Origin of the sequence: Paenibacillus athensensis (assembly GCF_004514475.2) — a bacterium.
Taxonomy (GTDB): domain Bacteria; phylum Bacillota; class Bacilli; order Paenibacillales; family NBRC-103111; genus Paenibacillus_AL; species Paenibacillus_AL athensensis.
On sequence record NZ_MYFO02000004.1, the window covers coordinates 114,995 to 172,665 of the forward strand.

Consider the following 57,671-nt stretch of genomic DNA (forward strand, 5'->3'; position numbering starts at 1 on the left):
GCGGGCGTAAGGTAGTTCTATTTGGGGATACGTTGCAACAGAACAGATCTTTTTAACGAAGGGAGTGGGTATAGGTGAGGTCGTGTAAAATGTAGGCGAGAAAAAATATCACGCACGGATTCTCGTAACTGTGCTGCACCTTGGTCAGCTGCTGATAGAACGTTTCGACGTAGCGGGGGTTGTTGCGCATTTCCATATTCGCCTTGATCAGTGCGTCAAGCTTGTCGGCGATATCGACGAGACGGCCCTCGTCGTCGTCGGATTTGCATTCGACCATGAGGTCGGTCAAATCGGCGTGAAGCGCCTCCGGCAGCTTGTCAATCATCGATTGCGCCGTGCTTTTTTCATAGGCTTCAAACGCTTTTTTGATGCTCGGATTCGTATTCTTGAAGTTCGTCACGACATCGCCGCACAGTGCCTCCGGCAAATCGTGGAGCAGCGCCTTGCCCGTCAGCCGGTACAGGTCGAGATCGGCATGGCCGAATTTCAGCTTTTCCAGCAGTCCGTTGAACAAAGCAAGCGAAGCGACGCGGAAGGAGTGCGTGGCGTCGTTGTCGGGGACGAGGTTATAGCTGCCGTTCCAGCGCTTTACCGTATCGAGATTGATCATGTGCAGCAAAAACTCATACAAGCCCTGGCGCTTGTCGAATTCGCCGAGCAGCCAGCGGATCGAGTCCAAGGGCGTTTCCTGCACGGCGGCGTGCAGCTCGGCGAATTTGCCGGCAAAATAGGAGCCGGGCTGCTGCTGGGCTTCGCGGTAGCAGAACAGCAGCGCGTCGAACGTGTCGATGGCGTCGGCGAGCCGTCCAACGCGCGTGTCGTCGCGGGCGTGCACGATATAATCAGCGGCTGCGGGTTGCAGCGAGCGCGAAAGGTACGTGACGATTTCTTTGCTGACCTCATGCTCGACGGTGCGGATATGCGCGGACAGCAGGTGCTCTTTTTTGGTCACATGCTTGATCGAGCCGGTGCCCGTATTGTTCAGATCGCCCCACAGGGCGCGGCCGAGCAGCTGCTGCCGGTCTATCGGCTGGCCGAAAATGCGCTCCTCTGCGATGCCGACCAGCAAAGCGAGCACACCGCAGCGAAAGCTGTGGCTGGAGGCGGTATCCTCGAAGCGGGGCGCAAACTCGCTCCAGCGCGGGATGAATTGCATCTGGATGATGGCGCCGATAAATTTGCCGTTTTTCATCGCGCGCTCCTTTCTGCATCAACCCCGCCGGGCAAAAGCTCGATCCGGCGCTGAATGGAACGGTGCAGCTCCTCCGGCGAAATGTTCGGGCTGCCCGCGTTGATGCGCGGAATATGCAGCGGATCGGCGCGCCGCGTCGCCATCTCCGGCGTAATCGTAAACGCGTAGCGGAAGCCCGCGTTCTGGACTAATTGCGCGGCCAGCGGCGATGCGATGCCGTACGGGTAGGCGTAGGCGTCAAGCGGCTGCGTGGTTAAAGCGGCCAGCTTCTGCCGGCATGCCGTTGCATCGCCCGCGACGCGTTGCTTGTATGCATCGTCGGTTTCGCCTGCGGAAAGCCGCCCGACCAGCGCAGCCTTGCCGCTCGGCAGCTTGTAATGCAAGGCGTCGGTATGGCAGCCGACGTCGATGCCGACTCCGGCTTGCGTCATTTCGCGAATTTCGTCGCCCGACAGCGATGGAATGTAAGAGCCGAGCGGATTCGCCAGATTCATCGTGATCACGAAGTTGACGGCCGGGACGCCCAATTCGCGCAAAATCGGATACGCCGCCGTGTAAAAGCTCTGGTAGCCGTCGTCAAAGGTGACGAGCACGGCGTTGTCAGGCACGGGAGCGCCTTGCATAAAGCTCTCGAACTCGGCGAGCGTCAGGAAGCGGTAGCCGTTGTCTTTGAGCATGCGCAGCTGGCTGCGAAACAAAGCGCTTGTAATCGTGCTGGAGCTTTCGTCTTTGTCGTGAATATGGTGGTACATGAGCACGGCGACTTGGTCGCGATAAGAGGTCGTATTCGCCGGGCGGGCCTGCAGCGGCGACAGCAGCAGCGTAAGCGTGATGATGCCGAGCAGAAGCGTGATGCCGATTCCTTTGTACATGCGTCAGTCGGTCTCCTTGAATTCTCGCGCGGACATCTTACGGTTGCGCCGAGGTATGCTATAATAGAAACTATGTGATTAGAAAATGCGTGTGAATTTAGAGAGGAGTCTAGTTGTTATGCAGCAATTCCAAAAAAGCGTGTACGAGCTGATCGTTGAAACCTCCACCAATTTACCGGGCGACGTGCGCCGCGCCGTTCAAGCGGCCCGCGAGCGCGAGGATGCCGGAACGCGTTCCGCGTTGTCGCTGTCGACCATTGCCGACAACATTCATATGGCGGAATGCAATGTATCGCCCATCTGTCAGGATACAGGCATGCCCACGTTCATTATACACTGTCCCGTCGGGGCAAACCAAATCGTCATGAAACGCCAGATTCTCGAAGCCGTGGCGCAAGCGACCAAGGATAGCAAGCTGCGCCCGAATTCGGTCGACTCGCTGACAGGAGCCAACAGCGGCGATAATCTCGGTCCCGGCACGCCGGTGATCCATTTCGAGCAGTGGGAACGCGACGAGGTCGAGGTCAAGCTGATCCTCAAGGGCGGCGGCTGCGAAAACAAAAATATTCAATACAGCCTCCCCGCTGAACTGGAAGGGCTGGGCAAGGCCGGACGCGATCTTGACGGCATCCGCAAGTGCATCATGCACGCGGTCTATCAGGCGCAGGGCCAGGGCTGCAGCGCCGGCTTTATCGGCGTGGGCATCGGCGGCGACCGGACGAGCGGCTACGAATTGGCCAAACACCAGCTATTCCGCGAGGTGGACGACGTGAACGAGAACCCCGAGCTGCGCAAGCTGGAGGAATACGTCATGGAGCACGCCAATACGCTTGGCATCGGCACGATGGGCTTTGGCGGCCAGGTTACGCTGCTGGGCTGCAAGGTCGGTGTAATGAACCGCTTGCCGGCGAGCTTTTTCGTATCGGTGGCTTACAACTGCTGGGCGTTCCGCCGTCAGGGCGTCTTGCTCGACCAGGCAACCGGGGCCATTAACGGCTGGTCCTATCCGCGCGGTACCGAGGTGCCGGTGCAAGCGGCAGCGGCTGGTAGCGCTGAGGAAGACGAGGAGCGCAAAGAGATCGTGCTGACGACGCCGATTTCCGAGGAGCAAATTCGCGCGCTCAAGGTGGGCGATGTTGTTGTGATCAACGGCATGATGCATACGGGACGCGATGCGCTGCACAAATATTTGATGGACCACGACAGCCCGGTCGATCTGAACGGAGCGGCCATCTATCACTGCGGGCCGGTGATGAGCAAGGATCAAAGCGGCGAGTGGCACGTTCGCGCGGCGGGTCCGACAACAAGTATTCGCGAGGAGCCTTATCAGGGCGATATTATTAAAAAGTTCGGCATTCGCGCCGTCATCGGCAAAGGCGGTATGGGACCCAAGACGCTCAAGGCACTGGGCGAGCACGGCGCGGTGTATTTGAATGCCATTGGTGGTGCCGCACAGTACTACGCTCGATGCTTTAAAAAGGTCGAAGGCGTCGATTTCATGGAATTCGGCATTCCCGAAGCGATGTGGCACCTGCAAACCGAAGGCTTCGCAGCCATTGTGACGATGGATTCGCACGGCAACAGTCTGCACGCCGATGTGGAGAAGGACTCGCTGGCCAAGCTGTCGGCGCTCAAGGAGCCTGTGTTCAAGTAATTTCTTTACAAAAAAAATACTGGATTCAGCATGCGGCAAAGGGTTACGATGTACAGTAGCCCTTTTTCCCGTGAACCGGGAGATGCCGAATGGAGGAACGATTGCCGATGAACAAATTCCGCGCCAAGCTGACCTTGATCCTGATTGCGCTGATTGGCTGCTCGATGCTGCTGGCTGGCCTATTCATGGCCAAGGTGCTGCAGGATTCGCATATTGAAGCGCTGCAGGATAACATGGAGCGCGAGCTGAAAGTGATTGCGTCGACGGTGGACTGGAGCCGCGCCGGCGGCGAGGCGGAGCTGACGTCGTATTACACGGAGCGGACGCGGATGCTCAAGGATTCCGCAGGAGCGCGCGTGACGTATGTACGCAGCGACGGCAAGGTGCTGGGCGACTCCGACCAGAATCCGGCGCAAATGGACAATCATTTGACCCGCCCGGAAATCGGCGAAGCGGCATTAAACGGCATCGGCTTCAAAACGCGCTACAGCGACACCCTCAAGGAAAATATGCTGTACGCGGCTATGCCGCTCAAGGATTCGAACAACCGGATCACTGGCTATTTGCGGCTGTCGATGAGTCTTGCGCAGGTGGACGCTTCGATTCGCCAGCTGTGGTTTTTTCTGCTGGCCGGTCTGTTGGCGTTGTTCCTGATCGCGATTGCCGTCAGCTACCGCATTGCCCGCGGCATCACGCGCCCGATTGAAAAAATCACCCGCGTGGCCAAGCAGATTACGAATTTGAATTACGAGGCTCGCGTGCCTTATTACAATAACGACGAGGTTGGGCAGCTTGGGCAAGCGATCAATCGGATGGCGGACAGTTTGCATCTGCAAATGGACCGCATTCGCGAGAACGAGCAGCGGCTGGCCGGCGTGCTGGAGAACATGGTCAGTGGCTTGATGATGATCGACGCCGAGGAGCGGATTGTGCTGCTGAATCGCTCGGCCGAGGAGATTCTCGGCTTCTCCGCGCAGGAGCTGCTCGGCAAAAAATACGGCGATGCCAAGCAGCAATTCGAATTTACCAAGCTGATTGAGGAAAGCTTCGAGTTTCGCGAGCCGGTCCGCGAGGAAGTGATTTTTTATTATCCGGCCGAACGGATTCTGGAAATCAACCTCAGCCCGATGACGCATGAGGATGGGGAATGGTCCGGGGTGCTGATCGTGCTGCACGATATTACGGCGATGCGCAGGCTGGAGCGGATGCGCAGCGAATTCGTCGCCAATGTGTCGCATGAGCTGAAGACGCCGATTGCGGCGGTCAAGGGCTTTGCCGAGACGCTGCTGGCCGGCGCGCTTAACGATAAGGAAACGGCCAAGTCGTTTCTGCAAATTATTTTTGACGAAAGCGAACGGTTGAACCGGCTGATCGGCGATATTCTGGAGCTGTCGAAAATCGAATCGAAGCGTATTCCGATGATTTTCTCGCCGGTGCATGTGTCTGATTTCATTGAGAAATCGTTCAGTATGCTGCAGACGGAAGCGGACAAAAAGCATATCGGGCTGAGCATGCAGGTGCCTGACGATTTGTATCTGGAGGCGGATGAGGATCGGCTGCGGCAAATTTTGATTAATTTGCTTTCCAACGGTATTAACTACACGCAGGAGGGCGGCAAGGTAAAGGTGCGGGTCGAGCCGGTTGATCTGGGGCGTGACGGCGATTACGAGCGGCTGCGGATCATCGTATCGGATACGGGTATCGGCATTCCGCGCAAGGATTTGCCGCGGATTTTTGAACGCTTTTACCGCGTGGACAAGGCGCGTTCGCGCAGCTCCGGCGGGACGGGGCTGGGCCTGTCGATTGTGAAGCATCTGGTGGAGCTGCATAAAGGGACGATTCGCGTCGACAGCGAGGTGGGCAGCGGCACGAAGTTTACGATCGAGCTGCCGGTTATTCATTAGCGAGGCCGGGGCTGCGGCCGGCTTTGTGCCGGAATGCGACTTGCCCGCGGGAGCGTGTTGCGACGATTTTACGCAGCGTTAACAAAATCTTTACATGATATTTACATTTCCGTGGTATGATGAGAACTGTGCAAGGTCCATATTTTGTGAATTCGGGGGATCGTATGGCGCAAAAAATATTGGTCATCGAGGACGAGCCCACGCTCGCCCGCTTGCTCTCCTACAATTTGTCGCAGGAAGGCTACGACACCCGGGTGATCGATCACGGCGGCGAAGGGCTGCAGGAGGCGTTGCGAAACGCTTACGACCTGTTGATATTGGATATAATGCTTCCGGGTTTAAACGGATTTGAGATATTGACGAAGCTGCGGCAGAATGGCAGCAAGCTGCCGGTGATCATTTTGACTGCGCGCAATGCCGAGGATGAAGTGGTTCAAGGGCTCAAGCACGGAGCGGACGATTACATCACCAAGCCGTTTGGCGTGGCCGAGCTGCTGGCGCGCGTATCGGCTGTGCTGCGGCGTACGCAGGCCGATGAAGCGGCGCCGCAGCGCAGCAAATCGACCGATAAAGTGATTCAGGCCGGGGAGCTGGCGATTTATCCGGAAAAATACGAGGTAATGCTGAACGGGGAATCGATTCAACTGCGGCCCAAGGAGTTCGAGGTGCTGCTGTACCTGGTGCAGCGGCCGGGTGTTGTGGTGACGCGCGACGATTTGATGAACATCGTGTGGGGCTTTGATTATATTGGCGGCCAGCGCACGGTGGACGTGCATGTCAGCTCGCTGCGCAAAAAGCTGGAGATGAATCAGCAGTCCGTACAGATCGATTCGATCCGCGGCGTCGGCTACAAGCTGGTGGCGACCAGCGTGAAAAAATAAGCAAACCGGGACGTGACTGTCCCGGTTTTTTGCGCGTTGGGCATGTGCCGCCCGGCTATTCGCTGCCAAGCAGCCCGTTCCAGTACCCGCGCACGGTATCCGGGTCCAGCTTGCTGTCGGGGGTAAACGTCTTCGACCATTCGATGAGCTTCTCCAGCCGCAGGTTTTTGGTATCGGCCAGATTGCGCAGGATGACGACGCCTTGCTTGATGCCTGCAGCGATCGGGTCCTGCTGGTCGGCAAACAGCGCGTAGCCTTCCTTGACCATTTTGGAAACGAGCTGGACGGCCAGCGCGTCGGGATTGGCCAGCAGCGGCTGCAGTTTGCCGACGACTATATCGCCGTAATCCTCCAGATTGTTTTGCGGCGTCGAATCCCCGTCGATATGGGCAAAATCTTGATCGAGGCCGACCGGCTGATTGCCGGCGACCATCAGGTTGCCAGGGTTCATAGGCTGATCGAAGGCGATTTTGAAGCGGTCTTCGTTCAGAATCGCCGCGTCGAAGACGAGCATTTTGCCGAGCTTGATGAAGTTTTCCGGGTTTTGCCGGAACTGCTGGACTTCTTTGTCGTCCACGCTTTTGTTTTTGAAATGGTCGATCGTGTCGCCTTTGATAAATTCCCACATCGTAATCGCTTTGGCGCCCTCCAGCTTGCTCTCCAGCTCTTTGTTGTGCTTGCCGGCTTGCTCGATCAGCATTTGTCCGGACTCGGTTTTCAGCTCCAGATAACGGGCGCTTGGAATCCGGATGCCAAAATCTTTGGCCAGGTTGTAGGCCATTACGGTGCTTTCCGCGGAATCGGAAATTTTGACGACGACCTTGCCCGAGCCGTCATCGACGAGGAAGGCGCCTTCGGCGTTGCCGCCGAGCTTTTTGATGCTGGTGACGCCCGAGAAATCGGCGTTGTCGAGCGTGAGCGCGCGTTGAATGACAGCCGCGGGGGCTGACGATACGGCAGCCGCCGACGTGCGTCGTACCATTTGAGCGACGGCTTGGTTGCCAATGGTGCGCTGCAGGTGCATCATGTTGGCGAGCGTTCCATGCGGCGCTTCGCGGGACGACTCTTGCTGCTGCAGGTCCGCGACGGGCGGCTGCATCGTTTTGGCGGGAGCTGCATGCTGTTGGTGCAGAGTCATCGACCTCCTTGATGGAAATTCAGTTAGTTATTGGATTCGCGATCCAAGGTGAAAATCCTTTTGGCAGGCCGGGGGAAATATACGCGGCTAATGAAAAACAAAGACGCTTCCATAAACCCATAATAATGGGTTAGGAAACGTCTTTGATCGTACAGGCTTTAATTCCTAAGAAGCCGGAATAAACTCCAGCACATCGACGCGGCCGTATTCGTCACCGTTGTAGTTGCTGGAAATTTTGATCAGATCGTTGGCGTTGATCGTCACGTGGCTGATCGTTCGCGTGCGGCGGGTGGTGGCATCGCAATAGATCGAGCCGCTGGCTTCATTGGCTACCCAACTGGACAGCAACGTGCTGCCGGCGTACAAATTGTACGTGGAGCTGCCGTCGGATTCGTCCCAGTAGGTGACTTTGATGTCATAGACGCCGCTTGCGCCGGGGAACGTTTTGGTCGCTGTGCCGGTCGTTCCGGCGTTGACCTTGATCAGCGAGCCGTTGGTGGCGCTGCCGTTATTTTCGACCGTATAATTGGTCAGCGTCATCGTCTCCGCTTCGATTTTGACAGAGGACATCTTGGGTACGAATTCAATCACATCGACGCGGCCGTATTCGTCGCCGTTGTAGTTGCTGGAAATTGTGATCAGATCGTTGGCGTTGATCGTCACGTTGCTGATCGTGCGCGTGCGGCGCGTCGTCGCGTCACAGTAGATCGAGCCGCTGGCTTCGTTGGCTACCCAGTTGGACAGCAGGGTGCTGCCGGCGTACAGATTATAGACGGAGCTGCCGTCGGATTCGTCCCAATAGGTGACTTTGATGTCATAGACGCCGCTTGCGCCGGGGAACGCTTGGGTCGCTGTGCCGGTCGTTCCGGCGTTGACCTTGATCAGCGAGCCGTTAGTGGCGCTGCCGTTATTTTCGACTGTGTAATTGGTCAGCGTCATGTTTTCCGCTTCCATTTTTACCGAGGTCGGATTGCTTGTCACTGGCGGAGCGCCCAGCGTTATACCTTGATTGGAGCCGGTAATAGCGGCTTTGGCTACGCTTTTGGCATAGTTGGCATCGGCTTGCGACAAGCTGCCGTTGTAGGTGAAATAGGTCGGATCGACGCCGGAAATCATCGCGGCATAGATGCATGCGGCCATATAATGCGAAAAATCGGTATGATGCTTGCCATCCGGGCTCCAGATGTCATTGACGCCCTTGGTGCCGTCGGTAAACAGCTTCTGCATGCCCTTCGTGTTCGGGCCGTATTTGACGCCGAGCGTCGCTGCCATGCTTGCGTATTTGGCGGTGACGTCGGCTGCCATCGCGTTCGTATCGGTATAGAGGCCGCCGGAGTTGGAGACGATGGTGGAAGGGCTGAACGGATTGGTTGAATGCAAAATAAAAGCTGCGCCCGGGTTGTAGGCGCTGGTGTCGGCCTTCAGCGTTTGCGCCGCGGCCAGCATCCCGTTATAGTCCTGCGCGGGCTCCATCGTGTTGGCGTTGACGATCACGTAATTCCACTTGTTGCCGTTGTAGCCGTTCTGGATCGCTTGACGCGCTGCGCTGCCGGCTTGGGCATGTTGGGTCAGGAAGGCGCCGCCAGGCGTGACCTGCTGATATTCGACGGTATAGCCGAGCGATTGCAGCAACGCTTGAATTTTGCCCGGCATGTCGTAGTAATAGATCATGCTGTTGCCGATGTAGAGAATGCGAATGACCTGCGAGGCCGCGGAAGCTTGTCCGGCGCTCCAGGAGAGCGAAGCGACGGCGAGCAGCAGAGACAGGCAAAGCGCCAGCAGCCTCCTGCGGGTGAAAATGGCGAAACCGTTCATAATCATACCTCCAAATGTAGTTGATTAGCGGCCTTAACTAAATAAAGCGCTATCATTCACACTGATTGTAGGCAGTTTTCCGTTGCGGAACAATGCAACAAATCAACGATTTCGTGCACATTTGAATGAATATTGCTTCAATTGCCAATGACGACAACCGGCTTGCAGGGAACGCGCTGCCGCGAATGGCACAATCGCATATAAAATGCGCCAAATCGGCATTTGTTTCATGCCGTCAAATATCTATACTTAGTAATGGAGCACCAATATACGTCCCTATGAAGGACCGGGAGGAAACTACAAATGTCGCGTACATATCGAATAGCCATTATCGGCTGCGGCGGGATTGCCAATGGCAAGCATATGCCCAGTCTGGCCAAGCTGGAGCAGGTGGAAATGGCAGTGTTTTGCGATATCGAAATCGAAAGAGCGCAGCAGGCGGCGGCCAAGTTCGGCAAGGGCGAGACCGCGGTATACGAGCGTTATGAGGATGTGCTGAAGGACGACACGATTGATATTGTGCATGTGTGTACGCCCAACGATTCGCATGCGGAGATTACGATTGCCGCACTGGAAGCCGGTAAGCATGTCATGTGCGAAAAGCCGATGGCCAAGACGGCGGCCGACGCGCGGCGAATGGTGGAAGCGGCCAAGCGGACGGGCAAAAAGCTGACGATTGGCTACAACAATCGGTTCCGTTCGGACAGCCAATATTTGCAAAAGCTGTGCGCGGACGGCGAGCTGGGCGAGATTTATTACGCTAAGGCGCATGCGATTCGTCGGCGGGCGGTGCCGACGTGGGGCGTTTTTCTGGATGAAGAGAAGCAGGGTGGCGGACCGTTGATCGATATCGGCACGCATGCGCTGGATCTGACGCTGTGGATGATGAACAATTACAAGCCCAAGGCTGTGCTTGGCACCTCGTTTCACAAGCTGTCGCAGCGGGAAAATGCCGCCAATGCCTGGGGACCGTGGGACCCGGCGCAATTTACGGTCGAGGATTCGGCTTTCGGAATGATTACGATGCAAAACGGCGCGACGATCATGCTCGAATCGAGCTGGGCGCTGAACTCGCTGGAAGTCGATGAAGCAAAATGTACGCTGTGCGGCACCGAGGGCGGCGCAGACATGAAGGACGGCTTGCGTCTGAACGGCGAGAAGAACAGCCGCTTGTTCACGACAAACGTCGAGCTGAGCTCCGGCGGCGTGGCGTTCTATGAGGGCGAAAGCGAAAACGCGCCCGATCTGGAAATGCGCTTGTGGATCGAAGCGATTGATAACGACACGGAGCCGGTTGTGACGCCGGAGCAGGCGTGTGTGGTTTCGGAAATTCTTGAGGCGATTTACGAATCGGCGCGCACGGGCAAAGCGGTTTATTTTGAATAAAAAGTGGTTTGAAAGCCTTGCTTCGGCATTCGTCGGAGCAGGGCTTTTTGGCGCTTGGCCGCTGGCTTAGGCCGTTACAATGCCCGAGATTTCCGCAGTTGGGGCGGAAGCAGGCGGCTTTCCGTGGTCGGAGCGGTTGACGGGAGGCGCGGATTCGCGCGGTTTTGTCGAGCGAAGCGGCAAAAAAGCCTGTCGAGAGGGACAGGCTTTCGGGCTTTTTCGATCATTTCCTAGGAAATAGTTTGTCGCATGCGGAAGAACGGCTGGGCTCCATTCGTCAATGAAAGCGATTCATCCGACACCGCGACGCGGTAAAAGGTGCTGACGGCTACGGCTCCAACGAGCTGTCGTTGCCGCGCATGGCCCATCCGAACAAAATAGCCAGAGACAATAAGATCACCAGATACGGTGCGACCATGATCAGAAAGTATTCGAGATCCATCGGCGATCACCCTTTCTTCGAGGTGCGTCCCTGCACATAACCGGCGTTAAAGAGGAACAAACGCATCAGCAGCACAAGTGACGGAATGAGCAGCAGCAGTCCGGCGATAAACACGATGACCAGAGCAATCGCCATCGCTTCGCTCGTAAAGTTGTGATAGATATTGATATACGGGTACAAAATGTAAGGCATATGCGATGCCCCGTAGCCGAAAAAGGCAAAGGCGAATTGCAGCATCACCAGCAGGAACGCCCAGCCGTAGCTCCTTCTGCGCCAGACGAGACCCACCGCGCCGAGGAAGCAGAGGAAGGAAATGACGAACATCCACGACAGGTCCAGCATGCGCTGAAAATGCTCGGGATTATGCCCATTGATGGCGAAAAAGACGAGCAAGCTGCTGAGAATCGTCGGCGTGCTCCAGCCGAGCGCGTAGCTGCGAACGACCTCCAGCGCTTTGTAGTCCTGCGCCTTTGAGGCGTAATAGGTCAAAAACATGGCCGAAATGTACAGCACGCTGACGAGCGCCAGCAGGACAACGGCCCACGAATAGGGGCTGGTGAACAGCCGGCTGTAGAGGAAGTGGACTTGCCCGTTGATTTCGCTCACAAAGCCGCCTTCGGAAATCGTTAGCACCGTGGACAGCGAAGCGGGAATCAGCAGGCCTGTCGCGCCGTACAGCAGCATGTACACTTTATTGTCCTTGGCCCCGTAGGTGCTAAAGGCGTAATACGAGCCGCGCAGGGCCAGCAGCACAATCGCTACGCTGCCCGGCACAAGCAGCGCCGTTCCGTAATAATAGGCCGTATCCGGGAAAAAGCCGACAATCCCGACGATGAAAAAAATCAGAAACACGTTCGTCACTTCCCACACCGGCGACAGGTAACGCTCAATGATGTTGTGGACCAGATGCTTGCGTCCGGTGACAAAGGAATAGTAGCTGAAAAATCCGGCGCCAAAATCAATGGAAGCGACAATCAGATAGCCATAGAGAAAAATCCACAATACGCTGATGCCCAGCACCTCATAATTCATTGCGGTTTCCCTCCTTCCAGACCCCAGGCGGCCAATTCTTCATGAACCTCGTTATTTTTGAACAGCTTGCCGAGCACCTTGACGACTGTAAAGCCAAGCAGCAGATACAAGAAGCAGAACAGCACGAGCATCGTGTCGACGTGCATCGAGGTGGTGGCGCCGTCGATGGTTTTCATATAACCGCGCAGAATCCACGGCTGACGGCCGACTTCGGCGTATACCCAGCCGCATTCGATGCCCAGCATGGCCAGCGGTCCGGCCCAGACGATCAGGCGCAGCAGCCAGCGGGGATAGCGGGATTTGCTGCCGCGGCGTTGGGTCCACATGTACGCCAATGCGAGCAGGGTGAGGAAGATGCCGATGCTGACCATCAGGTCGAAAATATAATGCACATACAGCGGCGGCCGTTCATTCTCCGGCGTTTCGTTCAAGCCCTGCACTTCGGACGTTGGCGTGCCATGCGCCAAAATACTGAGGGCATAAGGGATTTTCAGCCCGTACTTGATCTCATGGTCGGGGGTCAGATAACCTCCGAGCACCAGCGGAGCCTGCTCCGCCGTTTCAAAATGCCATTCGGCCGCAGCCAGCTTCTCCGGCTGGTATTTGGCGAGAAATTTGCCGGACAAGTCGCCGACAGCCGCTGTGGCGACTGAAAAGACGAGCGCAGCCGTCATCGTCAGCTTGAGCGCCTTGCGGTGATAGAGCGAGCCGCGGTTTTTCAGCAGCGAGAAGGCGGCGATGGCGGCAAGCACGAAGGCGCTGGTCATGTAAGAGGAAGCGAGCACATGCGCGACCTTGGTCGGCGTTGCCGGATTAAACATCGCTACCAGGGGCTGGATGTCGACAATCGAGCCGTTCTCCAGCTTGAAGCCCTGCGGCGTATTCATAAAGGCATTGACGGTGGTAATGAAAAACGCCGATGCCGACGAGCCGATGATGACGGGAATGGCCAGCAGGAAATGGGTGATCGGCTTGCGGAACCGATCCCAGGTGTACAAATAAATGCCAAGGAAAATTGCTTCAAAGAAAAAGGCGAACGTCTCCATGAACAGCGGCAGCGCGATGGCTTGCCCGGCAATGCGCATGAAGCTGGGCCACAGCAGGCTTAGCTGCAAGCCGATGGCCGTGCCGGTGACAACGCCGACAGCGACGGTGATGACAAAGCCGCGCGCCCAGCGCCGCGCCAGCATGGTGTAATACGGGTCTTTGCGGCGAATGCCGGTCCATTCGGCGAGCGCGATCAGCACCGGGATGCCGACACCGACGGTGGCGAACAAAATGTGGAAGGCCAGCGTCAGCTCGGTCAGGATGCGGCTGTACAAGACGGGATCATAATGCATGGGCTTCAGCTCCTTTTCAGGCGAATAAACGGCGTGCGAAGGACAGCAGCATGATGAGGGCGACGGCTGCGCAGAGCAGCATCAGCACTTTTTCCTGCTTGCGGTACTTATCCATTGTATTCACCCGACCTTTCGATTTTTCAATGCGACGTTACATTCATTATACGTTTATTATAAGCTGAGCTTGTGATTTTTTTCACAGTGATTGTGAGCAACGTTTGAACAGAATTTTACGAAACGGTGTACGGCGGTCACAGGGTCAGGTGGCAAAAAAAGATTTTGCCAAACGTCTGCATTTGAACTATAATTTGGTGATCAAAGACTGTTGTAATATAAAAACGAAAAGATGGGGGCGGCGAGGCCATTGCGTGTTTTCTGGAAGGCGGTTCATTTGAATTTGAAGGTGTTTTTTGCCTATCCGAAAGGGTTTCTGTTTTCTATATTCATTCACCCGATTATCTTGGCGCTAAACATTGCGTTGTTTACGAGTATTTACACCTATAACGGGACTGCAGAAATCAAGGGCTACGATTTGACGCAAATGATCTGGTATTATGCGGTGACGACGTTTGTGTGGATTTTTACGTTTAATTTCGCCGATCGGCGGATGAGCAATTATATTTTATCGGGGGATCTGGGGCCGATGCTGCTGCGGCCGATTACGGTGTTCCGGTTCGAGCTGGCTCATGCGGTGGCGCTGCGCACAGCGGGCGTGCTGTTCGAGTTTGTGCCGGATATGATCATTTATTCGCTGATTTATCCGCCGGTGTTCCTGACCGTGCTGTCGTTCGGCAAGTTTCTTGCGGTGATTGCGCTGGCGTTCTGCTTGCACTTTCTATTGAAGTTTCTGATTGGCATGAGCGCTGTGCTGACCCAAAATAATACCGGCTTGAATAATGTGCTGACGGCGGCGATGACGCTGCTGGGGGGCGCGATGATTCCGCTTGATTTTTTCCCGGGGTGGCTGAAAACGGTGTGCGAGGCGCTGCCGTTCAAATATATTTTTTACGAGCCGGTGCAGTTTTTTCTCAATCGCGGCGAAGCGGTGTCGACCGGCCATTGGCTAACGACGCTGGGCATTCAGTTGATCTGGTGCGTAGTGCTGTATGCGTTGGGCCGTTTCGTCTGGATGTCGATCACCAAAAAAATCGTCATTGCGGGAGGGTAGACGAATGAAGAGGTTTTCGGGCCTGTTGCGCCTGTATGTATGGCATATGAAGCTGAGCGTGTCGCGGGCGATGATGTACCGCTTTGATTTTGTGACCGGATTGGTCATCTCCATTGCGCTGTCCGGGATCGGGCCGTTCGTGCAGTATTTGTATTTCACCAATACCCGCGGCTATCCGGGCTGGACGCTGGACCAGGTGCTGCTGTTTCAGGGGCTGCTGCTGCTGTGGTTCGGCTTGCGCGATTTGCTGTTCGGCGATTTGCGCAACACGGTGATGAACATGGTGTGGAAGGGCGAATTCGACCGGCTGCTGCTCAAGCCGTATCCGCCGATCGGCGTGTTGTTGTGCAGCGGATTTCAGCTGAACGGCATCGGCTCCTGCATCGCGGGCGTCAGTTTGACGGTGGTATCCTATATGCGGCTGCACGTGCCGTTTGAGTGGACGATGGCGCCGCTTTTATTGCTGCTGCTGATTAGCGGCGTCGTGCTGTTTATGGCGATTACGATTTTTTATTGCGCGATTGTGATTATGCTCGTTCAGATGGGCCGCATCGGCGAGATGATGGATATGGTGACGAATTTCGGCAATTACCCGATCAATATTTACCCTGCGCTGCTGCAAATGGCGATGGTGACGTGTTTGCCGTTTGCTGTCTGGACCTATTACCCGGCGCAAATTTTGCTGGATCGCGCAGATAACGGCTTGTGGCTGGCCGCGGCTTGCTGCTTCGGATTGTTCGGGCTTAGTATCATGTACTGGAACCGCAGCTTGCGCAAATATACGAGCGCTGGAGGATAATCATGAGCGAATTTATTATCGATATTCAAGACTTGCGAAAGACGTTTAAACGGGTGAAAAAGAAAGAAGGCTTTCTCGGCACGCTGCAATCGTTATGGAGCCGCGAGACGGAGCTGGTGCATAGCGTCGACGGCATCGATCTTCAGGTGCGCAAGGGGGAGATCCGCGGCTTGATCGGGCCAAACGGGGCCGGCAAGTCGACGACGATCAAGATGATGTCGGGCATCCTTCATCCGAGCGGCGGCAGCATCGATATTATGGGCTTTACGCCCTGGAAGGAGCGCGAGCGCTTCGTCCTGCATCTGGGCGTGCTGTTCGGACAGAAATCACAATTGTGGTGGGATTTGCCGCCGATTGACACGTTTTCGCTCAATAAGGAAATGTACAAGATTCCCGATGCGAAATACAAGGAGCGCTTGGGCTATTTCCGCGAGCTGCTCGATATTGAGCGGGTCATTCATCAGCCGGTGCGCTCGCTGTCGCTGGGCGAACGGATGAAATGCGAGATCGTTTGCGCGCTGCTGCACGAGCCGGAGCTGATTTTTCTCGATGAACCGACGATTGGTCTTGATATTGTATCCAAAGATACGATTCGTCAATCGATCCGCCAGATGAATAAGGATTTTCAGACGACGTTTATCATCACGACGCATGATTTGGCCGATCTGGAAAATCTTTGCGACCGGGTGACGATCATTAATAAAGGCAGCGTCGTGTTTGACGATACGATGGGTCGGCTTGGCGCTTACTTCACCAATCGCAAGCTGGTTGACATCAAGTTTGCCGAGCCCGTGGACGAATCGCTGCTCGCACCGTATACGGTCAGCGCTTACAGTCCGCTAACGGCGCAAATCGAGATCGATTTGACCGAACGGGACATCAAGCAGGTCGCTTATGAGATTCTGGAACGATTTCCGGTGATTGATATCAACATCAGCAATATTCCGATTGAAGAAGTCATTAAGCATATTTATCAGGCTTGAAGCCGGTTATTAGCATGCGAGGGGACCGCTGATTCACGGAAGGGAAAGTGGGGTAAGTATCGGAGGGCTTGCAGAACGATATTTTCCCAAACTTTGGTTGACAATTACAGGCAGCGGTGATAAATTAGATTTATTCATATAAAACCAATTGAATTAGTTGGTTTTAATATAGCTGACTGGATCACCAGAGGGCATGGATGCGCACAGCGTTCATGCCGTTTCTACTATTTTGCACGTAAAGGAGGTTGTCGAGATGGGAGTGTTGTTGGAATCGATCCAGTTGGTCAGCGCGCACAAGCGCAAGCTGTCCGTCGAAGCTGTGTATTCGCCGCTGGCAGCAAACGTGGACGAACAGATGCGAAATGCTGCGCATGGAGCAGGTGTGAACGTTACTTATTTGACGATACCAAGGAGGAAATCTTATGACAACGACCAGCATTACGTTTGATCAAGCTGCGATTCAGGTGAATTTGATCGGGACGGACCACAAGCTGATTCCATCGCTTTTGTCTGCGCTGCGCCAAAACAAAATTACGCTCAATACACTGCGGAAAAAGCCGGTGCAGATTGATCTGCTCAGCTCGGAGGCTTATCTATATTCGGAAGAGGGCGATAAGTACCGGATTCCGATTTTCTAGTTTTGACGAGAGGCGTGGACTGGGAGCGCGCCATCAAGTTCGCGGCAACCCCGCGGGCTTTTTTTGCGCGTGTAGGGAGTGCGCACGGTAAGGGCGAGAGGGCGAATGAGGCTGAGGAGGCCGGGAAGGCGAGGTAGCGCTTGGCTGTGCAACGGACTTCAGGAGCGCGGTCGGACAGCAGCCGGAAGCCGTTTGCTTTTGACCGGGGATGGCTTATACTGGGAAGCAATTGGAGGAGTGTGGCAATATGAAAAACAAACCGAATCTTCTTCTGACGGCTGTTGCGCTCGGTATTATGCTGAATCCGCTGAATACGTCGATGATTTCCGTCGCTTTTGCCCGGCTGCAGGAGGAGTTTCATCTTTCGTTTGCGGATATTTCCTGGCTGATCTCGACGTATTATTTGGCCAGTGCGATCGCCCAGCCTGTGATGGGCAAGCTGAGTGATTTGTTCGGCCGCAAGCGGCTGTTTATCCTTGGACTGCTGCTGGTGACGTGTTCGTCGCTGCTTGCTCCGCTGTCGCCCTCGTTCGGCTGGCTGATCGGCTTTCGCGCCTTGCAGGCGATCGGCACGTCAACGTTATTCCCGGCGGGGATGGGCATTGTGCGTCAGGCCATTACCGGCAAGCAGGCGCGGGCGCTGGGCGTCTTGTCCGTGTTCTCGTCGACCTCGGCGGCGTTTGGCCCTTCGCTCGGCGGCTTTCTGATTCATGCGTGGGACTGGCCGGCGATTTTTATCGTCAATTTTCCGGTGATTGTCGTGTCGCTGCTGCTGAGCCTGAAGGTGCTGCCCAAGGACGAGCCCGTGCGTGGCGCGCGAGTGCGGCTCGATGCTCCGGGCATCGTGTTGTTTTCTGCGGCGATTATGCTGTGGCTGCTGTTTTTCCTGGCGGTTCCGGGCGGAAGCGGCTGGCTGTGGCTCTGGCTCGTTGCGGGTCTGGCGGCAAGCTGGGGGTTGTACCGCTACGAATACGGGCGGGAGCAGCCGTTTATCGACGTGGTATTTTTAAAAACGAACAGGAACGTGACGCTGATTTATGTACAATTTATTCTGGTGAACTTCGTCTTTTATTCCATTATGTTCGGCATCCCTTCTTATCTGGAGGCGGCGCATCATTTCGATGTGCGGATGACCGGGGTAGTCATGCTGGCCATTGCCGGGTTCAGTGTGCTGGCGACCCCGCTGGCCGGCCGATGGATCGATGCCAGGGGGCCATACAAGCCGTTAATGCTGGGAGCAACGCTGGCATGCGCGGGGACGCTGCTGATGCTTACGTTCAGGGACGGTACTTCGGCCGGCTGGATGTTTGCCGTGCTTACGGTATCGGGGGTCAGTACAGGGCTTAATAATCTGGGCATGCAAACAGCGCTGTACCGCTTCGTTTCTAAAGCCGAAACCGGCATTGCCTCGGGACTGTTCATGACCTCCCGTTATTTGGGCACGATTCTTTCGTCGAGCCTGCTGAGCGCGGTGTTCGGCAAGCAAATTACATCGGGCAAGCTGCACGTGATGGCGCTGGTGTGCGCGCTGATCGGCGCGGCGATGCTGCTGCTGACGCTGAGGCTGCTGCGGGCCGACGGGAGCGGGCGCTCAGAGACGGCGGAGAGGCAGGGTTGAGGCTGCGGGCGAGATGGACGCTGCTTGCAGGAGGTATATTTTTCTCTGTAAAAGAATAGGAATAAGTTCATTTTCGCGTTATAATAGCATGATGAATGTGTCATTTTGCGGGGGCGGCGAAACGTTAGGTCGCTATGCCTTCAATATTCGAACGAGGAGTAGAATTATCGATGGAAAAAACACTGATTTTCGGTCACAAAAATCCGGATACCGACACGATTTGTTCGGCAATTGCGTATGCGGATCTGAAAAGCAAGCTGGGTCACAACGTAGAAGCGGTACGCCTTGGCGAAGTGAACGGCGAAACGCAATACGCGCTGGATTATTTTCAAGCGGCGGCGCCGCGCCTGGTTGAAGCGGTTGCTGGCGAAGTCAAGCAAGTGATTCTCGTCGATCATAACGAGCGTCAGCAGAGCGTTTCCGATATCGATCAAGTGCGCGTGGTTGAGGTTATCGACCATCACCGCATCGCCAATTTCGAAACCAGCAGCCCGCTGTACTACCGCGCTGAGCCGGTAGGCTGCACGGCGACGATTCTGAACAAGCTGTACAAGGAAAACAGCGTGGCCATTGACAAAAACATCGCGGGATTGATGCTGTCGGCGATCATTTCCGATTCGCTGCTGTTTAAATCGCCAACATGCACCGAGCAGGACGTTGCAGCCGCTCGCGAGCTGGCTGCTATCGCCGGCGTTGATGCCGACAGCTACGGTCTGGAGATGCTGAAAGCCGGCGCCGACCTGAGCCAGAAAACGATTGCCCAGCTGCTCTCCCTTGATGCGAAGGAGTTCCAAATGGCCGGTTCCAAAGTGGAAATCGCGCAAGTGAACGCCGTCGATCCAAGCGAAGTCATGGCGCGCCAAGCGGAGCTGGAAGCGGCTATGTCCTCAATTATCGCGGACAAAGGTCTGGACCTGTTCCTGTTTGTCGCTACAGATATCCTGAACAACGATTCCGTAGTTTTGGCGCTGGGCAGCAAAACCGCAGCAGTTGAGAAAGCGTACAACGTGACGCTGACCGACAACAAAGCTCCGCTGAAAGGCGTCGTTTCGCGTAAAGCGCAAATCGTGCCTGTGCTGACGGATGCGTTCAACAGCCTGTAGATTGGATCGAAGCGCCGCAGCTTGGCGAAGCGGATCTGAGCCTTTCCGGCCGCATAATGCGGTTGGGGAGGCTTTTTGCGCTATCGGGGAAGGGTGTTAATCTACGGGACTTTCTTACGGCGAGCAGCTGCCAGCCCGCAGATGGCGGCTTTGCGGCCGCGGTAGGATCGAGGCGGGCGGCCTGTTGAGGGGCCGGGACGTCTCGCGTATGTTTTTTAATTCAATCAGGTCGGTTTTCAGCTAATATTCAGGAAGCTGTTTTATAGTAATCCTAGAAGTTTGGTGGAATCTGGCTGCACCGGCGAGTGGAAACGACGAACGACGGAGGCACGCAGGTTGTTCACCGGATGATCAGAGATTGCAGAGAACGGAGTGGGCCCGCAGAATGAGAAACGGGTGGAGACAGAGACCGGATATGGCGCTGCTGGCGATTGCCGGGCTGGCGGCGGTGCTGAATGGGTTTGGCATATGGCGCGAGACTTACGCGAATGCGTATTATACGTCCGCTGTGACGAGTATGCTGCAAAGCTTTCATCTATTCTTTTTTGCCTCCTTTGATCCGGGCGGGTTTGTGACGGTCGATAAGCCGCCGGTGGCGTTTTGGGTGCAGACCGCGAGTGCGTTTGTGTTTGGCGTGCACGGATGGAGCGTGATTTTGCCGCAAGCGCTGGCCGGGATCGGTTCGGTGCTGCTGATGAATGCGCTGGTACGCCCGTCATTTGGATTGACAGCGGGTCGCCTCAGCGCCCTGGTCATGGCCTGCACGCCGATAGCGGCAGCGGTCAGCCGCACGAATAATGTGGACAGTTTGCTTGTTTGTACGCTGCTTGCTGCGGTATGGCTGTTGGTGCGCGGGCTGCGCAGCGGGGGGGCGCGGTGGATTCTGGCGGCTTTTGCATTCGTCGGCATCGGGTTTAATATCAAAATGCTGCAAGCCTATATGGTGCTGCCCGCGATGTATGTGCTGTTCATGCTGAGCTACAAGGCGGCTTGGCGCAAAAAAATTGGCGTGCTGAGCGGGGCTACGGCGCTGCTGCTCGTCGTTTCCCTGTCTTGGGCGATTGTTGTGGATGCAATTCCGGCCACCAAGCGGCCTTATATCGGCAGCAGCCAGAGCAATTCCGTGCTCGAGCTGGCGCTGGGCTATAACGGCATCGCGCGGCTGACCGGCAACGGCGGACCGGGCGGCGGCCGCGGCGGAGCGCCGGGTATGGCTCCGCCGTTTGGTGGCGCGGGCGGGCAACGAGCGGATGGCGGAGCACCCGGAGCAGGTGGCGGCGGCCGAGGTTTTGGAGCGCATGCGATGGGCGGCGGCATGGCGGGCGAGGTTGACGGGGCGCGAGCGGAGGGCGATGGCGGTCAAGCAGCGACCGGCGGGAAGCTGCGCGGTCCGGGCATGGCCGGGCCGATGGGCGCTCCCGGTGGCGGTGGCATGCCGCCTGGCGGATGGGCTCCGGGAGGGCACGGAGGTGACGGCAGGTTTGGTGGCGGAGGGGGCGGCGGCATGTTTAATACCGGCAGTCCGGGGCCGCTCCGGTTGTTCCAATCCCAGCTGTCGGGACAAATCAGCTGGCTGTTGCCGTTTGCCGCCGCTGGTGCGATTGGCCTGCTGAGCGGCTGGAGACGCCGCAGGGCGTTGACGGAGCGGCAGCGGGAAACGATTTTCTGGCTGGCCTGGCTGCTGCCGGCGATGGGATTTTTTAGCGTGGCTGAATTTTTCCATCCTTATTATTTAATAATGTTGGCTCCTCCCATTGCTGCGTTGACCGGAGCCGGTTGGTCGGAGCTGCGCAGCTTGCAGCAAAGCCGGAAAGATTGGAAGTCGTGGCTGCTGCCGGCTGGAATCGTTGCGGCAGCGGCATTTGAGGTGTTTATGCTGTACCCGTACCGTCAGCAGCTGGGCCTCGGTTGGCCGATTGGCGTTGGCGTTGCCGGGCTGGTTGCGGCTTTACTGACGGCGTGGCCGGAATCAAGCCGAACGCATGCGCGTGCGGCTGCATTGATTGTCCTGCTCGCGCTGCTTGCCGCGCCTGCTTATTGGGCGGCTACGCCGATGCTGTACGGGGACAACAGCATGCTCCCGGAAGCCGGACCGCAGCTTCAAGCAGGAGCAGCGCAGAGTGCCGGCGCTTTCGGGCGCTTTGGAGGTGGCGCTGCCGCAGGGCATCCTGGCATGGGTAATCCCGGATTTGCCGGGGGGGCTGCCAATCCTGGCAGTTTTGGTAGACCTGGCGCTGCCGGAGGACCTGGAAGTCCAGGTAATCTGGGCGCTGCTGATGGACCTGGCAATCCTGACGGCCCCGACGGCCCCAATGCAGAGACGTATGATCCCCGGCTGTTAAGCTACGTTATCGCGCACAATACGGGGGAAGCTTTTTTATTTGCGGTCAATAGTGCGACGTCTGCGTCCCCGTACATCATTGAATCGGGCAAAGCGGTGATGGCAATGGGCGGTTTCTCCGGCTCTGATCCGATTCTTACCCCGGAGCGGCTGGAACAGCTCGTTGCCGACAAGCAGATCAAGTATTTCCTGATAGGCGAAGGGGGCTTTGGCGGCGGAAGAGAGGGCAGCGCCGAGCTAACGGCGTGGATTCGCGAACATGGCAAAGAGGTGCCGAGGGAGCAGTGGCAATCCGGGAATGCCGGTCAAGTCGGTTCCGATTTCCACGCAGACCGGACGGCGAGTGAAGCCAACACCGAGGAGCAAGAAGACCCTGCGTTGCCTGACAGGCAGCGGGTTAAGATCTCAACAAAATCCGGCCTTGCCGTACATGACCAGTCTGCTGCCGAGAACAGCAGGAGCCGCGTCCCGGACGACGATTCGATGTTGTCGAATTTGCCGCTGACTGCACCTGAGGGTCCGATGGGCGCGCTGACGTTATACGAAGTCGTTTTGCCTTGAGACAGACCTTGCCCTTACGTGTAAGATGAAAAGATAAGCGAAATGAATCAAGGAGAGGATTGCAATGAAAGAAGCGTTGATCGGCCCGGTGCGGCCGGATTCCGAACTGCCTTTGGAGGTCAGCCTTGACGGGCGTGATTATTATTTGTTGAAGGGAGCTGCCGGAGCGAGGCTGCTTGTATCGCGTCGCTGTCCGCATGCCGGACAAGCGGTGGAGTTTGAAGACGGCGAGCTCGCCTGCCCAATGCACGGCTGGGCGTTTGATCCGGCGAATGGAGCCTGTCTGAACGTACCGGGCAAAGGCTTGGCCGCTTATCCGGTCGAGGAGCGCAGCGGTCAATGGCTGGCGCTGTTTCCTGAAGACGGGGCGCTTGGCTAAGGCCGGCAGCGTATGAGAGGTAGGACGGTTGGCGAATGACTTTTTTGTTCATGATGGCGGTTGGGTTTGTGGAATATGTTCCTGTATTATGGCTGGCACTGACGTTGTTCCGCTGCGATGTGCGGGTATATGGGAAAAAGACGCTGATCATTGCCTTTTTTGGTGCGGTTGTATTTTACATTGTCAGGTTCCAGTATGGGCTGCAAAGCTTGGGCGGTCCGGTGGCCACGCTGGTAAACACGGTGTTGTGGTTCCGGTTTTTGTTCGGATTCCCCTTGCGCAACGCTCTGTTGATGACGGTGTCCGGCTTTGTGCTGGCGGTGTGCGCGGAAACGCTGGTCAATCTCTTGCTGATCGAGGCGGCTAACCTCAGCTTTGCCGAGCTGACTGCGAGCTATGGCTGGATGGCGCTGAGCGTAACGCTGGAAAGCGCGTTAACACTGCTGATTGTCGGCGTGCTGCGCCGCATGCGCTGGGGCTTCTCCTTTTTGTCGGCAAGGCGTCCGATCCGGCTGAGGCAAAACGTGCATGTGCTGGCGTTTATCGTCTGCGGGGTGCTGGTGAGCTCGTTGTTTTTGGAGCTACTGCGCTCGCGAGTGTTTGATCCGTTTATGGTGTTTATTGTGTTCACGCTGGTGGTGCTGTTCGGGTTTTACAGCTCGATGCACAAGGAGCGCGAGGATTGACCGAGATAGAGGCATGGCCGCTTTACTTAACTCCAGGTAACCTAGGCACTAATTTTTCAGTAATGTTCAAGCGTGTTGTCATTGGTTATACTGATCTTGGTTCAACAATTCAATAAAGTGAGGTTAGTCTATCATGAGTCGAATTCTTCCCTTGAATAAAAGAGGCATTGCGGCCAATCCGGTTGTGCTGGGCTGCATGGGCTTTGGCGGCGGCTGGAATCAGAATCCGGTCACGGCCGATGACGTGAAACAATTGCACGCTGCGGTGGACGCGGCGCTTGAAGCGGGTATCAATATGATCGACCACGCCGATATTTACACGTTCGGTAAAGCGGAGGAGGCGTTCGGCAAGCTGTTGAAGGAGCGCCCCGAGCTGCGCGACCAATTGATCTTGCAGTCCAAATGCGGCATTCGGCTGTATGAAAGCCAGGAGCGTCCGCAGCGTTTTGATTTCTCCAAAGAGCATATTTTGCGCAGCGTGGACGGGATTCTGGGTCGATTGGGCATCGAATCGCTTGATATTTTGCTGCTGCATCGTCCCGATCCGCTGGTGGAGCCGGAGGATGTCGCCGAAGCGTTCAATGAGCTGCATCAGTCGGGCAAGGTGAAAAACTTCGGGGTGTCCAACATGAGCGAAGGACAGATCCGTTTTCTGCGCACAGCTGTACAGCAGCCGCTGATCGTTAACCAGATCGAGATGAGCCTGCTCAAGCTGGACTGGCTGAATTCGGTCGTCCACGTCAATCAGGACAAGGGCCGCGAATCGTGCTTCCCGGAAGGGACGATCGAATACTGCCGCACCGAAAATATTCAGCTACAGGCATGGAGCCCGCTGGCGCGCGGTTTGTTCAGCGGTCAGGCGTTGGAAGGGCAAAGCGAGGCTGTCGTTAACACGGCTGCGCTTGTCGGCGAGCTGGCCGAGCGCAAGGGTACGACGCGTGAAGCGATCGTGCTGGCGTTCCTGTTGCGCCATCCGGCCGGAATTCAGCCGGTTATCGGCACCGTGAACCCGCAGCGGATTCTCGCTTGCGGCGAAGCGGTCAAGGTGGAGCTGAGCCGCGAGGAATGGTATCAGCTTTATGTGACGTCGCGCGGCGATAAAATGCCGTAAGCGGTTCGCCGCTTTAGCCAAAGCGGTTGCTTGCGGGCCAGGTTATACAGCGGGCTCAGGTTACACAAAAGGATCTCAAAGCCACGGAATGTGGTCTTGAGATCCTTTTTCATTGCTGCTGCGAGCACGGGGCGGCTTCCGGTCGGGGGAATGATCCGAGGTCGAGGTCAGACGCCGATCAGATCTTTTTCGCGATCGTGCCGCGCGTAGCGGGGAGCCTGCTCGGCGCCGCTGCCTGAGGCGTCGTCTCCGTCTGCGCCGATCGCGGAGCTGCCGTCAGCGCTGCCAGCAGCGTCATCGCCGATCGCGGCCTGCCAATCGGCGTGCTGTAGCAGCGGCGCATGCGGCGCTGCAAGCTCGCCTTGCGCCTCCGCGAGAGGCGGCTGCTCCGCCGCCCTCGGCGCTTTAACGTCCGCGCCTTGCGCCCCGTCTGCTCGCGCCGCCGCCGCATCCGCCGCATCCGCCGCCAGCGCCGCGCGCGGCCGCTCCCACAGCGCGCTCGCTTCGGCCGCACCAACGCCATGCAAGCGTCCGTCCGCGACGTCCGCTTGCCCATCAGCCGCATCCCCGGTGCGGAAGCGGCTGATTTCCGCAAACAGCCGCTGCGCCAGGCTGTACATATCGTCCGATTCGCCGGCGATGCGGCGAATCGCAGCATCCTGGTCAATCGACGTCGAATTGACCTCTTGCACACCAGCGGCCGTCTCCTGCGCAATCGCCGCCACGAATTGCACCGATTGAACGAGTGTCTCGTTCTTCCGGCGCACGTGGCCGATGTTCAGGTGAATCCGCTCCACCTGCCCGGCCATCCCGGCCATCGCTTGCTCAATGACGCTGAACGCAGCGAGCGTATCGCCGATTCGCCCGTTCTGGTATAGCGTAATCTCACGCGCCGTGGCCAGATTGTGCTTGAGCTGCTCCATCTGCTGCTGCAGCTCCTGAATAATGCCCGCGACCAGCTTCGAGGAGTCGCTGGTCTGCTGCGACAGCTGGCGCACCTCGTCGGCGATGACCGAGAAGCCGCGCCCGTTCGCTCCGGCGCGCGCCGCTTCAATCGCCGCGTTCAGCGCCAGCACGTTGGTTTGCGTGGCGATGTCGCTGATCGAGCGCACAATCGCGCCGATCTGCTGCGAGCTGGCGCCGAGCGTCTCCATCGCGCCGTCGACCCGCTGCAGCACCTCCTGCGAGCGGGCGGCCGCCGTTTGCAGCGATTGCATTGATTCGGCGCCGTTGCGCGTGCTTGCGGCAGCCTCCAGTCCCGAGCGCTGCATGTCATCCGCGTAATCGGCGATATCGCGGATATCCGTCTCCAGCTCGGCGATAATCAGCGCGCTCGTCTCCGACTGCTCCGCTTGCTTGCCCGCTCCGGCGGAAATCTCTTCAATCGAACGGACGATGTCCGTATTGGCTGCCGCCGTCAGCTGCGAGAAGCGCTGGAACGATTCGGCGTGCGCCGACAGCGAGGATGCGATGCCCAGCGTATTGCCCAGCATGTGACGCACCTGCACGATCATATGATCGAAGCTGGCGCTAAGCTGGCCAAGCTCATCGCGCGAATCCGCGCCAATCGTGTGGCGCAGGTCGCCGGCCGCGATCAGCGCGACTGCTTTTTGCAAGCGGGCAATCGGGCGGGTGAACGAACGGATCAGCCCATAGGCAATCGCAACGGTGGCGAGCAGCACAAGGGCGGCTGCGAACAGCATCACCCGGCTTGTATCGTCCAGTCGCTGATAGGACTGGGCCACCGCTTGTCCGGCTTGATCGGCGTACGTGACGTAGAACTTGTCGACCAGCGCAAAGATTTGCTCCTTCAGCCCTTGCGATTCATTGTACAAGTAGAGCAAATTGATCTCCAGATCCGTCGGCTTCATCGACGGGTCCTGGACCATTTTCGCCGCGGTATCGAAGTTATTGATGTAATCGACCGAGGCTTGAATCAGCTGGCTGCGCCATTTTTGCTGCTCAGGGGTCGCGGCGGTATCGCCAATGCTTTTGATCAGCTCGTTGTACGGCTCCCTTTTTGCATTATAAGTCAGAATGTATTCCGGCTTTTTGGAGATTTCCAGCCCGGACGCGATGATGTTGAGCTCCTGCACCATTTCCTTCAATTCCAACGCCTTCACCTTCAAATCCACCTTGTCGTTCTGGTCGCTCATTTGCGCCTTGATTTGATTCACCTGTACCCAATTGAAATAAGCCACACCGAGGAAAATCAGCAGCAATCCGCAAAAACCGGCCAGCAGCTTGACGCGCATCGTGATAGAAAATCCTTTTTTTCGCATTTGCGATCCCTCCGCAACAAAGTTTGGACTGACAATCTTGTTGCTTCTACTATAAGGGCCGTCTATTAACTGTGAACCTGATCTTTGTCAACCGGATGTAAAATAACGCAAAGCCGCGCCATTCAAGCGTTCGCGAACGCTGTGCGACCTGATTTTTCACAGCTGCGGCGGCCAGCCAATCGCCTCCCTGGGCGTCTATGAAAACAGCCCCTGAAAGTTTTACATAGCGTTTACGTTTCGCAGGTTTGGATTTTACATTCGATTGTTACGATGTCCTAGGATGATTTAAAAAAAGGGAGGACATACTAATCATGTTCAAATTCGTAACGAAAAGCAGCCTCACACTCGCGTTATCTTCGATTCTGCTGGTGGGGGCACTGACGGGCTGCGGTACAAAAACAGAAGACAGCCAATCCGCTGCATCGCCAAGCGCATCGGCGCAAGCCACGGCCAGCGCAGACGCGGCCAAAACCGATCTGTCGGGTACTGTCACTGCGTCCGGCTCCAGCGCTCTGCTGCCGCTCGTCAAGCAGGCTGCAACCGAGTTTATGGAAAAAAATCCGAAAGTAACGATTAACGTTACCGCCGGCGGTTCCGGCACAGGCATCAAAAACGTCGCAGACGGCACCTCCGACATCGGTAACTCCGACGTTGAACCGGCTGCTGAATATAAAGACAAAGGTCTGGTTGACCACGTAGTAGCCATTGCTCCTTTTGCCCTCATCGTCAATAAAGATGTGAACATCGACAACCTGACCACTGCGCAAGCAGCCGACATCTTTGCCGGTAAAATCACCAACTGGAAAGACGTAGGCGGTCAAGACGCGAAAATCACCATCGTTCACCGTCCGGACAGCTCCGGCTCGCGTAAGCTGGTGCAGCAAATTATTCTCGGCGGCAAAGATTTCACGAAAGACGGCATTACGCAAGAAAACAGCGGCGCGATGAAAACGGCTGTCGCTCAAACCAGCGGTTCGATCGGTTACGTAGACGTTCCTTATGTCGACGACACGCTGAAAGCTCTGAAAGTCGACGGTGTGGCGTATTCCGAAGACAATATCAAGAACAGCACCTATAAGCTGTTTGGCATAGAGCATATGTACACCAAAGGCGAAGCGAAGGACCCTGCCAAAGCGTTCATCGAGTACATTCAAAGCAAGGAATTCCAAGGCAAGCAAGTGCGTGACCTGAAGTTCCTGCCAGCGGATTTGCTGAAAAAATAATCGTTTCCCCGGCTACACGGGACCTCTCTCCAGCGATGCTCAAGGCATCGCTTTTTTTGCCGTTCGTTCGGGGACGGCGAAGGCGGAGGCAGAGCGTTCCGTTGGGCCGAGCCGGCCTGCTGCCGAACGCCTTGAGCGTGGAGCGGCAATTTTTACATTGGCTTAACAATTCATTGACGGTGCATTTACATTCATCGCCTATGATTAGGGGAGTGCAACTTTGAATAAAAGGGGGCTTTCCCATTGAATTCCGTAGCAGACAAGCTGGTTAACGCCAAAGAAAAAACGCGGCCGCTCGTCACGTCCTGGACGCGCGCGCAGATGCGCCACGATTCGCTCATGCGCTGGGTATTCGTCGGCAGCGCAGCGCTGGTGTCGGCCATCATTTTTTCCATTATCGTATTTGTGGGGATGCAGGGGATCAAGACGTTTGCCGACGTCAGTCCGCTGGAGTTTTTCCTGTCCACCGACTGGACGCCGAGCTCGGAGAAATTTGGCGCGCTGCCGTTTCTGTACAGCACGCTGCTGCTGACCTTGCTGTCGGTTGTGCTGGCGGTGCCGCTGGCGTTGTCCGGCGCGTTGTTTATGGCCAAAATAGCGCCGCGATGGATGCGCGAAATTCTTCGTCCGGCGACCGACCTGTTCGTCGGCATTCCCTCTGTCGTCTACGGTCTGATCGGCATGACGTTCATTGTGCCGCTGCTCGGCAAGCTGACCGGCGGGATTGGCTACGGCATCCTGCCTGCGGCGATTATCCTTGCGGTGATGATTCTCCCGACGATTCTATCGATCTCCGAGGATGCGCTGCGGGCGTTGCCCGGACGCTTGGAGGAGGCGTCGCTGGCGCTGGGCGCGACCCGCTGGCAGACGATGTGGCGCGTGCTGCTGCCGGCAGCGCGTCCCGGTATTTTGACCGGCATTATTCTGGGGATGGGCCGGGCGATCGGCGAAACGATGGCGGTGTTCATGGTGATCGGCAACTCGCCGCAAATGCCCAAGTCGCTGCTCGACTCCACAACGGTGCTGACGACGGCGATCGTCAAGGACATGGGCAACACGAACTACGGCACGACCTGGAACAACGCGCTGTATTTAATGGCGCTCGTGCTGCTGGTCATCTCGCTGGCGCTCATCCTGATCATCCGGATTGTAGCCAAAAGGAGTGAATTAAAATGAACAGTCGTGTGACCGACAAGCTGGCGACCGTTTACTTCTGGATATCGGGCATTGCCATTATTGCGCTGCTTGCAGCTTTCCTGATCCGTATTCTCGGCGACGGCATTCCGCATTTGAGCTGGCATTTCCTGTTCGGCAAGCCGGAGGAAATCGTGGCCGGCGGCGGCGTAGGCCCGCAATTATTCAACTCCTTCTACATTTTGTTCCTGTCGCTCGTCATTTCGGTGCCGATCGGCATCGGTGCGGGCGTGTATTTGGCTGTCTATGCGCAAAAAAGCAAATTCACCGATCTAGTGCGCATTTCCGTTGAGGTGCTGTCCTCGGTGCCTTCGATTGTATTCGGCTTGTTCGGCTTCCTGCTGTTTGCCAACCTGCTTGGCCTCAAATTCTCGATTCTCGGCGGTGCAGCAACGCTCAGCCTGCTTAATCTGCCGGTGCTCGTCCGCGTCACGGAGGAAGCGATCCGCACGGTGCCGGAGTCGTATTGGGAAGCAAGTCTGGCGCTGGGCTCGACCAAATGGCAGGCCATCCGCAAGGTGCTGATTCCAGCGGCGCTGCCGACGCTGATTACCGGCATTACGCTGGTGGCCGGGCGGGCGCTGGGCGAATCGGCAATTCTGATTTATACGGCCGGCTTGTCGGTATCGCGCTTTTTCCCTGATTTCAATCCGTTAAAAATGGGCGAGACGTTGTCTGTTCACCTGTGGTATATCCAGGCGGAATCGCTGGTGCCCGATGCGAAGAACATCGCTCAAGGCAGCGCGGCGCTGCTGCTGATTGTCGTACTGGTCTTCAATTTGCTCGTGGGCATTCCGAGCCGTATTTTACAAAAACGATTAACCGGAGGGAAATGACTGTGGTCATCAAGCCTAAAATCAAAGCGGAGAAATTGAATCTGTACTACGGCGATCATCACGCCTTGCACGATATTCAGCTTAGCATTGAAACGGGAACGATTGCCGCGTTGATCGGGCCGTCTGGCTGCGGCAAATCGACGTTTCTGCGCACGCTCAACCGGATGAACGACCTGATCGACAACGTGCGGATTACCGGGGACGTTGTGGTAGACGGACACAATATTTATGGCGGCGATTCCGATGTGGTTTCGCTGCGCAAGCGCGTAGGCATGGTTTTTCAGCGTCCGAACCCGTTTCCGATGAGCGTCTATGACAACATTGCGTACGGTCCGCGCATTCACGGCACGAAAAAGAAAGCCGTCCTCGACGAAATCGTCGAGCGCAGCTTGACCCAAGCGGCGTTGTGGGACGAAGTCAAGGACCGGCTGCACAAATCGGCCTTGGGCTTATCGGGCGGCCAGCAGCAGCGGCTGTGCATTGCCCGCTTGCTGGCTGTCGAGCCCGACGTGCTGCTCATGGACGAGCCGACCTCGGCGCTGGACCCGATCTCCACGCTCAAGGTCGAGGAGCTGACGCAGACGCTCAAGCAGCAATATACGATCATTATTGTGACGCATAACATGCAGCAGGCGGCGCGTATTTCCGATATGACATCGTTTTTCCTCAACGGCTATTTGGTGGAAACCGATAAAACCGACAAAATTTTTACGAACCCGAATGACCAACGGACCGAAGATTACATCACCGGGCGATTCGGATAAACCAAGGGGGGCAGGTCATGGACACCAGATCCGGTTTTCATCATTCGCTGGAGCTTTTGCAAACAGAATTGCTGCAAATGGGCAGCAGCGTAGAGAAACTGATTCATCAGGCGGTCGAATCGCTGTCGCAGCTCGATGAAGGGCAAGCGCAGCAAATTATCGAACGCGACGATTTGATTGACGACTATTTGACGACCATCGACGAGCTGTGCCTGCGGCTGATCGCGCTGCAGCAGCCGATGGCCAGCGATTTGCGGATTATCGGCACAGCGCTGAAAATCGCGACCGATCTGGAGCGCATCGCCGATCATGCCGTGGATATTGCCCGCGTGACGCTGCGCTTTGCCGGCGAAACGCTGGTCAAGCCGCTGGAAATCATTCCGCAGATGGCCGACATCGCCAAGGAAATGCTGCGCGAAAGCCTGCTGGCTTACACCGAACGCAACGTGCACCGCGCCGCAGCACTGGCCGAGAAAGACGATCAGGTCGATAAGCTGTACAGCTCGATCATGCAAGAGGTGATCGGCTTGATGGGTACGGAGCTCAGCCGCAACCGCCAGCTGACGCATCTGCTGCTGGTGGCGCATTTCCTGGAGCGGGTCGCCGACCACGCAACGAACATTGGCGAAGGCGTTATTTATATGGTCACGGGCAAGCGCAAGGATTTGAACGTGTAGGCTAGCTCTGCGCGTTGCATAAACAGGGGAGCCCCGCAGGCCCGATCCGCTTGCAGCGTTTGATCACCTCCAACGATCGGCCCTTCGCCGGTCGTTTTGTTTTACAGATCGGGAGAGGCGAGACTGAAAACATTTATTTTATCCCAAATCTTGAATCTCCATACGTAAATTGGGTAAAATAAAAACAAGCTGCTGGACGGGAGATCGCCGCCAATCAAGCTTTCGAGGATTGAGCAGTTTTTTCGACCAATTTGTGATGCTCGAAAAAACGATGGAAGCGTGCAGGTGGAGCGATGCGGGGAAGCCTTGCTGCATCTGGATTTTTTGCCGGCCGTGCAGGGCGGTTACATTTGGACCCGACTTACTTAGGGGATTGAAAGTGGTAATGAAGCGGTCTACAAATACTACGGCGTGTAGTTGTAGCAACGTGATGCTACTGATGTAAGAATGAAAATGAACCAAATAAAAAACGCCCAAGCGGGCGCTTTGTTGTAAGGTGAAGCAATCTACGGCTATTTTTAATGAAGTTAGAAAATCAATTCAACGTATGTCGTAACTGATTGACTTCCTCCACAGATAGGCCAGATACCTCGGCAGTCATTGCCACATCCATACCTTTGTTTAGCAACTTCAGGGCAATTTCCTTGGCTTTGTTATGTTCCCCTTCCTCGCGTGCTCCGGCCAACATGGAAGCTTCGTCGTGGAGTGCTTTCTGCCGCATTTCATATTGCCGTCGCGCCTCGACATCCTGGCTCAAAAATTCCAGCGTCGTCATCGCTTTTTCCAAGTTGTATCACCTCAATTACATGACACTAGCCATTGAGATTTCAACAGTGGTTACGGTAACCATGTTCATTGCATTCATGACAGCTTCGATTCGCTCTTTTGTTGCTCCGTAGTATTCATTTCGCTCATCCCTGGAGACCTGGGCTTCGGAAACCCCCAATTTAGCAGCTAATTCCTGTTGGCTCATCCCGACAAAAATTCGGTAGGCAATGAGTGTTTTTCCTAGGTGTTCAAAATTTATTAATTTACCAAAATCCCCGCGTTTTATTTTTTCATAATAAACCACCTCGTCTTTAAGCTGTTCATGAAAAGATAACGTGGGTTCGATGGCGATTTCAATTTGCTCGTGGGTTAATCCCATATGTTTAAGTCGTTCTTTTTCTGCCGCGATAAAGTTCTGATCATCCTTTAGTTTTTCAATGGCTTTTTGATAAGAAGCGTCGGTTTTAATCATAGTACAATCTCCTCAAATTTGTAGTAAGTTCAAATGTTTATTTAATAATCTGTATAATACCTTTATGGATAAACGTGTCTCTAGTTTGGCGAAACGCTGCAGGGAATAGAAGATTGTGCCCTGTCTTGTCACAAATTCCTGTTGTTGGCCCGTTGCCATAATGGGGATACAGTTCAACCCGATAGGCGTGCCACATGGGTAACTGGGCTTTCGTATAGTTCAGGTAAGGACGTCGGCTGCTTCGATCCCATGTCCATATTTTTTTAGGATCTAAAAAATTCAATGCTCTGACTAAAGTTCCGGAAACTATGTCTTGCAATTCACACTCAAAATAACCGTCAATATCATTAGGATGTGCTTTATTTTCAACAAATGATCCATCAATAAAAATTTTTGTTATACCAACTTCCCAAAGCTGTTTGACCATGATGTGCAAATTGTTCACCAAATACATTCTCCAGTCGCGATCCCAAGGTTCATCTCCTCCGGGACCTTCGACCAAAATTGAATTTCGTAATTCAGGAAAGGTCATCTGATAATCATCTGGCGGCAATAATCCGTCTGCATTAAATTGCATCAATAAGCGACCTTCTTTCCGTCACAATAATTGCAGTTAACGAATTAGTTAACTTAACATATATGTTAATATTTTTTTGTTTCGAAAACAAGTATCAGCTCCATCAAATGAACATATTTTGCCCCGCAACGCAAGCTTGATCGCAAAAAAGCGCGCCTCACGGCACGCTTTTATTCAGCTATTCAGATGTAGTGGTGCAAACGCCCCGCCTATTCCAGTGCAGCGGCGAACAGCATCCCGACGGCGTCGCTGCCGGTGACGCTGAACGAGACGCCGTTTGCGTCGGCGGTGGCATCGAGTCCGGCAATCGCAGCGTCGTCTTTCAAGCCGAGCTTGGCGAGCACGCCGTCGCGGTCGGCTTTGGCCAACTGCGGTGCAGCGGCAGCGACGCTGGCGTCGATCAGCGCAACGGCATTGGCGTCGAGCGCCGCAGGGTTGTCGCCTGAGCCGAGTAGCGTAATCCCGCGCAGGGTATGATCGGCGCTATTGATTAGCGCGACGAGCGTCAGCTTGGCGCTGAGCGGGTGGCTGTAGGCGAGATGATCTCCCTTGTCTTCAAACGGACCGTCCGGCAGCACCAGACTGAGGCCGTTATCTTTGGCCGTCTGATTAAAGCCGGCGATGAAGGCTTCCGCGCTGATGACTGCTGCCGCTTTACCGGAGCTGGCCGGCGTCGCTTCTGCCGCACTATTGCGGGTGTTCGACAATACCGGCGGCACGAGCGTCGGCTCGACCTTTAATTGCAGCTTGCTCGGCGATTTGAACAGATTCAGGCTGATCAGAACGACAGCGATGCAGGCGATGGCAAAAATGATTTTTTTCAAAACAGGGCCTCCTCAGTAATGACGGGCTTATTGGGCCAAATAGAAGCCGCTGTCCCGGTAGACGTAAAAGCCGGTTTGCGGCTTTTTGATTTTTTCGGTTTCGGATGCGCGGACGAGCAGGACGTTTTGGCTGCCGATCTTGGTTTTGGCGATCGTGCCTTTGACCGACACCCAGGAGTCGTTGCCGAGCTTCATCGGCTCCGCGCCTTCCACGACGACGCCGACGGGAATAGCGTCCGCTGCGCAGCACCCGACGGCCAGCCGGCCCAAAACATATTGATTCGGTCCGAGATTGTCCATATGATAGACGAACCCGGAAATGCGAATCTGCTTGTCCACGTAGTTGTCGAGATACAGGTTGACAGTGGCCAAGGTTTCCATAAACTGCTTTTCGGTCACATCAATTAACGGCTGCTTGAATAATGCGATGCCGTGATTCACAAATACCTGCATCAGCTTGTTCGGAAACAGCTTGTTCAAGTCGGCTTGGCTGAGCGTAGACGGATCGGCCGGTATGGCTGGAGCAGCTGTGTCCGCAGAGCTGTCCGCCGTTCCGGAGGACAGTCCTCCAGCTGTGCTGCCGAGCACGCTGCTGCCGGTAAGCTGCACGCCTTTTTGCACAAAAACGGCGCTGCCCAGCTCGGTATTCGGCAGCAAAAAGCCGGCGGCCAGCGGGATGAGGAACAGCACGTAAATGAGCGCGCTTTTGATCGGCGATTGTTGTTCCTCGTGATCATGGCCGCAGTCGCAAGCAGGTAATTCTGTTTTTTTCTCATTAAATAGAAGCGTCAGGGTTTCGTACAACTGCACGAGCGAGACGACAAACAGGGCGATGACGGCCCACTTCTCGTAGCGGACCATGCGCGGGGCCAAATAATATTCGATGTCGCCGCCTTTGACTAGCGTGGAAATGTAATAGGAGAACAAAAACAAAATAACGGTACGGATAACGGCGTGCAGCTTGCGCGATCGCGCTAATGTCGGGTTCAAGGCGTCTCCTCCTTCAGAAATCATTCGGGCGTGTGGGACAATCGGAACATCGGCGGCAGGGCCGGACTAGATCAGCAGCTACGTCATCCAGCCTAGCAGATAGATGGTCAGCGAGCCGAGGAAGACGATCGTTCCGACAATGGCGATCAACGCCAGCACGAAACGGGTTTTGAACATCGAATGCAGCATCAGTGTCACCTTCAGGTCGATCATCGGACCGAAGACGAGGAAGGCCAGCAGCGACGAATAGCCGAACGAGGTGGTGAACGACGAAGCGACGAAGGCGTCGGACGTCGAGCAAAGCGACAGGATGTAGGCGTAGCCCATCATGAACAGGTGACTAAGGCCCGGTTGGCCGCCGATGCCGGTAAGTACTTCGCGCGGCAGCGAGGTTTGGATGAGCGCGGTCAGCATGGCGCCGATGATCAGGTACAGGCCCATTTCAAAAAATTCCCCGGCAGCGTGCTTGCCCATGCCGATCAGCTTGCCGCTCCAGCCGGAGCCGGATGTGTCATGGTCATGATGATGAGTCACCGTATCGGCGCCTTGGCCGTTGACGGTCGAATGGCTGACGCGCAGCGGGCTTTTTTTCATAAAAGCATGCAGCAGCAGGCCCAGAATGACGGCCACAGCGAACGCCAGCCCCATACGGGCGTAAGCGAGCGTGGGGTAAACCTGAAAGGCGGTGCGCGTAGACAAATAAACGACCGGATTGAGCACTGGCCCGACGACAATGAACACGACGGCAATCATCGGCGGCATGCCTTTGTGCAGCAGCCGTTTGACGACGGGAATCATGCCGCATTCACACAGGGGGAACAGGATGCCCAGCAAGCAAGCGAACAATATGCCCAGGATCGGGTTCTTGGGCATCCAGCGGCGGACGGTCTCCTCGGTGACGAACATTTGCAGCACGGATGACACGAGTACGCCCAACAGAACGAAGGGCAGCGCTTCGAGAATGATGCTGAGAAAAATCGTTTTGAGCATGGCAAATTCCCCTATAATTCTTCAAGTTCGGTCACTGCCTGGCAAGAATCGGCAGCGTATGGTTCCATTATACCCCTGCGCTGCAGCCGGATTGTAGCGAACGGGGGCGATTTGGTCGCTTGTCCAATGAATTTTGGCTGCGCGGCGCGAAGGTGGCCGGCAAATAAGCCCGCGGAACTATTTACACGGATTTTACATTCGCTTGACGGTTTCACTTATTTCGTTTGCTACACTATGGATAATAGAGCAAGTAAGGGATGATGCCGATGGCGTTCCAATCGTTCGCGCAGCCCCGCAGCCGGCAGGATGCGGTTGAGCTGACGGAGCCGTTTCTGCGGATTATGGAGGAGCAATCGATATACAGCGTGTACCAGCCGATCGTGTCCTTGCAGGACGGGACGGTGTTCGGCTATGAGGCGCTGACGCGCGGACCAGCCGGCAGCGGGCTGGAAGCGCCGCAGCTGCTGTTTCAATATGCCCAGGAGCAGGGGCGCTTGTATGCGCTGGAGCGGCTGTCGCGGGAAAAGGCGATTGCCGGCGCGCGGCTGGCGCAGCGCCAGCCTTTGTTTATTAACGTCTCGGCACAGGTGCTTAGCGACCCGCAGTTCGTGCCGGGGCAGACGCTGGAGCTGCTGCAAGCCAGCGGCATGACGCCGGCGCAGGTGGTGTTCGAGATTACCGAACGCAGCTCGATAGAGGATTTTACGCGCGCGCAAAAGGTGCTGGAGCATTACCGACGGCAGGGCTACCGCATTGCGATTGACGACGCGGGGGCCGGCTATTCGTCGTTGCAGGCGATTGCCGAGCTGCAGCCGGATTTTATCAAGATTGATCGCTCGTTGATTCAAGGGCTTCATCAGATCAAGGTAAAGGAATATATCGTTGAAACGTTTGTGACGTTTGCCCATAAAATGAATATTCAGCTCATTGCCGAAGGCATCGAGGAGCCGGACGAGCTGGTGAAGCTGACGCATATGGGCGTTCATCACGCGCAGGGCTACTTGCTAGGGCGGCCAGGGCCGGGGCCGGCGGATGTTCCGCCGCTATGCCGCACGCTGATCGCTCAGCATCAACGGCTGCTCATGACGGGCGGCGGCTGGATGATCGGCGATTTGGCCGCACCGGCGCAAGTCTTCGAGGGGAGCGACCGGATTTCGGCCGCAGCGGATTATTTCAAGCGTTATCCGGAGGCGACGGGCGCGGTCGTTGTGCGGCAGGGAACGCCTGTCGGGCTGCTGATGCGCGAGCGGCTGTTCCAGCAGCTGGCCGGGCAATACGGCTTTTCGCTATTCTGGAACCGCAGCATCGAGCAGGCTATGGACCCAGCGCCGCTGATCGTGGATGAACGCTTGCCGGTGGAGCGCGTCTCGCAAATGGCGACCTCGCGTTCGATCCGTAATCTGTACGATCTCGTGATCATTACGAGCGGCGGCAAGATGGCCGGAGTCGCTTCCGTGCGCGCGATGCTGGAGAGCATCACGAACGCCCGGATGGAAAGCGCGCGTGTCGCCAGTCCTCTGACCGGGCTACCGGGCAACTTGCAAATCAACCGCGAGCTGAGCAAGCGGCTAGTGGAGAGCCAGCCGTTTTGCGTCATCTATGGCGATCTGGATTTTTTCAAATGGTTTAATGACAAGTTCGGGTTTCAAAAGGGCGACAGCCTGATCCAGTACACGGCGGATTGCTTACAAACCGCGATGGCGGCATGCGGGACGCCTCACGATTTCATCGGCCATGTCGGCGGCGACGATTTCATCGTCATTTCGCTGAGCGAGGAGCCGGAGCGGCTGTGTCGCGAAATGCTGCGCCGCTTTGAGGCGGGGGTGATGACGCTGTACGAGCCCGACCAATGGATGGACGTCGAGGACCGCATGGGCAATCGCGCGGACAGCGACGGCGTCAGCTTGTCTCTGTCGCTGCTTATCATCCTTCAGGAGACGGCAGTAACGCCGGAGCTGATCTCGCAGGCAGCGGCGAGGCTGAAGAAGCAGGCGAAGGCGCACAAGGGCAGCGTGGTTTGCAGCCGGACGATTGGCGCGCTGGAGGAAGCAGCCCGGCCTGAATAAGCGTGCGATACAAAGAGGAACTGCATAATAATTAGAAAGAAAAAGGGCCTCCCGGCCGCCAACTGCAAGCTTGGCGTGCCGGGAGGCTTTGTTTGCGCGTTGTCGGGAAGATGAAGAATAAGGATTGAAACGGGGAGAAATCGTTTCGCATGCGCGATTGCTGCGCCTAGGCGCCGTACAGCCGCTTAGAATGTTTGCTGCAGCTGCCGAAAGGCGCGGACGATGACGACCTTTTGCCGTCCGAGCTTGCGCTGCGATATTTTTTTCAAATGTCCGGGATGAATCCAGACGGCGTCCATGCCGCAAGACGTTGCGCCGATAATGTCGTTGCGCCAGGAGTTGCCGACCATCACGCTTTGTCCGGCGCTCGTACCGAGTGTGCGGATCGCGTTCTCGAAAATCGCCGGCTGCGGCTTGCGCAGCCCGTCTTTGCCGGAGCTGAACAGCAGCTCCTCGCTGAACCAGCCGCCGAGCTTGAGCTTGCTCCAGTTGCTGCGCAGCTGCTTGGCGGAGCCGTTGCTGATGATGGCGAGCCGGTAGCGGGCCGCCAGCGCCGTCAGCGTTTCTTCGACGCCGGGAAACAGCGACACGTAGCTGTCCTCCAGCGTCTCGACCTGCTCGAAAAACGCGCGGGCAAATGTCGCCGTCACCTTGACGGGATAAGGCTGCAGCGCTTTGCTGAGGCAGAGCTGGCGCAGCTCGTCGGGGGGAATCGGCTGCCGGACCGGCGTTTTGCGGTAGCGGCTCCATTCCAGCTTGTAGCTGTGCAGCGCATCCTGTGGGCTCCAGACGAATTCGTCCGGCTCCCAGCGCGCCGTGTAGGCGCCGATCGTTTCCGTGAAGGCGGAATCGAAGCACTGCCGCCGGTCGATGATCGTATTGTTCATATCGAAAAAAATCGTGTTTTTCCGGGACGGGGAAAAAACCGGGCTCACGCACACCCCTCCTTTGCGGCCGCCGCCTGATCAAACGGTCGAAACTTACCCTTTGCATTAAGCTTATGTGCGGACGCAGCGTTTTACGACATCGCAATGGACGGCGATTGCGGCATTTGCGGCGGGCCGGGCGGAAGCGAGCAGGCGGGCTGCCGGCAGGCGAACGCGCTGCTGCAAGACGTGGTAAAGCGGCGGTGAAGCGGAAGCGGAGCTGCGACGGACGGGCGGCCGTGGAGCGGCTACGGGAGCGCTGTCTTTTTTCTCATTTGGTCAAGCGTATGGTATGATGGAGGAAGTATGTTTATAATCGGGGTGTTGTAGAATGAGCCAACAGAAATTGATCATTATTGACGGCAATAGTATCGCCAACCGGGCGTTTTACGCGCTGCCCGCGCTTAGCAATTCCAGCGGTCAGTATACGAATGCCGTGTTCGGGTTCACGACCATGCTGCTGAAGCTGATTGAGGAAGAGAAGCCGACGCATTTTCTCGTGGCGTTCGATGCGGGCAAGATCACGTTCCGCCATCAGGAATATACCGAATATAAAGGCGGACGGGCCAAAACACCGTCGGAGCTGTCCGAGCAGTTTCCCGTGATCAAGGAGCTGCTGAAGGCTTTCCGCATCGCTCAGTTCGAGCTGTCCGGCTACGAGGCCGACGACATTATTGGCACGTTGACCCGGGTTGCGGACGAAACGGGAGAGCAGGTCATTGTCGTATCCGGCGACAAGGATATGCTCCAGTTGGCCTCCGAGCACGTTACCGTGGCGATTACGCGCAAGGGCGTTTCCGAGGTCGATCGTTACAATCCTGCGGAAATCAAAGAAAAATACGGTCTTGCCCCCAAACAGATTATCGATCTGAAGGGGCTAATGGGCGATACCTCCGATAACATTCCCGGCATTCCGGGCGTCGGCGAAAAAACAGCGCTCAAGCTGCTGCACGAATACGGCTCGGTGGAAGAAGTGCTTGCCCATGCCGATGAGATGAAGGGCAAGATGAAGGAGAAGATCGAAGCGCACCAGCAGGACGCGCGGATGAGCAAGGAACTGGCGACGATTTTCCGCGAGGTGCCGATGTCGGTGGAATGGAGCGAATACCGCTACGACGGCTTCGACGGCGCAGCGCTGTCGGCGCTGTTCCGCAAGCTGGAGTTCAAGTCGCTGCTGGACAAAATGGACTTCGGCGCGGACAGCGCGGACGCCGACGCCCCCGCGCAGGCCGAGATCGCTGCGCGCACGGTTACGGCCGAGGAGTTGGCGGCATTTGCCGCCAGTCTCGGCCCAAGCTGCTCCCTCCACGTGGAAACCGTGGGGGACAACCCGCACCACGCCAGAGTCTTAGGCGTGGCGTTCTACGCGCCGGACGACGATACGTGCGCGTATGTGCCTTTTGAGCTGCTGCAGGGCGAAGCCCCGGGGGCCGAGGCCATTCGGCAATGGCTGGGCGACCCGGCGGCGAAGAAGCAGCTCTTTGATTCGCACCGCGCCGAGATCGCTTTGGCGTGGCGCGGGATCGCCTTGCGCGGCGTGGACTTCGACGCGCTGCTGGCCGCTTATTTGCTCGATCCGACGGAATCGACGCTGACCGTAAGCGGCCTTGCGGCCCGGTACGGCCTGCCGGGCATCCGGCCGGACGAGGATGTGTACGGCAAGGGAGCGAAGTTCCGCTTGCCGGACGAAGCTGCGCTTTGCGAGCACCTGTGCCGTAAGGCGGATACGATCCGCCGCGCCGTGCCGGTGCTGCAAAGCGAGCTGACGCAAAGCGGCATGGAGCGGCTCTATTATGAGCTGGAGCTCCCGCTTGCGGGCGTGCTGGCCGCGATGGAGCTGCGCGGCATCAAGGTCGACACCGCCGGACTGAAGCTGTACGGCGAGGAGCTGGCCGTGCAGGTGGACAGTCTGGCGAAGCGGATTTACGAGCTGGCCGGCGTGGAATTCAATATCAATTCCACTAAGCAGCTCGGCGAGATTTTGTTCGAGAAGCTCGGCTTGCCGGCCTGGAAAAAGACCAAAACCGGCTACTCGACGGACGCCGAGGTGCTGGAGAAGCTGGCTTCGCGCCATGAAATCGTCAGCCACATCCAGCATTACCGCCAGCTCGCAAAGCTGCAATCGACCTATGTCGAAGGACTGCTCAAGGAGGTTCATCCGCAGACCGGCCACGTGCATACGTATTACCAGATGACGATTGCGGCGACGGGACGGCTGAGCAGCCAGTTCCCGAACCTGCAGAACATTCCGATCCGTCTGGAGGAAGGCCGCAAAATCCGCAAGGTGTTCGTGCCTTCGGAGCCGGGCTGGTATATCCTGTCCGCGGACTATTCGCAAATCGAGCTGCGCGTGCTGGCGCACATTTCCGGCGACGAGAAGCTAAGCGAGGCGTTCAGCAACAACATGGACATTCATACCAAAACGGCAATGGACGTCTTCGGCGTCGGCCCCGAGCAGGTGGACGCCAACATGCGCCGTCAGGCGAAAGCCGTCAATTTCGGCATCGTCTACGGCATCAGCGGCTTTGGCCTTTCGCAAAATCTGGACATTCCCCGCCGGGACGCGGAGCGGTTCATCGAGCAATATTTTGCCGTGTTCCAGGGGGTTCGCAAATATATGGATGATATCGTGCAGGACGCGCGCCGCGACGGCTACGTCACGACGCTGCTGCAGCGCCGCCGCTACCTGCCGGAAATTACCGCGTCGAATTTCAACCTGCGCTCGTTTGCCGAGCGGACGGCGATGAATACGCCGATTCAAGGGACCGCAGCCGATATTATCAAGCTGGCTATGGTGCAGATGGCCGAGAAGCTGGAAGCTCGCAAGCTGCGCAGCCGCATGCTGCTGCAGGTGCATGACGAACTGGTCTTCGAGGTGCCGGAGGACGAGCTGGAGACGATGCGCAAGCTGGTGCCCGAGGTGATGGCGCAGGCGATCGAGCTCGATGTGCCGCTCAGCGCCGACGTCAATTACGGCGTGACGTGGTACGAAGCGAAGTAGCCGGCGGACCGCATATGCGGGTGCGAAGGTGTCGCGCCAAACAGGCTCCCGTTGATGCAACCGGGTAAGTCGGTTTCGGGAGCGCAGGTAGGGGAGTTTGCGGCGTCCGCGGCCGGAAGGCATTCGGGGGCGCCAGACTTTTTGCAGCATATCCCATTTTCACAACAAGAGGTGAACGCCAATGCCGGAGCTGCCGGAGGTGGAAACGGTCAAGCGCACCTTGAACGCGCTCGTTGCGGGCAAAACGATTGAGCAGGTGCAGGTCAAGCTGGCCCGGATCATTCAAAAGCCTGACGATATCCGCCGGTTCGAGGTGCTGCTGCAAGGCCAGACGATTCGCTCGATTGAGCGGAGAGGCAAGTTTTTACGTTTTATACTCGACGATTATGTGCTCGTGTCGCATTTGCGGATGGAAGGACGCTACGGGCTGTATGACGCCGCCGATCCGGCAGAGCTGCATACGCACGTGTTTTTCCGCTTTACCGACGGCAAGGAGCTAAGATATAAGGATGTGCGGCAATTCGGCACGATGCATCTGTTTCCACAAGGCGAGGACCTGCGCGCCAAGCCGCTGGGCAAGCTCGGTCTGGAGCCGCTGGACGACGATTTCACGCTTGAGGCGTTTACGGCAATCATCGGCGGCCGCAAGACGAAAATCAAACCGCTGCTGCTCAATCAGGAATATGTCGTCGGCATCGGGAATATTTATGTAGACGAGTCCCTCTTTCTTGCAGGCATACACCCGGAGCGGGAGGCGTCGTCGTTGTCTTCGGACGAGCTGGAGCGGCTGCATGAAGCGATTGTGCGCACCTTGCGCGATTCCGTCGAAGTGGGCGGTTCGTCGATCAAGTCCTATGTGAACGGACAAGGTGAAATCGGACTGTTCCAGCATCAGCTGGCGATCTACGGACGCCAGTCCCAGCCCTGCCGGACGTGCGGCGGCGAAATTGTCAAAACCGTTGTCGGCGGCCGCGGCACGCACACTTGCCCGGTCTGCCAGCCGTTCCCGGGAGCGGCTACGGCAAAGAAATCCCGACGCTAGGCACAGAAGCGCCCTCCTCCCCATATCATAAGGGAGTACGAAGATGTGAGGAGGGGTAGCATGCTTCCTGTGATTTCTTTGCTGATACTCGCTTTCGCCGTCAGTCTCGACGGATTTGGCGTAGGCGTTATGTACGGGCTGCGGAAAATCCGCATTCCGCTGCTGTCCGTCGGCATCATCTCCTTATGGTCGGGCATTATTATTTACGTATCGATGCAAATCGGCGTGTTGATGGCGGCCTTCCTGAGCCCGGAAGCGGCGCGTAGGGTCGGAGCGGCGATTCTGATCGGCATCGGCGTCTGGGCGCTGTACCAGATGCGGCAGCAAAAGCAGGGCGATTCGGCGGAAGCCGAGGGGCCGGTGGCGCTGGCGGCCGAGGTCGAAGCAGCGGCTCGCGAGGCGGCTGCAGCGGCGCAGCGGGTCAAGGAAATCGTCAATATCGAGCTGAAGCGCTTCGGCTTGGTCATTCAAATCCTGCGCACGCCTTCGATGGCCGACGTTGACCGTTCGGGCAACATTTCCGCTTCAGAAGCGACGCTGCTTGGGCTGGCCCTGTCAATGGACGCCTTCGGCGCGGGGATCGGCGCGGCGCTGATCGGCTACGAGCCGGTGCTGACGGCTTCCGTCATCGCCTTGGCCAGCGGTACGTTCATTGCTACGGGCCTGCGCGTCGGCTTGCGGTTCGCCGAAAAAAGCTGGATGAAGAAGCTGTCGATTCTGCCCGGCTGCGTGCTGATTCTCATGGGCTTGATGAAGATGTTGTAAAGCAAAAACGAATGCGCCCCGCGCGCAAGGAGCGGTGACGAATGAATATCGGATTAACGGGAGGAATCGCCTGCGGCAAAAGCACGGTCAGCGCCATGCTTGCCGGCCGCGGCGCGGCGCTGGTCGATGCCGACCGGATCGCCCGCGAGGTGGTTGAGCCGGGCAGCCCTGTGTTAAACAGGGTCGCTTCGCGTTTCGGACAAGCCGTGCTGCTGCAAGACGGCTCCCTTGACCGCAAGGCGCTCGGCCGGATCGTGTTCGGCGACGAAGCGGCGCGCAAGGAGCTGGAGGCGCTGCTGCATCCGCCGATTCGCGCCCTGATGCGCGAGCGGATGGAAGCCTTTGAGCGTGAGCAGCCGCATCGGCTTGTGGTGGTGGACGTGCCGCTGCTGTTCGAATCGGGGCTGGCGTCGATGTTCGAGGAGGTGCTGCTGGTCTATGTCCCGCGTGAGGTTCAGCTTGAACGGCTGATCCGCCGCGACGGACTGGAGCCGGCCGAAGCCTTGAAGCGCCTGGAGGCGCAGCTGCCGATTGACGCCAAGCGCGAGCTGGCTGACAACATCATCGACAATTCGGGAACGGTCGAAGAGACGGAGCGGCAGGTAGCGCTATTCTGGCAGAGAAAGGGGCTGCCATGACGGCTATGCATTTTTTTCGCAAAAAACGGATTTTTGCCCTGCTGCTGCTGGTTTTTGTCCTGATTTTGTTCATGAACAGTACGTTTATCGGCCGCAAGCTGTATCCGATTTACTACAAGCAGGAAATTCGCCAAAATGCGACGAAATATCAAATAGATCCGTTTCTGATTGCAGCGATTATCCGCGTCGAGACGAATTATCAATACCATCTGGAATCGAAAAAAGGCGCGATCGGCATTATGCAGCTCATGCCGGATACGGCGCAATGGATCGTTGAAACGGCCAATCTGGGCACGTACACGCACGACGACCTGCATCGCGTCGAAGTCAATATCGGGCTGGGCGCCTGGTATTTGAACTGGCTGTTCAACCATTACGACGGCAATATGCTGTATGCCATTGCTGCATACAATGCCGGTCAGGGCAATGTGAACAAGTGGAAGCAAAGCGATACGTGGGACGGCACGATCGAGCAAGTCGCACAAATCCCGTTTGGCGAAACGCGCCATTACGTGCAGCGGGTGCTGTATTATTACGAAAAATACCGCGAGCTTTACAAGGACGAGTGGCCTGACACCGACGCGCGCAAAGAAGCATCGGACTCGGCTACTCAAGGAGCCGCCAGCCCGATGCTTCCCACCTGAATCTTGGTTGGTCCAGCCGTTTCAAGGTTTACTTGAATTGGCCAGCCAGCTGTTGTTCAGCGATTTGTACCAGTCGACGAGTAATGTGACCACCAATTGCACCAGTATCACGAGTAGCCATATTGCCATAGTAGCCATCTTGCGGGATGGCGATACCCAGCTCTTGAGCTACTTCGTATTTCAACTGATCCAAAGCCTGGTTAGCTTGAGGAACAACTAACGCGTTGCTACTGCGGGATTGTCCTGCACCCATGTCTGTTCACCTCCTTGTCGTTGGTAAGGATAGTATGTGCGCTTTGGAGCCGATCATGTCATGCAACATTTGGTAATGCGGAAGATAAGGAGGAGAAGGCGATGAGGTGCCCTTTTTGCGACTACAACGGCTCGAAGGTGCTGGATTCCCGGTCGGCCAACGAAAACAAATCGATACGCCGCCGCAGGGAATGCGAGAAGTGCATGCGGCGCTTTACCACCTTTGAGATGGTCGAAGAAACGCCGCTGATCGTGATCAAAAAAGACGGCAGCCGCGAAGAATTCAGCCGCGAGAAAATGCTGCGCGGGTTGATTCGGGCTTGCGAGAAACGGCCGGTGTCGATGGAACGGCTGGAAATGATCGTATCCGAGGTCGAGATGCAGCTGCGCAACACGGCGCATGCCGAAGTCGACAGCCGCGCCATCGGCGAAATTGTTATGGAGCAGCTGTATCCGGTCGACGAGGTCGCCTATATCCGGTTCGCTTCGGTATACCGGCAGTTCAAGGACATCAATATGTTCCTCAAGGAGCTGACACAAATTCTCGGCAAGCATGAAGGCGCGGATTTGGGCAGAAAATAATGCGATCGGCATGACATTGCCGCTTTCCCGGACAAGCACCGGCGAGAGCGGCCTTTTTGCCGTTGGTGCGGAAAAAAAGCACAAGCAAGTACAAAAAAAGGCAAGCCAGGACAACAAAGCATATTTGACTCCAGTTTCATCCCCCAAAGTGCCGCTTATAATGGAAGCTGTATACGCCAACATCCGCATGATGCGATAGCGAGGGGGAATAGACCGTGGAGCCAAGCCAGACGGCCAGGCGGCATCCGTATTTGCATTACGAATATTATTTTGATTCGCAAGGTCGGCCCGACGAGTTCGCCAAGCTGCTGAACTGCTTTCAGGCGCCGTTGTATTTTCTGCTGAAAGGGCGTCTCGGGCTGCGTGATCCGTATCCACTGTTCATGCAGGATCCCGGCTTTCACCTCGTGCGCCGCGCCGATGGCGGACTGTCGAGCATCGAGCCGCGGCAGGCGTGGTCGTCGGTGCCGTATTTCGATATCGGCATATATCGGTTGAAGGGCGCGGAAGGGACGGCCAAGCTGTGCGAGCTGTTGGACGAGGGCCATTTCGTCATGCTCCAGACGCATTCGCAGCGCGTGCCTTTTTATCAGCATTTTCAAAGTCTCGATTTTCCGTTCGATGAACCGCTGCACAATTCGCGGCAAAATCATTTTTTCACGATACTCGGCTATGACGAGCAGTCGTTTTATTACATGGATGCGGTTCGGGAAATTCGTCAGCACGATTTTGTCCCGTATCGTGGCTTCAAGCATATGGGGATCGTCAGCAAAGCGGCGCTGGAGCCGGCATTCAGCTCCTTTATGAATCTGTATACGTTCGAGCCCAGACAAGCAGCAGTTGAAGCGACTTTGCTGCCGCAGGGCACGCTGGATATGCTTGATCAGGTGCGGAAGCGGGCGCGGGAGCCGGCTGAGGAGCGCGACGGGCTGGTGATGGAAAATGAGCTCCAGGCGCTCGATTCGCTGGTTGCGGCTTGCGAGAACGGTGAGCTGCTGCTGCAGGGCAAGCCGGACCGCTATGATTTGAACTGGTGCGCGCTGATGGAGTGGAAGTTCGATAACCTGCGCCAGCGCAAATACATTCTGCTGCGCTGCATGGAGATGAGCCCGCTGTTTCAGCAATCGCCCTATCGGGAGCTGGTGCAGACCTGGTCGGACAATACGACCTTGTGGCTCGTTTTTGTTAGCAAGCTGCGGAAGCTCCTGCGTACACAGCAATTTCCCGCACCTCAGGAGACGGCGGCGATCTTGAGCAAGCTGCGCGCGTCGGAATATGCGTTGATCGATAATCTGGATCATTTTGTTAGCAAAATTTTTAATAATTGAAATAAAAAATGACGGCGCTCTCTGCGGTATGGTGCTATAATAAAAGCGCATACTTTTTTCATGGAGGACGCAAATGGCTAAAAAAGTGACCATGCAGCATATCGCCGATCATTTGGGCGTATCGAAATATGTCATTTCCAAAGCGTTGTCGGCTCAGGACGGGGTCAGTCCGGCGACGCGCGAGCGCGTGCTGCATGCAGCCAAGCAGCTCGGATATTTTACACAAAAGCAAGCGCATATGCAAAAGGCCCGGCCAGCGGGCGAGGATTCGCCGGAAGCCGATAACCGGCCCAAGCAATCGGTGCTCGTGCTGATGCCGAGCATTCGCTTTCAAACCCGCGAATCCGGCTATTGGGGCAAGGTGCTTGACGGGGTGTCGCTGGCCTTGGAGCAAAGCGGGCTCGGCATGGTGATCGTAACCGAAACGAATGCCGACCGTTTCATGAACGTACTAAACCCGCAAGGCTTTCTCGGTCTCATCGGGATCGGGCTGATTTCGGCCTCGTTCCTGCTGGAAATTCATCGCATCGGCTTGCCGATGGTGCTGGTGGACCATGAGGAGCCGCTGATTCCTTGCGATACGGTGTTTATAAATAATATCGACAGCGTCGGACGATTGACCGATTATCTGATCGGGCTCGGTCACCGCCATTTGCAGTTTGTCGGGAACATTCATTATTCGCGCAGCTTCTTCGACCGCTGGAACGGCTTCCGCAATGTGATGGAAGAAAACGGACTGCATGGTCCGGTGGTCCCCGAGCCGCTTGGCATGAGCAATGACGTGCCGGTGCAAAGCCGCGAGGAGCTGCGGCTGTGGCTCGACCATGCCCGGCGGACGGACGCGCTGCCGACGGCGCTCGTCTGCGCCAATGACGCGATCGCCATCAACGCGATGGATGCGCTGCGCGAGCTTGGGCTGAGCGTACCGGACGATATCAGCGTAACCGGCTTTGACAATATTGACGACGCCGTCGTGTCTCAGCCGCCGCTGACCACGATTCATGTGGCCAAGGAGCTGCTCGGCAAACGCGCGGTCGAAATGCTGCAATGGCGGCTTGCCCATGCGGACGAGCCGTTCGAGAAGCGCCTGCTGGCCGGAACGCTGCTAGCTCGCGGCTCGCACGCCGCGGCGCGTCAGCGTGAAGCGGCGCTATAGCATGGCGGTCCTGGAGGTGTCCGGATGAGCTTCTTGACGCTGAGTCGGCTGGAACGGCTGCGCAGCGCGCTGACGCTGGCGCATGTGCGGATGGAGTGGAAGCTGATTCTTGTTTTTCTCGTGCTGATTCTGATCCCGATTCCGCTGCTCGGCTACGTATCCTATCGCCATTATGCAGATTCGATCCAGAACAACACGACCGTCTATGTAACCGAGGTCTCCAATGAAATGGTCAAGCGGCTCGATGATTACATTGATGATATGAAGCGGATTTCCACGATTCCGGCTTATGTCGAGGATATCAAGGATAATCTGGAGCTGTCGAACGATTTCTACGAAAAGGCGTATCGGGAGCCTCCTGAGCTAATCGCTGGTTCGGCGGGCACGCTGGACGAGCTGTCGCTCAATATCCGGCAAAAAATTGAATCCAGCATTAATTTTTTGAACAATATTAAAGAAGACACGAAATCTGTCTATTTATTCGATAAATACGGCAACCCGTATTACCGCTATAAAAATGGTTTTCGCCAGGATATCAAGGAACGGTATCCGTATTGGAAAAGCGCCGTGCAGGACAGCAAGGGGCTGCCGGCCTTGATAGGCACCGAGCAGGTGGTCAACAATTCCAATGCGCGCAATTATGTGTTTTCGGTGATTCGCGAGGTGTTCAACGATTCCTATGAAGCGATCGGACTGATTGTCGTTGATGCGAACATTTCGTTTTTTGAGCGGATTGTACAGGATCTCGACAAAGCAACGCATGGCAGCACGCTGATTCTCGATCAATACGAGAATGTCGTGTATGACAGCAATAAGACGTTTATGACTCACAACATGGCCAACGCCGGCTGGCTGCGCAACGTGGACGGCCGCCAGGGCAGCTACGTGGCCGAGGTGGACGGCAAGCAAACGCTCGTCATTTATTCGCTGTCCGAGCAGACGCAATGGCATGTGGTCATTACCGTGCCGGTCAGCGAGCTGACCAAGGACGTGGCGCGCAACCGCAATTTGACGATTGCCGTTACACTGCTGGCCGTAGTGACGGCGCTGATCATCTCGGTGCTGCTGTCGTTTGTGCTGACGCGTTCGCTGCGGATTCTCGTCAATTTGATGCGTCAGGTGCAGCACGGCCATCTCGATGTCAAATACCCGGTCAAATACAAGGATGAAATCGGGCGGCTCGGCAACCAGTTCAATCGGATGCTGGAGCGAATCAAGCAGCTATTGGCCGAGAACGTGAGCATCGGCGAGCGGAAGCGGGAGGCCGAGCTGGCCGCATTGCAGACGCAAATTAATCCGCATTTTATTTACAATACGCTGGAATCGATCCGCATGACGGCTGAAATCAACGACGACAGCGAAGTGGCCGACATGACGCAAATTCTCGGCAAGCTGCTGCGCTACGGGATTACGATGGGGCGGGATTTTGTGCGGCTGGAGCAGGAGCTGGACCATCTGCGCAATTATATGAAGCTGCAGGATTATCGGTATCCCGGCAAATTCCGCTTGTCGATTGCGCCGCATGCCGAGCTGAAGTCGGTCAAGCTGCTCAAGCTGACGCTGCAGCCGATTGTGGAGAACGCCATTTTTCACGGTCTTGACGGCACGAAGCCGGTCATGGAGCTGGCGTTGACGTTCACGGTGACGGGCAATGAGCTGCGGATTACCATATGCGACAGCGGTGCGGGCATGGACGAAGCCACGCTTGGCCGGCTGCGCCAATCGTTGCTGGCGCCGGAAGCGCCGGCAGAAGACGGGGCAGGCGCAGCGCGCAGCGGAGGCATCGGCTTGCGCAACGTGAACGAGCGGCTGAAGCTGTATTACGGTGACGGCTGCGGGCTTGAAGTCGACAGCGAGCCGGGTGTCGGCACGCAGGTGCATATCCGGTTTCCATTGCAGGAGTAGAAGGAGGGCATCATGCTGCGTATTGTCATTACGGACGATGAGGAACGGATTCGGCAAGGATTGGCCAAAATGATTACGTCAGCCGGCGAGGACTACCGGATCGTCGGGCTGTTCGCGAGCGGACCGGAGCTGCTCGAACGGCTGGACGAGCTGGAATTTGATCTGCTGATTACCGATATCAAGATGCCGGCCATGAACGGCATCCGGCTGGTCGAGCTGCTGCATGAGCGGAGACCGGAGCTGCGGGCGGCGATTGTGAGCGGGTTCAGCGATTTTGAATATGCGCGGCAGGCGATCCGGCTGGGGGCCGTCGATTATTTGATCAAGCCGATCGACAAGGAGGAGTTGTACCGGCTGCTCGCCAAGCTGCGACTGGAGCTGGCCGACGCGCGCCGGCGCGACCGCGACCGGCTGCGCGAAGCGCTGCGCGCCGCGCTGGCGCAAGGCGCGGAAGGCCCGGCGCGCCAGCGTCTGGCGGCGCTGCTGCCTGCACAGCCGCTGAGCTACGGCTGCGCGGTCATCCGCTCCGAGGCGCCGCTGGCGGCGCTGCCGGAGCTGGACCTGGCGGCGTTCCAGGCGGACTTCCTGGAACTGGCCGCCCTCACGACGCATGAGCTGTGCGTCGTGTACGGGCTGGAGGCGCGGCATCCGCAGGAGCGCCTCGTGCCGCTCGGCCGGCTGCTGGCCGAGCGGGTCATGGACGCGCTGCCCGGCACGCTGGCCGCAGGCATTGCCGTCGGCGCCACGGGCGCCGACGATTGGCCGGCCTGCTGCCGCGAAGCGCAGCGCGCCAGCCGCCGGGCGCTGTACAGCCCGGCGCGCACGGACATCGCCGTCGCAGCGGAGACGGCGGAGAAGTCGATGCTCGCGGACGTACACGCGCGCATCGACAAGGAGCTGCGCCAGGAAGCGCAGGTGCTGGACGCGACCAAGCTGCTCGGCAGCTTGCGCGAGCTGTTCCGCGACCTGGCGTTGCTGCAGCCGGAGCTGGACGATATCGCAGCCTGCTGCGATAAAATCGTCTACATGCTGCAGCGCGAAATCGCCGAGTTTCCCGCTGCGCTGGCGCGCCGTTACGACGAAGGCGACTGGCTGGCCGAGCTGAAGCTGGGCCTGCGGCTGCGCACGATCGAGGCCCGCTTTGCTTCGATGATTCAGGAGCTGCTGGCCGACGTGCGCGAGGAGCGCGAACGCAGCGGCAGCCGTGTGATCGAGAAGGTCAAGCGGATGATCGAAGAGGAGTACAATCGCGATATCGAGCTGGGACGGCTAGCCGAGCGCGTCTTCCTGACGCCCAGCTATTTGAGCAAGCTGTTCAAGTCGGAAACCGGCGAAACGTTGACCGACTATTTGATCGGCATCCGCATGAGTCGGGCCAAGCAGCTGCTCAAGGAGCACGCGGAAATGAAGACGTATGAGGTCGGCGAGCGGGTCGGTTATAGCGACCCGGCTTACTTTAACAAAATTTTCAAAAAGATGGTTGGCGTAACGCCCAAGGAGTTCAAGGATCAGGCGCGGTAGCTGCAAGCAGCGGTCCGCGCGTTTCACCCGACAGTCGCGGCGCGGGCTGCGGGCAGGCTTTTGTGGCCTGCTTGCAGCCGCGTTTTTGTTTTTCCAAGGAGTACAAATGAAGACAAGAAAACGAAACCCACGACATTCAATTGACGATCGCTGCTCGCTATAATGGGGGTGTAAGCGATATCACGGTGACGATATCGGAGGACAAGATGAGGATAAGAACAGTCACAATGATCGTATTGCTGGCAGGGTTGGTCGGCTTGACAGGTTGCAGCGGAGGGAGCACGCTGACGCCGCCCGGAAAGGCGGACGCAGCCACTTCTGCGGCGGGGCGCGGCGGGCCGAAGGAAGGCGTCACGGGGCAAGGCGCTGGACAGGCGGAGGATGAGGTGCGCGGTACGGTCCGGTTCGTGACGAATCGGGTCGATCTGGTCAACGACGGCACCTACGACAAGTACGAAGCGGCGTTCAAGATGCGCTACCCCGCCGTAAACGATGTTGTTTTCGAGCCGATTGCCAATTATGAGAGCGATATCCGCATTCGGCTGACGACGGGCGAGGCCCAGGACGTGCTGCTGATTCCCGGCAATATCGCCCAAAGCAATCTCGGCGATTTTTTTGAGCCGCTGAATGATTTGGCCGGTGAGCTGGGGGACTTGTATTTCAAGGACATTCGGGCTTATCAGGGCAATACGTACGGTATCGTGTCCGGCGTATCGACGGAGGGCGTCGTGTACAACAAGCATGCGTTTGCCAAAGCGGGCATCGATGAAGTGCCGCAAACGCTGGATGCGTTTTATGAAGCCTGCCGCAAGCTAAAGGCGGCGGGTATGATCCCGATGTATATCAACTACGGAGCGCAGTGGCCGATGAAGCAATGGGGCGAAGGGCTTGCGTCGTACATGTCCGGCAGCCCTGACTATTTGAACAATATGTCCGGCACCGATACGCCGTTTCGCATCGACAACGCGTTCGGGCAAGCGCTGGGCATTGTGCGCACGCTGATCCAGCGTGGCTATGTGGAAAAGGATCTGTCCTCCAATCTCTGGGAGGCGTCCAAGCTGGAGGTCGCTTCCGGGCAAGCGGGCATGTATTTTCTCGGCAACTGGATCATTCCCCAATTGGTCAGCGCCGGCGCGTTTTCCGGGGACATTGGCTATTTCCCGATGCCCTACGACAATTCCGGCCGTTACTACGCTCCGCTTAACGCGGACTGGTTTTACGCCATCAGTAAAAGCAGTCCCAACAAAGCAGCGGCCAAGGCGTGGATTCGCTTTATGGTCGAGGACTCCGGCTTCGCCGAATCGGCCGGCTTTATCCCGCCGCAAAAAAACAGACAGCCGACGCTGCCGCAGCTCGACGAATTCAAATCGTATCATCCGACTTTTGTGGAGACGGTGGCAACATCCGGCGAGTGGAATGCCATCGGCAATAAAGCAAAGATCGATTTCTGGAGCGGCGGCTATATTCAAAAGCTCGTAGCCGCTCCCGACCTGAAGGCGGCGTTCGATGAGCTGAATGCGCGCTGGGCGGCAGCCCGCCGTCAGGTGCAGCAGCAAACGCCTTGACGCGCGGCGGCGAAGCAGGCAGCTCTGTGCTTGCCGCTGGTCGCTACTCAAAGGAAAAGGAAGAAGGGATGACATGTTTAATCTTAGCTACAAGACGCAGCGCAAGTTCATTCTGATCACATTTTTGGCGGTTCCGCTCGCCTTGCTGTTGACCTTTTCGTATTTCCCGGCGCTGAATCTGGTGTATTACAGCTTCCTGGACTGGGACGGCTTGACGGAAAAACGCTTTATCGGCCTGGCCAACTACGTCGAGCTGTTCTCCAAAGCCGAATATTTCGCCGTACTAAAAAACAACCTGTATTACTTCGTCGGAGGTCTGCTGCAAACAGCAGCCGCGCTGTATCTCGCCGTCGTGCTGAATGGCCGGCTCCGCGGACGGAACGGCTTCCGCGTCGTGCTTTTTTTGCCGTACATCATGCATAGCGTCGCGATCGTCTTCATGTTCCAGGCGTTGTTTAATAACCAGTACGGCACCTTAAACGCCTTTCTCGATTTGATCGGACTGGATTCCCTGCAGCATAACTGGCTGGGCGATCCCAAGACGGTGAACTATGCGCTGGCGTTTATCTCAATGTGGAAATACCTCGGGCTGAGCGTCGTGATTTTTCTAGGCGCCCTGCAGTCGATTCCCGGCGATTTGTATGAAGCCGCGCGGATTGACGGAGCTTCGCCGAGCCAGCAGTTCTGGTTCGTTACGCTCCCGAACATCCGCCGCGTGCTGGAGCTGCTGCTGCTGCTCAGCTTGACCGGCGCTTTGGAAGCTTTTGAAATCCCTTACATTATGATGCTGGGAGCGAACGGCACGCAGACGTTTATTATCGAAACGATTGACGTGGCTTTCAAATTCAAGCAGGTCGGGCTCGGCTCGGCGTTGGCCGTCGTACTGCTGGCGATCGTGCTGGTGTTTATCGCCGTTCAAAGATTGATTTTCAAAGGAGGAGACGACAAGTGAGAGAGGAATCGACCCGCAGCTTGATACTCAAATACGCCATCCTGCTTGTAGCGGCCTTCGTGATTTTGTTTCCGCCCTACACGGTGTTTATTACCGCGTTCAAGACGAAAGCGGAGTTTCTGCAAAGCCGGTTTGCGCTGCCGCAGGACTGGCTGCACCTGGATAATTTTAATTACATTTTCACCCGTACCAAGCTGCTGAGCACGGCGCTGCCGAACACCTTGTACATCATTGTCATTGCAGTCGCCGGCAATATTTTGCTCGGTACGATGACCGCGTACGCGCTGGGCCGCTTCGATTTCAAGCTGCGGAAGGTTATTTTGGGCATGTATTTGCTCGCTTCAGTCATTCCGCTGGTCACAACGCAGGTCGCAACCTTTTCCGTGATCAAGAGCTTGCATCTGTTCAACAACATTCATGCGCCAATTCTGCTCTATCTGGGAGCGGACGTCGTCTCGATCATTATTTATTTACAGTTCATCCGCAGCATCCCGTACACGCTGGATGAAAGCGCCATGATGGAGGGGGCATCGCTGTTCCGCATTTATTGGAACATCATTTTCCCGCTGCTGATGCCGGCTACTGTAACCGTGATGATTTTGCGCATCATCTACATTTACAACGACTTTTATATTCCGTTTCTTTACATGCCCAAGACGAGCCTGCAGGTCATTTCGACCTCGATTTTCGGCTTTGTCGGACCGAATGCAGCCAATTGGAACTATATCGCGGCGATGATCATTGTCATCTTCATTCCAGCGATCGTGCTGTTTCTGTTTTTGCAAAAATTCATTTATGCCGGCGTGACGCACGGTGCGGTGAAAGAATAAAAATTAGTTTTTGTTATCATAAAATAAGACAATAAATAAAAACAAAGTCCAATGTTTTTTGTGGGCGAACCCGTATAATTAGGTGGTGTAAGCGGTAACAAATTGCTGAACAAGATCAGCAGCCGCTTAACATAAAAACGTGTAGGGGGAGCATCACTCATGAAAAAAGTGTTTACAACCTTGCTTGCGGTAACATTGACATCTTCATTGCTTGCAGCATGCGGAAGCAAGACGGAATCGACAGACTCGTCCCAGCCGGCAGCAACCCAGGCGCCCGTCGCAACGGAAGCTTCGAAAGGAACCAATGACAACGTCAAGGGTAAAATTACGTTTGTCACGAACCGTACCGACCTGATTAACGACGGCACGTTCGATAAGTACAAGGAAGCGTTCAAAAAGAAATATCCCGGCGTTACCGACGTTGAATTCGAAGGCATCACCAACTATGAAACCGACGTGCGTGTCCGCTTGTCCTCCGGCGAAGCCGGCGACGTGCTGATGATTCCAAGCAATATCGCGCAAGCCGACCTCGGCAATTTCTTCGAACCGGTCAATGACATCGCCGACAAGCTGGGCGATCTGTACTTCAAGGACTACAAAGCTAACGCGGGTCAAATTTACGGTATCGTCTCCGGCGTATCGACCGAAGGACTCGTGTACAACAAGCAGGCGTTTGCCAAAGCGGGCATTACGTCGCCGCCCAAAACGCTCGACGAGCTGTACGCAGACGCCGAGAAGCTGAAAGGCGCAGGGATTACACCAATCTACATCAACTATGGCGCGCAATGGCCGCTGAAGCAGTGGGGCGAAGTACTGGCGCCATTCATGAGCGGCAACGCCAAATATCTCGACACGATGCTGGAAACCGACGAGCCGTTCAAGGTCGACAACGAGTTCGGCAAAGGCTTTACCATTGCCAGAACGATGATTGAGAAGGGCTATGTCGAGAAGGATCTGAACTCCAACGTCTGGGAAGCATCCAAAGGCGAAATCGCCAGCGGCAAAGCCGGCATGTACTTCCTGGGCAACTGGGTCATCAATCAAATCATCGGCGCAGGCGCCAAGCCGGAAGATGTCGGTTTCGTACCGTTCCCTTACGACAACAGCGGCAAGCTGAACGCTCCGTTGAACCCGGATTACTTCTACGGTGTCAGCAAAACGAGCAAAAACAAAGAGGTCGCTAAAGCGTGGGTTCAATTCATGGTCGAAGAATCGGGCTTTGTTGAATTGTCGGGCTTCATCCCGCCGCAAAAAGCGAAGCAGCCGGCTTTGGCTCAGCTGAAGGAATTCACCGAAGCGAAGCCAAACCTGATCGAAAGCGTTCCGACATCCTCGCGCTGGAATGAAGTGGGCAACCAAGCGAAAATCGACTTCTTCGGCGGCGGCTACATCCAGAAAGTGCTCGTGGCCAAAGACTTCCAAGCGTCGCTTGACGAGCTGAACAAAAGCTGGAAAGATGCCAGAGCGAAAGTGAAATAATCGTCCTTGCGACGAGCGGGCAAGACCAATTGCAAAGACAGATTATCGGATTACAGGTAATCTGTCTTTTTTGTACCAATATGGACCACGATCGGGAGGATGGAAGATGAAAAAAGGATCATGGCGTTCCGCAGCGGCGCGCTGGACGAGCGTATTGATGATTGCCGGGTTGCTGCCTGTACAAGCAACGCCGTTCAGCGTTTCGGCCGCAGCGGCAAGCGATCTGGTATTCGATTTCGAGGACGGCACGGCAATGGGCTGGGGCGCAGCGTGGAACGGCTCGGCGGGCGCAGTAAGTGCCAGCAGCGATGTGTCCGTCACGGATAATGCGTATGCGCTGGCTGTACCGGCTACATTCAGCAACGCCAATAACTGGGAC

The 57,671-nt window shown here is 56.5% G+C and carries 51 protein-coding genes and 1 pseudogene (1 of these 52 cut by a window edge); 36 read left to right on the plus strand and 16 right to left on the minus strand.

The window, feature by feature from the left end; translation table 11 throughout:
- Positions 1 to 52 precede the first annotated feature (52 nt).
- Both B5M42_RS08670 and B5M42_RS08675 read right to left on the minus strand, forming a co-directional pair.
- Positions 53 to 1,192, minus strand: a complete 1,140-nt coding sequence (locus B5M42_RS08670) for a YfbR-like 5'-deoxynucleotidase (protein WP_134749172.1) — start codon at positions 1,190 to 1,192, stop codon at positions 53 to 55.
- Positions 1,189 to 2,064: a polysaccharide deacetylase family protein gene (locus B5M42_RS08675; RefSeq protein WP_134749174.1), complete on the minus strand. Its 876-nt coding sequence runs from the start codon at positions 2,062 to 2,064 to the stop codon at positions 1,189 to 1,191. Before B5M42_RS08675 ends, B5M42_RS08670 begins: the two co-directional genes overlap by 4 nt.
- A 118-nt stretch (positions 2,065 to 2,182) precedes the next feature.
- Here B5M42_RS08675 and B5M42_RS08680 point away from each other — a divergent pair, with 118 nt between their 5' ends.
- From B5M42_RS08680 to B5M42_RS08690, 3 genes are all read left to right on the plus strand, one after another.
- Entirely contained in the window at positions 2,183 to 3,718 is a 1,536-nt protein-coding gene (locus tag B5M42_RS08680) for a fumarate hydratase (RefSeq protein ID WP_134749176.1), read from the plus strand.
- A gap of 107 nt (positions 3,719 to 3,825) precedes the next feature.
- Entirely contained in the window at positions 3,826 to 5,622 is a 1,797-nt protein-coding gene (gene pnpS, locus B5M42_RS08685; protein ID WP_134749630.1) for a two-component system histidine kinase PnpS, read from the plus strand.
- Between the two features lie 164 nt (positions 5,623 to 5,786).
- Positions 5,787 to 6,503: a response regulator transcription factor gene (locus B5M42_RS08690; protein WP_134749178.1), complete on the plus strand. Its 717-nt coding sequence runs from the start codon at positions 5,787 to 5,789 to the stop codon at positions 6,501 to 6,503.
- 55 nt (positions 6,504 to 6,558) lie between these two features.
- On the opposite strand, the gene B5M42_RS08695 is transcribed toward B5M42_RS08690, so the two are convergent.
- Positions 6,559 to 7,641: a protein kinase family protein gene (locus B5M42_RS08695; RefSeq protein WP_134749180.1), complete on the minus strand. Its 1,083-nt coding sequence runs from the start codon at positions 7,639 to 7,641 to the stop codon at positions 6,559 to 6,561.
- 165 nt (positions 7,642 to 7,806) lie between these two features.
- Entirely contained in the window at positions 7,807 to 9,456 is a 1,650-nt protein-coding gene (locus B5M42_RS08700; protein ID WP_134749182.1) for a hypothetical protein, read from the minus strand.
- A gap of 303 nt (positions 9,457 to 9,759) precedes the next feature.
- Here B5M42_RS08700 and B5M42_RS08705 point away from each other — a divergent pair, with 303 nt between their 5' ends.
- Positions 9,760 to 10,842, plus strand: coding sequence for a Gfo/Idh/MocA family protein (locus B5M42_RS08705; RefSeq protein WP_134749184.1), 1,083 nt, complete (start codon positions 9,760 to 9,762; stop codon positions 10,840 to 10,842).
- Positions 10,843 to 11,170: 328 nt separating this feature from the next.
- On the opposite strand, the gene cydS is transcribed toward B5M42_RS08705, so the two are convergent.
- Genes cydS through B5M42_RS08715 form a run of 3 tightly spaced genes read right to left on the minus strand, consistent with a single transcriptional unit; the run spans position 11,171 to position 13,656 of the window.
- Positions 11,171 to 11,284 carry a cytochrome bd oxidase small subunit CydS gene (cydS, locus tag B5M42_RS25710; protein ID WP_407946117.1) on the minus strand — a complete coding sequence of 38 codons (114 nt, stop codon included), beginning with the start codon at positions 11,282 to 11,284 and terminating at the stop codon, positions 11,171 to 11,173.
- A 6-nt stretch (positions 11,285 to 11,290) separates the two neighbouring features.
- On the minus strand, positions 11,291 to 12,316 hold the full coding sequence (locus tag B5M42_RS08710) for a cytochrome d ubiquinol oxidase subunit II (protein ID WP_134749186.1): 1,026 nt from the start codon (positions 12,314 to 12,316) through the stop codon (positions 11,291 to 11,293).
- The gene (locus B5M42_RS08715) at positions 12,313 to 13,656 is read right to left on the minus strand and encodes a cytochrome ubiquinol oxidase subunit I (protein ID WP_134749188.1); all 1,344 of its coding nucleotides are present in this window, start codon (positions 13,654 to 13,656) and stop codon (positions 12,313 to 12,315) included. Before B5M42_RS08715 ends, B5M42_RS08710 begins: the two co-directional genes overlap by 4 nt.
- 391 nt (positions 13,657 to 14,047) lie before the next feature.
- Between B5M42_RS08715 and B5M42_RS08720 the strand changes: the two genes are divergently transcribed.
- The 11 genes from B5M42_RS08720 (at position 14,048) to B5M42_RS08770 (ending at position 25,043) form a co-directional block, all read left to right on the plus strand.
- Positions 14,048 to 14,824, plus strand: a complete 777-nt coding sequence (locus B5M42_RS08720; RefSeq protein ID WP_134749190.1) for an ABC transporter permease — start codon at positions 14,048 to 14,050, stop codon at positions 14,822 to 14,824.
- A gap of 4 nt (positions 14,825 to 14,828) precedes the next feature.
- A complete protein-coding gene (locus B5M42_RS08725; protein ID WP_167689571.1) occupies positions 14,829 to 15,623 on the plus strand; it encodes an ABC transporter permease in 795 nt (264 codons plus the stop codon).
- Positions 15,624 to 15,625: 2 nt separating this feature from the next.
- Positions 15,626 to 16,606 (plus strand): ABC transporter ATP-binding protein, encoded by a 981-nt coding sequence (locus B5M42_RS08730; protein ID WP_134749194.1) that lies wholly within the window; start codon positions 15,626 to 15,628, stop codon positions 16,604 to 16,606.
- 253 nt (positions 16,607 to 16,859) lie between these two features.
- The gene (locus B5M42_RS08735; RefSeq protein WP_134749196.1) at positions 16,860 to 17,054 is read left to right on the plus strand and encodes a hypothetical protein; all 195 of its coding nucleotides are present in this window, start codon (positions 16,860 to 16,862) and stop codon (positions 17,052 to 17,054) included.
- Positions 17,029 to 17,244 (plus strand): hypothetical protein, encoded by a 216-nt coding sequence (locus tag B5M42_RS08740; protein WP_134749198.1) that lies wholly within the window; start codon positions 17,029 to 17,031, stop codon positions 17,242 to 17,244. The genes B5M42_RS08735 and B5M42_RS08740 overlap by 26 nt, the downstream gene beginning before the upstream one ends.
- 247 nt (positions 17,245 to 17,491) lie before the next feature.
- Entirely contained in the window at positions 17,492 to 18,862 is a 1,371-nt protein-coding gene (locus B5M42_RS08745; RefSeq protein ID WP_230632815.1) for an MFS transporter, read from the plus strand.
- Between the two features lie 170 nt (positions 18,863 to 19,032).
- Complete coding sequence (locus B5M42_RS08750) at positions 19,033 to 19,965, plus strand: manganese-dependent inorganic pyrophosphatase (protein WP_134749202.1); 933 nt, start codon at positions 19,033 to 19,035, stop codon at positions 19,963 to 19,965.
- 385 nt (positions 19,966 to 20,350) lie between these two features.
- Positions 20,351 to 22,867 carry a glycosyltransferase family 39 protein gene (locus tag B5M42_RS08755; protein ID WP_134749204.1) on the plus strand — a complete coding sequence of 839 codons (2,517 nt, stop codon included), beginning with the start codon at positions 20,351 to 20,353 and terminating at the stop codon, positions 22,865 to 22,867.
- Between the two features lie 64 nt (positions 22,868 to 22,931).
- Positions 22,932 to 23,246, plus strand: coding sequence for a Rieske (2Fe-2S) protein (locus B5M42_RS08760; protein ID WP_134749206.1), 315 nt, complete (start codon positions 22,932 to 22,934; stop codon positions 23,244 to 23,246).
- A gap of 35 nt (positions 23,247 to 23,281) precedes the next feature.
- Entirely contained in the window at positions 23,282 to 23,932 is a 651-nt protein-coding gene (locus B5M42_RS08765; protein WP_134749208.1) for a hypothetical protein, read from the plus strand.
- A gap of 133 nt (positions 23,933 to 24,065) precedes the next feature.
- Positions 24,066 to 25,043, plus strand: a complete 978-nt coding sequence (locus tag B5M42_RS08770; RefSeq protein WP_134749210.1) for an aldo/keto reductase — start codon at positions 24,066 to 24,068, stop codon at positions 25,041 to 25,043.
- Between the two features lie 167 nt (positions 25,044 to 25,210).
- On the opposite strand, the gene B5M42_RS08775 is transcribed toward B5M42_RS08770, so the two are convergent.
- Positions 25,211 to 27,325, minus strand: coding sequence for a methyl-accepting chemotaxis protein (locus B5M42_RS08775; RefSeq protein ID WP_134749212.1), 2,115 nt, complete (start codon positions 27,323 to 27,325; stop codon positions 25,211 to 25,213).
- Between the two features lie 311 nt (positions 27,326 to 27,636).
- On the opposite strand from B5M42_RS08775, the gene B5M42_RS08780 reads away from it, so the two are divergent.
- The 5 genes from B5M42_RS08780 (at position 27,637) to phoU (ending at position 32,019) form a co-directional block, all read left to right on the plus strand.
- Complete coding sequence (locus B5M42_RS08780) at positions 27,637 to 28,548, plus strand: phosphate ABC transporter substrate-binding protein (protein WP_134749214.1); 912 nt, start codon at positions 27,637 to 27,639, stop codon at positions 28,546 to 28,548.
- A gap of 243 nt (positions 28,549 to 28,791) precedes the next feature.
- The gene (gene pstC / locus B5M42_RS08785) at positions 28,792 to 29,724 is read left to right on the plus strand and encodes a phosphate ABC transporter permease subunit PstC (protein WP_134749216.1); all 933 of its coding nucleotides are present in this window, start codon (positions 28,792 to 28,794) and stop codon (positions 29,722 to 29,724) included.
- Positions 29,721 to 30,578, plus strand: a complete 858-nt coding sequence (pstA, locus tag B5M42_RS08790) for a phosphate ABC transporter permease PstA (RefSeq protein WP_134749218.1) — start codon at positions 29,721 to 29,723, stop codon at positions 30,576 to 30,578. Before pstC ends, pstA begins: the two co-directional genes overlap by 4 nt.
- Positions 30,575 to 31,342 carry a phosphate ABC transporter ATP-binding protein PstB gene (gene pstB, locus B5M42_RS08795; RefSeq protein ID WP_134749220.1) on the plus strand — a complete coding sequence of 256 codons (768 nt, stop codon included), beginning with the start codon at positions 30,575 to 30,577 and terminating at the stop codon, positions 31,340 to 31,342. Before pstA ends, pstB begins: the two co-directional genes overlap by 4 nt.
- A gap of 17 nt (positions 31,343 to 31,359) precedes the next feature.
- The gene (gene phoU / locus B5M42_RS08800; protein ID WP_134749222.1) at positions 31,360 to 32,019 is read left to right on the plus strand and encodes a phosphate signaling complex protein PhoU; all 660 of its coding nucleotides are present in this window, start codon (positions 31,360 to 31,362) and stop codon (positions 32,017 to 32,019) included.
- Positions 32,020 to 32,554: 535 nt separating this feature from the next.
- Here phoU and B5M42_RS08805 read toward each other — a convergent pair.
- From B5M42_RS08805 to B5M42_RS08830, 6 genes and pseudogenes are all read right to left on the minus strand, one after another.
- A pseudogene (locus B5M42_RS08805) lies at positions 32,555 to 32,806 on the minus strand (Rpn family recombination-promoting nuclease/putative transposase); the annotation flags it as partial.
- 15 nt (positions 32,807 to 32,821) lie between these two features.
- Positions 32,822 to 33,259: a helix-turn-helix domain-containing protein gene (locus B5M42_RS08810; protein ID WP_134749224.1), complete on the minus strand. Its 438-nt coding sequence runs from the start codon at positions 33,257 to 33,259 to the stop codon at positions 32,822 to 32,824.
- Between the two features lie 37 nt (positions 33,260 to 33,296).
- On the minus strand, positions 33,297 to 33,836 hold the full coding sequence (locus B5M42_RS08815; protein WP_134749226.1) for a DUF6932 family protein: 540 nt from the start codon (positions 33,834 to 33,836) through the stop codon (positions 33,297 to 33,299).
- Between the two features lie 209 nt (positions 33,837 to 34,045).
- Complete coding sequence (locus tag B5M42_RS08820) at positions 34,046 to 34,660, minus strand: hypothetical protein (RefSeq protein ID WP_134749229.1); 615 nt, start codon at positions 34,658 to 34,660, stop codon at positions 34,046 to 34,048.
- A gap of 27 nt (positions 34,661 to 34,687) precedes the next feature.
- Positions 34,688 to 35,650, minus strand: coding sequence for a TIGR03943 family putative permease subunit (locus B5M42_RS08825; RefSeq protein ID WP_167689573.1), 963 nt, complete (start codon positions 35,648 to 35,650; stop codon positions 34,688 to 34,690).
- Between the two features lie 78 nt (positions 35,651 to 35,728).
- Positions 35,729 to 36,640: a permease gene (locus tag B5M42_RS08830; protein WP_134749233.1), complete on the minus strand. Its 912-nt coding sequence runs from the start codon at positions 36,638 to 36,640 to the stop codon at positions 35,729 to 35,731.
- Positions 36,641 to 36,906: 266 nt separating this feature from the next.
- On the opposite strand from B5M42_RS08830, the gene B5M42_RS08835 reads away from it, so the two are divergent.
- Positions 36,907 to 38,706 carry a GGDEF domain-containing protein gene (locus tag B5M42_RS08835; protein ID WP_167689575.1) on the plus strand — a complete coding sequence of 600 codons (1,800 nt, stop codon included), beginning with the start codon at positions 36,907 to 36,909 and terminating at the stop codon, positions 38,704 to 38,706.
- Between the two features lie 185 nt (positions 38,707 to 38,891).
- Here the strand turns inward: B5M42_RS08835 and B5M42_RS08840 are convergent, their stop codons facing one another.
- Complete coding sequence (locus tag B5M42_RS08840; protein WP_134749237.1) at positions 38,892 to 39,641, minus strand: HAD family hydrolase; 750 nt, start codon at positions 39,639 to 39,641, stop codon at positions 38,892 to 38,894.
- 322 nt (positions 39,642 to 39,963) lie between these two features.
- On the opposite strand from B5M42_RS08840, the gene polA reads away from it, so the two are divergent.
- The 5 genes from polA (at position 39,964) to B5M42_RS08865 (ending at position 45,722) form a co-directional block, all read left to right on the plus strand.
- Positions 39,964 to 42,633: a DNA polymerase I gene (gene polA, locus B5M42_RS08845; RefSeq protein ID WP_134749239.1), complete on the plus strand. Its 2,670-nt coding sequence runs from the start codon at positions 39,964 to 39,966 to the stop codon at positions 42,631 to 42,633.
- A gap of 181 nt (positions 42,634 to 42,814) precedes the next feature.
- Positions 42,815 to 43,675, plus strand: a complete 861-nt coding sequence (mutM, locus tag B5M42_RS08850) for a DNA-formamidopyrimidine glycosylase (protein ID WP_134749241.1) — start codon at positions 42,815 to 42,817, stop codon at positions 43,673 to 43,675.
- Between the two features lie 60 nt (positions 43,676 to 43,735).
- A complete protein-coding gene (locus B5M42_RS08855; RefSeq protein WP_134749243.1) occupies positions 43,736 to 44,440 on the plus strand; it encodes an MntP/YtaF family protein in 705 nt (234 codons plus the stop codon).
- A 41-nt stretch (positions 44,441 to 44,481) separates the two neighbouring features.
- Entirely contained in the window at positions 44,482 to 45,078 is a 597-nt protein-coding gene (gene coaE, locus B5M42_RS08860; RefSeq protein WP_134749245.1) for a dephospho-CoA kinase, read from the plus strand.
- Positions 45,075 to 45,722 (plus strand): lytic transglycosylase domain-containing protein, encoded by a 648-nt coding sequence (locus B5M42_RS08865; RefSeq protein WP_329959275.1) that lies wholly within the window; start codon positions 45,075 to 45,077, stop codon positions 45,720 to 45,722. The genes coaE and B5M42_RS08865 overlap by 4 nt, the downstream gene beginning before the upstream one ends.
- A gap of 28 nt (positions 45,723 to 45,750) precedes the next feature.
- Here the strand turns inward: B5M42_RS08865 and B5M42_RS08870 are convergent, their stop codons facing one another.
- Entirely contained in the window at positions 45,751 to 45,975 is a 225-nt protein-coding gene (locus tag B5M42_RS08870; protein WP_134749247.1) for an alpha/beta-type small acid-soluble spore protein, read from the minus strand.
- A 101-nt stretch (positions 45,976 to 46,076) separates the two neighbouring features.
- Between B5M42_RS08870 and nrdR the strand changes: the two genes are divergently transcribed.
- From nrdR to B5M42_RS08920, 10 genes are all read left to right on the plus strand, one after another.
- Entirely contained in the window at positions 46,077 to 46,556 is a 480-nt protein-coding gene (gene nrdR, locus B5M42_RS08875) for a transcriptional regulator NrdR (RefSeq protein WP_134749249.1), read from the plus strand.
- Positions 46,557 to 46,771: 215 nt separating this feature from the next.
- Positions 46,772 to 47,884: a hypothetical protein gene (locus B5M42_RS08880; RefSeq protein WP_134749251.1), complete on the plus strand. Its 1,113-nt coding sequence runs from the start codon at positions 46,772 to 46,774 to the stop codon at positions 47,882 to 47,884.
- Between the two features lie 73 nt (positions 47,885 to 47,957).
- The gene (locus B5M42_RS08885) at positions 47,958 to 49,040 is read left to right on the plus strand and encodes a LacI family DNA-binding transcriptional regulator (protein WP_134749253.1); all 1,083 of its coding nucleotides are present in this window, start codon (positions 47,958 to 47,960) and stop codon (positions 49,038 to 49,040) included.
- Between the two features lie 24 nt (positions 49,041 to 49,064).
- On the plus strand, positions 49,065 to 50,945 hold the full coding sequence (locus B5M42_RS08890; protein WP_134749255.1) for a sensor histidine kinase: 1,881 nt from the start codon (positions 49,065 to 49,067) through the stop codon (positions 50,943 to 50,945).
- Positions 50,946 to 50,957: 12 nt separating this feature from the next.
- On the plus strand, positions 50,958 to 52,466 hold the full coding sequence (locus B5M42_RS08895) for a response regulator (RefSeq protein WP_134749257.1): 1,509 nt from the start codon (positions 50,958 to 50,960) through the stop codon (positions 52,464 to 52,466).
- Positions 52,467 to 52,672: 206 nt separating this feature from the next.
- Positions 52,673 to 54,031 carry an ABC transporter substrate-binding protein gene (locus B5M42_RS08900; protein ID WP_134749259.1) on the plus strand — a complete coding sequence of 453 codons (1,359 nt, stop codon included), beginning with the start codon at positions 52,673 to 52,675 and terminating at the stop codon, positions 54,029 to 54,031.
- Positions 54,032 to 54,104: 73 nt separating this feature from the next.
- A complete protein-coding gene (locus tag B5M42_RS08905) occupies positions 54,105 to 54,983 on the plus strand; it encodes a carbohydrate ABC transporter permease (RefSeq protein WP_134749261.1) in 879 nt (292 codons plus the stop codon).
- Positions 54,980 to 55,813 (plus strand): carbohydrate ABC transporter permease, encoded by an 834-nt coding sequence (locus B5M42_RS08910; RefSeq protein WP_134749263.1) that lies wholly within the window; start codon positions 54,980 to 54,982, stop codon positions 55,811 to 55,813. The genes B5M42_RS08905 and B5M42_RS08910 overlap by 4 nt, the downstream gene beginning before the upstream one ends.
- A 159-nt stretch (positions 55,814 to 55,972) precedes the next feature.
- Positions 55,973 to 57,292: an ABC transporter substrate-binding protein gene (locus B5M42_RS08915; protein WP_134749265.1), complete on the plus strand. Its 1,320-nt coding sequence runs from the start codon at positions 55,973 to 55,975 to the stop codon at positions 57,290 to 57,292.
- A gap of 106 nt (positions 57,293 to 57,398) precedes the next feature.
- Positions 57,399 to 57,671: the start of an S-layer homology domain-containing protein gene (locus tag B5M42_RS08920; RefSeq protein ID WP_134749267.1), read on the plus strand. The gene runs 4,644 nt beyond the window's last position; 273 of the gene's 4,917 nt are visible here — the first part of the coding sequence; it begins with the start codon at positions 57,399 to 57,401; the stop codon falls past the right edge of the window.

Coding starts and splice junctions, on each gene's coding strand:
- cydS (WP_407946117.1), bottom strand. CDS start 11,284: ATGGATCTCGAATACTTTCTGATCATGGTCGCACCGTATCTGGTGATC.
- B5M42_RS08890 (WP_134749255.1), top strand. CDS start 49,065: ATGAGCTTCTTGACGCTGAGTCGGCTGGAACGGCTGCGCAGCGCGCTG.
- polA (WP_134749239.1), top strand. CDS start 39,964: ATGAGCCAACAGAAATTGATCATTATTGACGGCAATAGTATCGCCAAC.
- B5M42_RS08810 (WP_134749224.1), bottom strand. CDS start 33,259: ATGATTAAAACCGACGCTTCTTATCAAAAAGCCATTGAAAAACTAAAG.
- pstA (WP_134749218.1), top strand. CDS start 29,721: ATGAACAGTCGTGTGACCGACAAGCTGGCGACCGTTTACTTCTGGATA.
- B5M42_RS08835 (WP_167689575.1), top strand. CDS start 36,907: ATGGCGTTCCAATCGTTCGCGCAGCCCCGCAGCCGGCAGGATGCGGTT.
- B5M42_RS08915 (WP_134749265.1), top strand. CDS start 55,973: ATGAAAAAAGTGTTTACAACCTTGCTTGCGGTAACATTGACATCTTCA.
- B5M42_RS08745 (WP_230632815.1), top strand. CDS start 17,492: ATGAAAAACAAACCGAATCTTCTTCTGACGGCTGTTGCGCTCGGTATT.
- B5M42_RS08715 (WP_134749188.1), bottom strand. CDS start 13,656: ATGCATTATGATCCCGTCTTGTACAGCCGCATCCTGACCGAGCTGACG.
- B5M42_RS08815 (WP_134749226.1), bottom strand. CDS start 33,836: ATGCAATTTAATGCAGACGGATTATTGCCGCCAGATGATTATCAGATG.
- phoU (WP_134749222.1), top strand. CDS start 31,360: ATGGACACCAGATCCGGTTTTCATCATTCGCTGGAGCTTTTGCAAACA.
- B5M42_RS08705 (WP_134749184.1), top strand. CDS start 9,760: ATGTCGCGTACATATCGAATAGCCATTATCGGCTGCGGCGGGATTGCC.
- B5M42_RS08695 (WP_134749180.1), bottom strand. CDS start 7,641: ATGACTCTGCACCAACAGCATGCAGCTCCCGCCAAAACGATGCAGCCG.
- B5M42_RS08670 (WP_134749172.1), bottom strand. CDS start 1,192: ATGAAAAACGGCAAATTTATCGGCGCCATCATCCAGATGCAATTCATC.
- B5M42_RS08730 (WP_134749194.1), top strand. CDS start 15,626: ATGAGCGAATTTATTATCGATATTCAAGACTTGCGAAAGACGTTTAAA.
- pnpS (WP_134749630.1), top strand. CDS start 3,826: ATGAACAAATTCCGCGCCAAGCTGACCTTGATCCTGATTGCGCTGATT.
- B5M42_RS08680 (WP_134749176.1), top strand. CDS start 2,183: ATGCAGCAATTCCAAAAAAGCGTGTACGAGCTGATCGTTGAAACCTCC.
- B5M42_RS08740 (WP_134749198.1), top strand. CDS start 17,029: ATGACAACGACCAGCATTACGTTTGATCAAGCTGCGATTCAGGTGAAT.
- B5M42_RS08830 (WP_134749233.1), bottom strand. CDS start 36,640: ATGCTCAAAACGATTTTTCTCAGCATCATTCTCGAAGCGCTGCCCTTC.
- B5M42_RS08690 (WP_134749178.1), top strand. CDS start 5,787: ATGGCGCAAAAAATATTGGTCATCGAGGACGAGCCCACGCTCGCCCGC.
- B5M42_RS08775 (WP_134749212.1), bottom strand. CDS start 27,325: ATGCGAAAAAAAGGATTTTCTATCACGATGCGCGTCAAGCTGCTGGCC.
- B5M42_RS08870 (WP_134749247.1), bottom strand. CDS start 45,975: ATGGGTGCAGGACAATCCCGCAGTAGCAACGCGTTAGTTGTTCCTCAA.
- B5M42_RS08855 (WP_134749243.1), top strand. CDS start 43,736: ATGCTTCCTGTGATTTCTTTGCTGATACTCGCTTTCGCCGTCAGTCTC.
- pstB (WP_134749220.1), top strand. CDS start 30,575: ATGACTGTGGTCATCAAGCCTAAAATCAAAGCGGAGAAATTGAATCTG.
- B5M42_RS08770 (WP_134749210.1), top strand. CDS start 24,066: ATGAGTCGAATTCTTCCCTTGAATAAAAGAGGCATTGCGGCCAATCCG.
- B5M42_RS08760 (WP_134749206.1), top strand. CDS start 22,932: ATGAAAGAAGCGTTGATCGGCCCGGTGCGGCCGGATTCCGAACTGCCT.
- B5M42_RS08675 (WP_134749174.1), bottom strand. CDS start 2,064: ATGTACAAAGGAATCGGCATCACGCTTCTGCTCGGCATCATCACGCTT.
- nrdR (WP_134749249.1), top strand. CDS start 46,077: ATGAGGTGCCCTTTTTGCGACTACAACGGCTCGAAGGTGCTGGATTCC.
- B5M42_RS08755 (WP_134749204.1), top strand. CDS start 20,351: ATGAGAAACGGGTGGAGACAGAGACCGGATATGGCGCTGCTGGCGATT.
- B5M42_RS08900 (WP_134749259.1), top strand. CDS start 52,673: ATGAGGATAAGAACAGTCACAATGATCGTATTGCTGGCAGGGTTGGTC.
- B5M42_RS08710 (WP_134749186.1), bottom strand. CDS start 12,316: ATGAATTATGAGGTGCTGGGCATCAGCGTATTGTGGATTTTTCTCTAT.
- B5M42_RS08905 (WP_134749261.1), top strand. CDS start 54,105: ATGTTTAATCTTAGCTACAAGACGCAGCGCAAGTTCATTCTGATCACA.
- B5M42_RS08765 (WP_134749208.1), top strand. CDS start 23,282: ATGACTTTTTTGTTCATGATGGCGGTTGGGTTTGTGGAATATGTTCCT.
- B5M42_RS08865 (WP_329959275.1), top strand. CDS start 45,075: ATGACGGCTATGCATTTTTTTCGCAAAAAACGGATTTTTGCCCTGCTG.
- B5M42_RS08885 (WP_134749253.1), top strand. CDS start 47,958: ATGGCTAAAAAAGTGACCATGCAGCATATCGCCGATCATTTGGGCGTA.
- B5M42_RS08735 (WP_134749196.1), top strand. CDS start 16,860: ATGGGAGTGTTGTTGGAATCGATCCAGTTGGTCAGCGCGCACAAGCGC.
- mutM (WP_134749241.1), top strand. CDS start 42,815: ATGCCGGAGCTGCCGGAGGTGGAAACGGTCAAGCGCACCTTGAACGCG.
- B5M42_RS08725 (WP_167689571.1), top strand. CDS start 14,829: ATGAAGAGGTTTTCGGGCCTGTTGCGCCTGTATGTATGGCATATGAAG.
- B5M42_RS08895 (WP_134749257.1), top strand. CDS start 50,958: ATGCTGCGTATTGTCATTACGGACGATGAGGAACGGATTCGGCAAGGA.
- B5M42_RS08780 (WP_134749214.1), top strand. CDS start 27,637: ATGTTCAAATTCGTAACGAAAAGCAGCCTCACACTCGCGTTATCTTCG.
- B5M42_RS08750 (WP_134749202.1), top strand. CDS start 19,033: ATGGAAAAAACACTGATTTTCGGTCACAAAAATCCGGATACCGACACG.
- B5M42_RS08700 (WP_134749182.1), bottom strand. CDS start 9,456: ATGAACGGTTTCGCCATTTTCACCCGCAGGAGGCTGCTGGCGCTTTGC.
- coaE (WP_134749245.1), top strand. CDS start 44,482: ATGAATATCGGATTAACGGGAGGAATCGCCTGCGGCAAAAGCACGGTC.